The 55,058-nt window shown below is 57.4% G+C and carries 60 protein-coding genes and 2 pseudogenes (1 of these 62 running past the window's edge); 17 read left to right on the forward strand and 45 right to left on the reverse strand.

The features are described 5' to 3' along the window. The 9 genes and pseudogenes from FGD77_RS00005 to FGD77_RS00045 all read right to left on the reverse strand — a co-directional run. A pseudogene (locus FGD77_RS00005) lies at positions 1–548 on the reverse strand (transposase); the annotation flags it as partial. 129 nt (positions 549–677) lie between these two features. Beyond that, positions 678–2,090, reverse strand: coding sequence for an NADH-quinone oxidoreductase subunit N (locus tag FGD77_RS00010; protein WP_255005332.1), 1,413 nt, complete (start codon positions 2,088–2,090; stop codon positions 678–680). After that, positions 2,042–3,502 carry a NuoM family protein gene (locus FGD77_RS00015; RefSeq protein ID WP_108693520.1) on the reverse strand — a complete coding sequence of 487 codons (1,461 nt, stop codon included), beginning with the start codon at positions 3,500–3,502 and terminating at the stop codon, positions 2,042–2,044. Before FGD77_RS00015 ends, FGD77_RS00010 begins: the two co-directional genes overlap by 49 nt. A gap of 12 nt (positions 3,503–3,514) precedes the next feature. Continuing rightward, positions 3,515–5,407, reverse strand: coding sequence for an NADH-quinone oxidoreductase subunit L (locus FGD77_RS00020; protein ID WP_108693521.1), 1,893 nt, complete (start codon positions 5,405–5,407; stop codon positions 3,515–3,517). Then, entirely contained in the window at positions 5,404–5,715 is a 312-nt protein-coding gene (gene nuoK / locus FGD77_RS00025; RefSeq protein WP_108693522.1) for an NADH-quinone oxidoreductase subunit NuoK, read from the reverse strand. Before nuoK ends, FGD77_RS00020 begins: the two co-directional genes overlap by 4 nt. Continuing rightward, on the reverse strand, positions 5,712–6,215 hold the full coding sequence (locus tag FGD77_RS00030; RefSeq protein WP_243405206.1) for an NADH-quinone oxidoreductase subunit J: 504 nt from the start codon (positions 6,213–6,215) through the stop codon (positions 5,712–5,714). The genes nuoK and FGD77_RS00030 overlap by 4 nt, the downstream gene beginning before the upstream one ends. A gap of 8 nt (positions 6,216–6,223) precedes the next feature. Next, the gene (locus FGD77_RS00035) at positions 6,224–7,123 is read right to left on the reverse strand and encodes a complex I subunit 1 family protein (RefSeq protein ID WP_108693524.1); all 900 of its coding nucleotides are present in this window, start codon (positions 7,121–7,123) and stop codon (positions 6,224–6,226) included. Continuing rightward, complete coding sequence (locus FGD77_RS00040; protein ID WP_207768767.1) at positions 7,120–8,775, reverse strand: heavy metal-binding domain-containing protein; 1,656 nt, start codon at positions 8,773–8,775, stop codon at positions 7,120–7,122. The genes FGD77_RS00035 and FGD77_RS00040 overlap by 4 nt, the downstream gene beginning before the upstream one ends. Beyond that, positions 8,772–9,137, reverse strand: a complete 366-nt coding sequence (locus tag FGD77_RS00045) for an NADH-quinone oxidoreductase subunit A (RefSeq protein WP_108693525.1) — start codon at positions 9,135–9,137, stop codon at positions 8,772–8,774. Before FGD77_RS00045 ends, FGD77_RS00040 begins: the two co-directional genes overlap by 4 nt. 993 nt (positions 9,138–10,130) lie before the next feature. Between FGD77_RS00045 and FGD77_RS00050 the strand changes: the two genes are divergently transcribed. Then, entirely contained in the window at positions 10,131–10,406 is a 276-nt protein-coding gene (locus FGD77_RS00050) for a helix-turn-helix domain-containing protein (protein ID WP_108693526.1), read from the forward strand. A gap of 41 nt (positions 10,407–10,447) precedes the next feature. Next, positions 10,448–11,422 carry a dihydrodipicolinate synthase family protein gene (locus FGD77_RS00055; RefSeq protein ID WP_108693527.1) on the forward strand — a complete coding sequence of 325 codons (975 nt, stop codon included), beginning with the start codon at positions 10,448–10,450 and terminating at the stop codon, positions 11,420–11,422. A 22-nt stretch (positions 11,423–11,444) separates the two neighbouring features. On the opposite strand, the gene traA is transcribed toward FGD77_RS00055, so the two are convergent. After that, positions 11,445–15,218 carry a Ti-type conjugative transfer relaxase TraA gene (traA, locus tag FGD77_RS00060; protein ID WP_108693528.1) on the reverse strand — a complete coding sequence of 1,258 codons (3,774 nt, stop codon included), beginning with the start codon at positions 15,216–15,218 and terminating at the stop codon, positions 11,445–11,447. 280 nt (positions 15,219–15,498) lie between these two features. Between traA and FGD77_RS00065 the strand changes: the two genes are divergently transcribed. From FGD77_RS00065 to FGD77_RS00075, 3 genes are read left to right on the forward strand one after another with little or no spacing between them, the layout of a single operon-like run. Next, positions 15,499–15,705, forward strand: a complete 207-nt coding sequence (locus FGD77_RS00065; RefSeq protein WP_255005343.1) for a TraC family protein — start codon at positions 15,499–15,501, stop codon at positions 15,703–15,705. A gap of 28 nt (positions 15,706–15,733) precedes the next feature. Then, complete coding sequence (locus tag FGD77_RS00070; protein ID WP_255005344.1) at positions 15,734–16,000, forward strand: hypothetical protein; 267 nt, start codon at positions 15,734–15,736, stop codon at positions 15,998–16,000. Next, the gene (locus FGD77_RS00075) at positions 15,997–17,811 is read left to right on the forward strand and encodes a type IV secretion system DNA-binding domain-containing protein (RefSeq protein WP_108693531.1); all 1,815 of its coding nucleotides are present in this window, start codon (positions 15,997–15,999) and stop codon (positions 17,809–17,811) included. The genes FGD77_RS00070 and FGD77_RS00075 overlap by 4 nt, the downstream gene beginning before the upstream one ends. Before the next feature lie 73 nt (positions 17,812–17,884). Here the strand turns inward: FGD77_RS00075 and FGD77_RS00080 are convergent, their stop codons facing one another. From FGD77_RS00080 to FGD77_RS00100, 5 genes are all read right to left on the reverse strand, one after another. Further along, on the reverse strand, positions 17,885–18,298 hold the full coding sequence (locus FGD77_RS00080; protein ID WP_133176240.1) for a hypothetical protein: 414 nt from the start codon (positions 18,296–18,298) through the stop codon (positions 17,885–17,887). 360 nt (positions 18,299–18,658) lie between these two features. Next, complete coding sequence (locus FGD77_RS00085) at positions 18,659–19,018, reverse strand: DUF736 domain-containing protein (protein ID WP_108693533.1); 360 nt, start codon at positions 19,016–19,018, stop codon at positions 18,659–18,661. A 621-nt stretch (positions 19,019–19,639) separates the two neighbouring features. Next, positions 19,640–19,978 (reverse strand): single-stranded DNA-binding protein, encoded by a 339-nt coding sequence (locus FGD77_RS00090; protein WP_108693534.1) that lies wholly within the window; start codon positions 19,976–19,978, stop codon positions 19,640–19,642. A gap of 26 nt (positions 19,979–20,004) precedes the next feature. Further along, positions 20,005–20,421 (reverse strand): thermonuclease family protein, encoded by a 417-nt coding sequence (locus FGD77_RS00095; RefSeq protein ID WP_165802956.1) that lies wholly within the window; start codon positions 20,419–20,421, stop codon positions 20,005–20,007. An 8-nt stretch (positions 20,422–20,429) separates the two neighbouring features. Further along, positions 20,430–20,867 (reverse strand): hypothetical protein, encoded by a 438-nt coding sequence (locus FGD77_RS00100; RefSeq protein WP_133176241.1) that lies wholly within the window; start codon positions 20,865–20,867, stop codon positions 20,430–20,432. A gap of 662 nt (positions 20,868–21,529) precedes the next feature. Between FGD77_RS00100 and FGD77_RS00105 the strand changes: the two genes are divergently transcribed. Beyond that, a complete protein-coding gene (locus FGD77_RS00105; RefSeq protein WP_108693537.1) occupies positions 21,530–21,892 on the forward strand; it encodes a hypothetical protein in 363 nt (120 codons plus the stop codon). 130 nt (positions 21,893–22,022) lie between these two features. Here FGD77_RS00105 and FGD77_RS00110 read toward each other — a convergent pair whose 3' ends face one another. The 8 genes from FGD77_RS00110 to FGD77_RS00145 all read right to left on the reverse strand — a co-directional run bounded on the left by FGD77_RS00110 (position 22,023) and on the right by FGD77_RS00145 (position 26,022). After that, entirely contained in the window at positions 22,023–22,328 is a 306-nt protein-coding gene (locus tag FGD77_RS00110) for a hypothetical protein (protein ID WP_108693538.1), read from the reverse strand. Continuing rightward, a complete protein-coding gene (locus FGD77_RS00115) occupies positions 22,325–22,645 on the reverse strand; it encodes a hypothetical protein (protein WP_108693539.1) in 321 nt (106 codons plus the stop codon). Before FGD77_RS00115 ends, FGD77_RS00110 begins: the two co-directional genes overlap by 4 nt. After that, a complete protein-coding gene (locus FGD77_RS00120; RefSeq protein WP_108693540.1) occupies positions 22,642–22,935 on the reverse strand; it encodes a hypothetical protein in 294 nt (97 codons plus the stop codon). Before FGD77_RS00120 ends, FGD77_RS00115 begins: the two co-directional genes overlap by 4 nt. 129 nt (positions 22,936–23,064) lie before the next feature. Continuing rightward, positions 23,065–23,286, reverse strand: coding sequence for a hypothetical protein (locus FGD77_RS00125; protein ID WP_108693541.1), 222 nt, complete (start codon positions 23,284–23,286; stop codon positions 23,065–23,067). Positions 23,287–23,877: 591 nt separating this feature from the next. Then, complete coding sequence (locus FGD77_RS00130) at positions 23,878–24,111, reverse strand: hypothetical protein (protein ID WP_108693760.1); 234 nt, start codon at positions 24,109–24,111, stop codon at positions 23,878–23,880. Positions 24,112–24,142: 31 nt separating this feature from the next. Next, positions 24,143–24,598, reverse strand: a complete 456-nt coding sequence (locus FGD77_RS00135; RefSeq protein ID WP_133176255.1) for a hypothetical protein — start codon at positions 24,596–24,598, stop codon at positions 24,143–24,145. Next, positions 24,580–25,149 (reverse strand): methyltransferase, encoded by a 570-nt coding sequence (locus tag FGD77_RS00140; RefSeq protein WP_255005350.1) that lies wholly within the window; start codon positions 25,147–25,149, stop codon positions 24,580–24,582. Before FGD77_RS00140 ends, FGD77_RS00135 begins: the two co-directional genes overlap by 19 nt. A 198-nt stretch (positions 25,150–25,347) precedes the next feature. Then, complete coding sequence (locus FGD77_RS00145; RefSeq protein ID WP_255005351.1) at positions 25,348–26,022, reverse strand: YafY family protein; 675 nt, start codon at positions 26,020–26,022, stop codon at positions 25,348–25,350. Between the two features lie 76 nt (positions 26,023–26,098). Here FGD77_RS00145 and FGD77_RS00150 point away from each other — a divergent pair, with 76 nt between their 5' ends. From FGD77_RS00150 to FGD77_RS00160, 3 genes are all read left to right on the forward strand, one after another. Beyond that, positions 26,099–26,551 carry a hypothetical protein gene (locus FGD77_RS00150; protein WP_255005352.1) on the forward strand — a complete coding sequence of 151 codons (453 nt, stop codon included), beginning with the start codon at positions 26,099–26,101 and terminating at the stop codon, positions 26,549–26,551. Between the two features lie 10 nt (positions 26,552–26,561). Then, positions 26,562–26,744 (forward strand): hypothetical protein, encoded by a 183-nt coding sequence (locus tag FGD77_RS00155; protein WP_255005354.1) that lies wholly within the window; start codon positions 26,562–26,564, stop codon positions 26,742–26,744. 281 nt (positions 26,745–27,025) lie between these two features. Then, on the forward strand, positions 27,026–27,544 hold the full coding sequence (locus FGD77_RS00160) for a GNAT family N-acetyltransferase (protein ID WP_255005355.1): 519 nt from the start codon (positions 27,026–27,028) through the stop codon (positions 27,542–27,544). Between the two features lie 141 nt (positions 27,545–27,685). Here FGD77_RS00160 and FGD77_RS00165 read toward each other — a convergent pair whose 3' ends face one another. Then, positions 27,686–28,492, reverse strand: a complete 807-nt coding sequence (locus tag FGD77_RS00165) for a class I SAM-dependent methyltransferase (RefSeq protein ID WP_255005356.1) — start codon at positions 28,490–28,492, stop codon at positions 27,686–27,688. A 177-nt stretch (positions 28,493–28,669) separates the two neighbouring features. Between FGD77_RS00165 and FGD77_RS00170 the strand changes: the two genes are divergently transcribed. Further along, positions 28,670–29,107, forward strand: a complete 438-nt coding sequence (locus tag FGD77_RS00170) for a VOC family protein (protein WP_255005360.1) — start codon at positions 28,670–28,672, stop codon at positions 29,105–29,107. An 85-nt stretch (positions 29,108–29,192) separates the two neighbouring features. Here the strand turns inward: FGD77_RS00170 and FGD77_RS00175 are convergent, their stop codons facing one another. Then, the gene (locus FGD77_RS00175; RefSeq protein WP_255005362.1) at positions 29,193–29,801 is read right to left on the reverse strand and encodes a methyltransferase domain-containing protein; all 609 of its coding nucleotides are present in this window, start codon (positions 29,799–29,801) and stop codon (positions 29,193–29,195) included. 209 nt (positions 29,802–30,010) lie between these two features. Here FGD77_RS00175 and FGD77_RS22210 point away from each other — a divergent pair, with 209 nt between their 5' ends. Together FGD77_RS22210 and FGD77_RS00180 are read left to right on the forward strand one after the other, a co-directional pair. Then, positions 30,011–30,232, forward strand: a complete 222-nt coding sequence (locus FGD77_RS22210; RefSeq protein ID WP_369682669.1) for a helix-turn-helix domain-containing protein — start codon at positions 30,011–30,013, stop codon at positions 30,230–30,232. A gap of 80 nt (positions 30,233–30,312) precedes the next feature. Further along, positions 30,313–31,113 carry a PhzF family phenazine biosynthesis protein gene (locus FGD77_RS00180; RefSeq protein ID WP_255005364.1) on the forward strand — a complete coding sequence of 267 codons (801 nt, stop codon included), beginning with the start codon at positions 30,313–30,315 and terminating at the stop codon, positions 31,111–31,113. 45 nt (positions 31,114–31,158) lie between these two features. Here the strand turns inward: FGD77_RS00180 and FGD77_RS00185 are convergent, their stop codons facing one another. After that, positions 31,159–31,848, reverse strand: coding sequence for an SDR family oxidoreductase (locus tag FGD77_RS00185; RefSeq protein WP_255005367.1), 690 nt, complete (start codon positions 31,846–31,848; stop codon positions 31,159–31,161). 93 nt (positions 31,849–31,941) lie between these two features. Beyond that, entirely contained in the window at positions 31,942–32,319 is a 378-nt protein-coding gene (locus FGD77_RS00190; protein WP_255005369.1) for a VOC family protein, read from the reverse strand. Positions 32,320–32,547: 228 nt separating this feature from the next. Here FGD77_RS00190 and FGD77_RS00195 point away from each other — a divergent pair. Next, a pseudogene (locus FGD77_RS00195) lies at positions 32,548–32,841 on the forward strand (IS5/IS1182 family transposase); the annotation flags it as partial. A 452-nt stretch (positions 32,842–33,293) separates the two neighbouring features. On the opposite strand, the gene FGD77_RS00200 reads toward FGD77_RS00195, so the two are convergent. The 9 genes from FGD77_RS00200 to FGD77_RS00240 form a co-directional block, all read right to left on the reverse strand. Beyond that, entirely contained in the window at positions 33,294–33,503 is a 210-nt protein-coding gene (locus FGD77_RS00200) for a hypothetical protein (protein WP_255005370.1), read from the reverse strand. 150 nt (positions 33,504–33,653) lie between these two features. Further along, positions 33,654–35,513: a TniQ family protein gene (locus FGD77_RS00205; RefSeq protein WP_255005371.1), complete on the reverse strand. Its 1,860-nt coding sequence runs from the start codon at positions 35,511–35,513 to the stop codon at positions 33,654–33,656. Beyond that, positions 35,510–35,845, reverse strand: a complete 336-nt coding sequence (locus FGD77_RS00210) for a hypothetical protein (protein WP_255005373.1) — start codon at positions 35,843–35,845, stop codon at positions 35,510–35,512. Before FGD77_RS00210 ends, FGD77_RS00205 begins: the two co-directional genes overlap by 4 nt. Before the next feature lie 153 nt (positions 35,846–35,998). Continuing rightward, positions 35,999–37,018: an IS1595 family transposase gene (locus FGD77_RS00215; RefSeq protein ID WP_255005374.1), complete on the reverse strand. Its 1,020-nt coding sequence runs from the start codon at positions 37,016–37,018 to the stop codon at positions 35,999–36,001. Between the two features lie 13 nt (positions 37,019–37,031). Continuing rightward, positions 37,032–37,625: an ATP-binding protein gene (locus FGD77_RS00220; RefSeq protein ID WP_255005376.1), complete on the reverse strand. Its 594-nt coding sequence runs from the start codon at positions 37,623–37,625 to the stop codon at positions 37,032–37,034. Further along, complete coding sequence (locus FGD77_RS00225; protein WP_255005377.1) at positions 37,618–39,789, reverse strand: DDE-type integrase/transposase/recombinase; 2,172 nt, start codon at positions 39,787–39,789, stop codon at positions 37,618–37,620. The genes FGD77_RS00220 and FGD77_RS00225 overlap by 8 nt, the downstream gene beginning before the upstream one ends. Then, positions 39,786–40,469, reverse strand: a complete 684-nt coding sequence (locus FGD77_RS00230; protein ID WP_255005380.1) for a TnsA endonuclease N-terminal domain-containing protein — start codon at positions 40,467–40,469, stop codon at positions 39,786–39,788. The genes FGD77_RS00225 and FGD77_RS00230 overlap by 4 nt, the downstream gene beginning before the upstream one ends. Positions 40,470–40,676: 207 nt before the next feature. Further along, positions 40,677–40,904 carry a helix-turn-helix domain-containing protein gene (locus FGD77_RS00235; RefSeq protein WP_255005383.1) on the reverse strand — a complete coding sequence of 76 codons (228 nt, stop codon included), beginning with the start codon at positions 40,902–40,904 and terminating at the stop codon, positions 40,677–40,679. Positions 40,905–41,107: 203 nt separating this feature from the next. After that, the gene (locus FGD77_RS00240; protein WP_255005384.1) at positions 41,108–41,371 is read right to left on the reverse strand and encodes a hypothetical protein; all 264 of its coding nucleotides are present in this window, start codon (positions 41,369–41,371) and stop codon (positions 41,108–41,110) included. A 59-nt stretch (positions 41,372–41,430) separates the two neighbouring features. Here FGD77_RS00240 and FGD77_RS00245 point away from each other — a divergent pair, with 59 nt between their 5' ends. Further along, positions 41,431–41,862: a helix-turn-helix domain-containing protein gene (locus FGD77_RS00245; protein ID WP_255005385.1), complete on the forward strand. Its 432-nt coding sequence runs from the start codon at positions 41,431–41,433 to the stop codon at positions 41,860–41,862. 532 nt (positions 41,863–42,394) lie between these two features. Here FGD77_RS00245 and FGD77_RS00250 read toward each other — a convergent pair. The 3 genes from FGD77_RS00250 to FGD77_RS00260 all read right to left on the reverse strand — a co-directional run bounded on the left by FGD77_RS00250 (position 42,395) and on the right by FGD77_RS00260 (position 45,153). Continuing rightward, positions 42,395–42,916: a 2'-5' RNA ligase family protein gene (locus tag FGD77_RS00250; RefSeq protein ID WP_255005386.1), complete on the reverse strand. Its 522-nt coding sequence runs from the start codon at positions 42,914–42,916 to the stop codon at positions 42,395–42,397. A gap of 250 nt (positions 42,917–43,166) precedes the next feature. Next, on the reverse strand, positions 43,167–44,099 hold the full coding sequence (locus FGD77_RS00255) for an IS5 family transposase (protein WP_255005387.1): 933 nt from the start codon (positions 44,097–44,099) through the stop codon (positions 43,167–43,169). Positions 44,100–44,235: 136 nt separating this feature from the next. Then, positions 44,236–45,153, reverse strand: a complete 918-nt coding sequence (locus FGD77_RS00260) for an alpha/beta fold hydrolase (protein WP_255005388.1) — start codon at positions 45,151–45,153, stop codon at positions 44,236–44,238. Between the two features lie 142 nt (positions 45,154–45,295). Between FGD77_RS00260 and FGD77_RS00265 the strand changes: the two genes are divergently transcribed. Further along, positions 45,296–45,877, forward strand: coding sequence for an ABATE domain-containing protein (locus FGD77_RS00265; protein ID WP_255005389.1), 582 nt, complete (start codon positions 45,296–45,298; stop codon positions 45,875–45,877). Between the two features lie 344 nt (positions 45,878–46,221). Here the strand turns inward: FGD77_RS00265 and FGD77_RS00270 are convergent, their stop codons facing one another. The 4 genes from FGD77_RS00270 to FGD77_RS00285 form a co-directional block, all read right to left on the reverse strand. Next, a complete protein-coding gene (locus tag FGD77_RS00270; protein ID WP_255005391.1) occupies positions 46,222–47,424 on the reverse strand; it encodes an IS91 family transposase in 1,203 nt (400 codons plus the stop codon). Positions 47,425–47,434: 10 nt separating this feature from the next. Beyond that, the gene (locus tag FGD77_RS00275; protein WP_255005392.1) at positions 47,435–48,307 is read right to left on the reverse strand and encodes a site-specific integrase; all 873 of its coding nucleotides are present in this window, start codon (positions 48,305–48,307) and stop codon (positions 47,435–47,437) included. A gap of 211 nt (positions 48,308–48,518) precedes the next feature. Beyond that, positions 48,519–49,106: a tyrosine-type recombinase/integrase gene (locus tag FGD77_RS00280; protein ID WP_255005400.1), complete on the reverse strand. Its 588-nt coding sequence runs from the start codon at positions 49,104–49,106 to the stop codon at positions 48,519–48,521. Positions 49,107–49,204: 98 nt separating this feature from the next. Continuing rightward, positions 49,205–49,399: a hypothetical protein gene (locus FGD77_RS00285; RefSeq protein WP_255005403.1), complete on the reverse strand. Its 195-nt coding sequence runs from the start codon at positions 49,397–49,399 to the stop codon at positions 49,205–49,207. Positions 49,400–49,698: 299 nt separating this feature from the next. On the opposite strand from FGD77_RS00285, the gene FGD77_RS00290 reads away from it, so the two are divergent. Both FGD77_RS00290 and FGD77_RS00295 read left to right on the forward strand, forming a co-directional pair. Further along, positions 49,699–50,247, forward strand: coding sequence for a GNAT family N-acetyltransferase (locus FGD77_RS00290; RefSeq protein WP_255005404.1), 549 nt, complete (start codon positions 49,699–49,701; stop codon positions 50,245–50,247). A gap of 229 nt (positions 50,248–50,476) precedes the next feature. After that, positions 50,477–51,955: a DUF6880 family protein gene (locus tag FGD77_RS00295; RefSeq protein WP_255005406.1), complete on the forward strand. Its 1,479-nt coding sequence runs from the start codon at positions 50,477–50,479 to the stop codon at positions 51,953–51,955. Positions 51,956–52,017: 62 nt separating this feature from the next. Here the strand turns inward: FGD77_RS00295 and FGD77_RS00300 are convergent, their stop codons facing one another. Further along, positions 52,018–53,043 carry a hypothetical protein gene (locus tag FGD77_RS00300; protein WP_255005414.1) on the reverse strand — a complete coding sequence of 342 codons (1,026 nt, stop codon included), beginning with the start codon at positions 53,041–53,043 and terminating at the stop codon, positions 52,018–52,020. Between the two features lie 8 nt (positions 53,044–53,051). Then, positions 53,052–55,058 carry the 3' portion of a hypothetical protein gene (locus FGD77_RS00305; RefSeq protein ID WP_255005418.1) on the reverse strand. 24 nt of this gene lie beyond the right edge of the window, so only the last 2,007 of its 2,031 coding nucleotides appear in the window; its start codon lies off the right edge, out of view; the stop codon is at positions 53,052–53,054.

Consider the following 55,058-nt stretch of genomic DNA (forward strand, 5'->3'; position numbering starts at 1 on the left):
CTCTCTTCTTGATGGATGCGTTTTCGTCACGCGTGTTGTGGTTGCGCGGCACCGGCACAATCGTTCGCCATTGTCTCTCGGACCAATGGCGTTACAATGCCTCACCATCCAGTATCTGCCCGCCCCCGGGCGATATAGCCCTGCCGCGCCAGATGCCCGTCAAACTGGTGGAAGAGCCCCTCCACCTGGCCCGTCTGCGCCAGCGACTCGCGATACAGCCACACCGTCTTGGCATCCGGCACTCGGTCCTCAAAGCCAAGCCCCAGAAACTTCATGAAGGACAGCCGGTCACGGACCTGATACTCGATCTGGTCGTCGGAAAGATTGTAAAGCGCGCTCAAGACCAGCGTCTTGAACATCAGCACCGCGTCCATCAGCTTGCGCCCTGCGCGGGACTTGCTGTCTGCATCCGGCTTGCGCCAGACCCGCTCCAGCAAAGGCCGAAACTCCTTCCATGGCACCATGGCGATAATCTCAAGCAGCGGGTCCTTTTTCACGTCCAAATTTGCGTAGCGGTCGGAAAGATCAAAGAAACCCGGCGGCGCCAACACTACATCGCCCAATGTCAGTTCATCCCCGTTTTGTAATGCATCGCCAAGGTCTGGGCAATTTTTAGAGGTGCCCTATAGGTGAAATACTGGCCAGCAGCGGGCGCTAGGTGCCCGCGATTTCGGATCTTAGCCCGGCAGTAAACCCGCCAGAAGTCCCATGCAGAGCGTCAAAACCGCAGTCACGCCGATGACTGCAGTGAGCGCACGGGGCGACGGTTTATCGAAACTCTTCGTGGCCTCCGGTGCAGACTGATACATCGGCACCACGATCCGCAGATAGACACCGAGTGCCAACACCGAGTTGAGGATGCCGATCACTGCAAGCCAGAGATAACCAGCGTCAATAGCCGCTCCGAACAGGTAGACCTTACCGACGAACCCGAATAGCGGCGGGATGCCTGTCAATGACAGCAGAAACACCACCATCGCCACCCCTGCCGCCGGGCGTCGCCGCCCGAACCCGCGGATATCGTCAAGGCCCCGCCCGGCCAGCAGAATGATGGCAAAAGCGCCGAGGTTCATCGCGACATAGGCGGCGCCCAGAACGATCAGCCCGGGTATCGCAAATGCGCTGGTCCCGAGCGCCACAATGCCCATCAGAAAATAGCCCGTTTGCGCGATCGAGGAATAGGCGATCAGCCGCACCAGATTGGTCTGCACCAGCGCAGTCAGATAGCCGTAGGTCATGGTCACAGCCGAGATCATTGCGATCACCAGAGGCCAGTTACTCTCAACCGGCAGATCGCGCAGCACCTGCGCAAAGGCAAAAAGCGCCGCAACTTTGGTGATGACCGACAGATAGGCGGCCACGGAAACGGGAGCGCCATCATAGGCATCGGGCGCCCAAAAGTGGAATGGCACCAGTGACGCCTTGTAGCCGAGGCCCACGATCACTGCGGTCAACCCCGCGATGGCGATCAGGGGCTTGTCCTCCAGTGCGCCGAGGTCTGAGAACAGCGTCGATCCCGCGCCACCGAACCAGAACGTCAGCCCGTAGATCATCACCGACCCGGTCACCGCGCCGAAGACGAGGTATTTCATCCCTGCCTCGGTCGCGGCGTCGTCGCGCGGATAGGCTACAAGCGCAAACGACCCCAACCCGGTCAGCACCACGCCCAACACGAGCAGCATCATGTCGCCACTGCCCGCCAGCATCAACGCGCCTAGCGTGACAAGGCAGAGAAGCGAATAGACGCTGCCTTCACGCTGCTGCCCCGCGATTTCTGCCCGCGCCAGCAACAACGCCATTGCCGTTCCGGGCAGCAATATCAGCTTGGCCCAGCCGCTGAGCAGGTCGATCCGGTAGGTGCCGCCAAAAACGGTGGTATCGGCGGTCAGCAGTGGCAGCGTGGCGAGCGTCGCCACCGCCAGCCCGGCTAGTCCGAACCAAAGCGCCAGCCGTGCCATCCGCACCATTTCGGCAATGAGCATCGCCACGACCGCCAGCGACAGCAGTATCTCGGGGATCAGGAAGGGCAGATCTCGGCCCATCAGAACGACAGGCTCGCCATTGTGGTATGGATCATGTTCAACAGCCACGACGGTGCAACGCCAACAAGGACTGTCAGGAACAACAGCGGCACGATCACCAGCATCTCGCGCCGGCCAAGATCGGGCATTGCGGCCCATTTCTCGTTCGGCTCTCCCAAAAATACTGCGGCGATGGCACGCAAGTACAGTCCGGCAGTGACAACAATAGCGATAATCGCGACCACGGCCCAAGGCTGTGTGTTGAGCGTCGCGAGGAATATCTGAAACTCCGCAGGGAAATGCGCCAGCCCCGGCAGGCCAAGTGAGGCGAAGGCCGACACGACGAAGGCCCATCCAAGCCACGGCACCCGGCCCAGCAACCCGCCGAAATCACCCATGTCGCGGATGTGGGCGCGGTCTTGCAACATGCCCACAAGAAAGAACAGCGCCCCAGTGACCAGTCCGTGGCTGATCATCTGCAAGGCCGCGCCATCGAGCGCAACCACCCGGATCGCCGGATCGCTCGCAAGTGCCGCCACAGCCACGCCCATCACCACATAGCCCATGTGGTTCACCGACGTATAGGCGATCATCTTCTTCAGATCGCTTTGCGCAAGCGCTGCAAACGCACCGTAGAGCGCGCTGAACACCCCGAAGGCAAGGATCACAACACCCGCCCGCGTGAACGTTTCGGGCGTCATTTGCAGCGCAAACCGCACGAGACCATAGGTCCCGAATTTCAGCATCACCCCGGCCAGGATTACGCTACCCGCCGTAGGCGCCTGGACATGTGCGGCAGGCAGCCAGGTGTGTACCGGAAAGGCCGGGATCTTGACCGCGAAGGTAAACAGCATCGCAATCAACGCCAGCATCGCGCCCAAACCGGCAAGCGGAGGGGCGTCGATCCAGGCCCGCATGTCGAACGTGCCGCTGCTCAGATACAGTCCGATGATCGCGAGCAACAGCGGCAGTGAGCCGAGCAGCGTGTAGAGAAAGAACATCAGCGCCGCGCGCTGCCGGTCTTCATAGCCCCATCCCGCGATCATGAAATACATTCCAACCAGCGAAACCTCGAAGAAGACGTAGAAGAGCAGCCCGTCGAGGGCCATGAAGCTGCCGAGCGAGGCGGTTTCCAGCATCAGCATCAGTACGACGTAGCTTGGCACACGTTCGCTGATCCGCGCCGAATAGATTGCCGACAGCAGGAACAGCAGAGACGTGAGCAGCACCAGCGGCAGGCTGAGCCCATCCAGCCCCAGGCGGTAGGCGGCCCCGATGGCCGGGATCCAGGCGATTTCCTCTACCTGCGCGAAGCCGCCCGGCACGATTCCGCGCGACCAGATTGCAAGCGTGATCAAAAAGACCAGCCCCGTCACCGTGATCGAAAGACCGTGAGCCACCCGGGCCGATCGGACTGGCAACGCTATCAACGCCAGCCCGCCCAAAATCGGCAGGAAGGTGGCAATGGTCAGTAGCGGCATTGGGGTGGCTCCTCAGAAATAATGCGGTGCGGTCAGCAGCACGATGACGATCAGCCCAATGCCGATCACTGTCAGCGCCAATTCGCGATGGATCAATCCGCTTTGCAGGTGGCGGGCGCGGGCACCGGCTTCGACGATACGCCGTACCAGACCGAAGATCGCAGCGTCGATAAAGTTTGTGTCTATGGACCTTGTGTCTTGGCCAAGACGCAGCGACTGCTGTCCGATCCAGATCGAGAACGCGAACAGCGTATCGTCGCCCCGGTCCGCAAGGCGCGCGGTGCCAAGGCCCAGATTGCGGATCAGCCCGACCTGCGCGGCCAGCAGCCGCTGCTCGAACGCCTCGCAGGCGGCGGCGATCGACAGGGAGGGTCGCAGGATCAATCCGTCCATTCCTCCCGCGACAGTGAAGCCGTTTTGCGCAGGTGCTAGTAGCGGACCGAGCAGCCGCGCAGGCGCCATAAACCAGCCAAGCGCCAGCCCGCCAAGGGCCACGGCCAGCCCCATTGCCGGCACGATCCAGCCGGGCTTTTCGATCTGGGCCCCCAGCACATGTTCAAGCGCACCGAAGCTGAAACCAAGCCCGGCGGCCAACGCCACCAGAACGCCCATGCCGATGGCCATGAACGGCACCGGAGTACGTGCGGGACCAGCCTCGCCGGTCCAGAGCACATTCAGCGCCCGGCCCATATAAGTCCCGGTCAGCACCGAACCGGCCAATGCCAGCGGCAAAAGCCACGGTGCGGCGGTGCTTGCAAGTGCCGCAGCGATGATTGCATCCTTGGAAAAGAAAGCCGCCAGCGGCGGGATGCCCGCCAGCGCCAGCGCGGCGATGGCGAAGCCCGTAAAGATGCCGGGACGCGCTCGACCGGCACCCGCCAGCGTATCCAGCCCGGTGCCCTCGCGGTCGTGCTGAAACACACCTGCGCCCAGAAAAAGGGAGCTCTTGATTGCTGCATGGGCAATCAGGTGCAGCAGTGCCGCAATCGGCACGCCAGCACCGATGGCCACTAGCATCAGCCCGTACTGGCTTGCGGTGGATGCCGCCAGCAGCCGTTTCAGATCACGCTCCGCCAGCGCAATCAGTCCGGTGATGACCGCAGTGAGGCCACCAACGATACCGATGGCCAGCAGCGCACCGCCGGGCATCATGGGCGCCGTGCGGATCAACAGGATCGCCCCCGCGGCTACCAAAGTGGCCGAGTGCAAAAGCGCTGACACTGGCGTCGGCCCGGCCATCGCGCGTTGTAGCCAGTCCTGTAATGGTACTTGCGCCGATTTACCCATTGCTGCGACCAGCATTAACAACCCGGCGATCAGCGCAGGCGCGCCTGTGGTCGCGAGCGTCGCGGAAATCTCTGACGTTCCTGCCACGCCGATGAGCAGGAAGGCGCCAAGGTAAAGTCCCAAATCGGCGCTGCGAGTATAAAGGAAAGCCCGGGTTGCGGCACTGGCCACGCCCGCGCGACCATGCCAAAAGCCGATCAGCAAGTAGCTGGCGAAGCCGATCATTTCCCAAGCGGCAAGCAGCATGATCCAGTCACCCGCCAGCACCAGCCCCTGCATCGCGGTCACAAACAGCAGCATTGTGCCGAAAAAGCGCGCTTTTTCAGGGTCTCCCGCCATGTAACCTGTTGCATAGGTTAAAACGAAGACTGCGACTGTGGCCACGACCAGCGCCAGCACTGCCGTTAATGGCGTCGCCACCAGCCGCAATGGCATGTCGGGCAGGCCCGGCAAGACTGCCTCCACTGTGCCGTCGGACGCCGCGATGAATAGCCCCACAGCGCCGATCAGGCCCAGAACGGTACCGGCCAGCGCCAGCGCTTCGGGCGCGCGGCGTAGCGCGAGGATCGTCAGGCCTGACAGCAGCGGCGCCAACAGCGTGAGAGCCAGAAAACTCATCCCTTCAACTCGCGCGCTTCTTCCATCTCGACCGACCCGCGTGAGCGGAACCGAGCGATGGCGATGCCAAAGCCCACCGTCATCTCGACCGCCATCACCGCCATGATGATCAGCACGAACATCTGCGCCGCCGGTTCCTCGGGGTGCAGATAGCGCCAGAAAGCCACCAAGTTGACCAGTGCGGCCGCAAGAATCAGCTCCACTCCCATGATGATCATCACCAGATTGGTCTGGCTCAGTACGCCGTAAAGACCGGTGCCGAACATCGCGGCGCCCACGGTCAGGGCAATCATCAACTCAAAAATCATTTCGGCTGTTCCTTCGCCGGAGCAATTGCGACCATCGTTGCCGCCACCATCGCCGTCAGGATCGTCAGACCGGCGGATTGGAAGATAAGCATCGACCGGCCCAGCAACTCGCGCCCCAGATCTTCGGTCTGCTGTGCCGCACCCGGGATGTCGGTCCCTGCCGGGCCCCAATCTGCCAACCAGATAACCGCCAGCGCCGCACCAAGGCCAATGCCCCCTGCCCAGAGCGACAAACGCTTTTGATGCGTCATATCCATCGCACCCAAGCCGCCCGGGTCCATCATGAACATCACCATGAAGATCGCCATAACGCTCATCTCGGTGGCCATCATCATTATTTGCAGGACGCCCAGAAACTCGGCCTGCATGACCAGAAACATCAGACCCACGGCGGTCTGCGAGAACAAAAGCGCCAGTGCCGAGCGCACCATCGAATGGGTGCGGAACACGACGACGCCGAACCAAACCGCAGCGCCACCGAAGAATACAAGAAAGATCATCGGTACGATCATATCTCAACCACCAAAGCAATGACGCCAACAACGAAGATATTTATCAGGGCCAAAGGGATACCGAGCTTCCAACTCAGTTCCAGATAACGCGCTTCGCGGACCCGCGGCACCAGCCGCCCGGTGCTGACCATCAGGCCAGCGACGATCAGGATCTTGATCCCGCTCCACGCCCAAGCGGGCAACCATGGGCCAAGCCAGCCGCCGAGGTAGAAGGTCACTGTCGCACCCGCCAGCGCCAGGATGACGACCATGCGCGCCAGACGCAGAACGGCAAGACGTACGCCAGTGTATTCGGCCTCGATTCCGCCAGCCAGATCGCCCGGCGCAGTGGGCAGGTCCAGCGGTGGCAACCAGCACAGCCCCATCGCGGCGGCGATGAACAACGCGAATCCCAGTGGCTGATAGGCGATGTTCCAGAGTGCGGATTGTGACATGACGATATCCACGGTTGAGAGCGATTCCGCGCGCAGCGCAACGGCCGTGATCGGCATCACGACAAGCATCGCATAGGCCACGAACTGCCCCAGAAACCGCCAACCGCCAATCATACCGTAAGCGCCGTTCGGACCCCATCCGGCCATGATCAGCGCGACCAGCACGTAGGCCAGAGCCGCGTTCAAAAACAGCGCCCCGGTCGCCAGATCTGTGACAATGAGCCCCGGTGCCAGCGGAATGACCGCCACCGCCAAAAGCCCGGCCACCAGCAAGAGCACCGGCCCAACTTCAAAAAACAGCCGGTCAGGCTTGCGCGCCAGCAGCGATTCACGCCCAAGAAGCGCCAGCGCCGAGATCACCGGGCGCGCGGGTTGCAACCGTCCATGTACCGCCCAGCCTTCCAGCACGGCGATCAGATAGGCGCCAGCCGCGAGCGACAATAACACAGTTAATACCGTCAAGCCATCACCTCCCAAGGGCTGATGTCCAGCGATCCGATACCGGTAAGCGCATCGCCCAACTCCCGCCCGTCCGCAACGGTCGCGATCAAGGCGATATGCGCCGCCGTCGGCGTACTCATATCGGCAGCCGTAACTTTGCCTTGGTGCAATGTCAGGCTTAGTCGGGCTGCGCCGCGCGGTGTTTCGACCACGGCTTCGCCGGTACCTGATTCCGTGCCGATGACTTGCGATTCTGGTAGCGAAATTGCGCCCGCACGCGAAATTAACTCAAGACTCTGGGAAATTTCGCCGCAACGTAACGCCAGCCGTGCAAGCGCATCACCACTCTTCGCCGTCAAAACGGCAAAGCCGAGTTGGGCATAAATCTGATCATCTGCGCGTGCGTCGCGGGCGATGCCGCTCGCGCGCGCGACCAGGCCGGGCAGGGCATCGCCGCCCACCAATCGGCCAATCCCCTTCAACCTGGAATTCAGCAACGGGGTGCGTTGAACCCGTGTCAGAAATGCGGTGATCTTTGTGGTCAGTGCAGCCATTTCGATGACCGTCGCGTCACGCAGTTTCAGTTGCAATGCCGTCGCGTGGTTCTCAAGCCAAGCAAAGCCCGACTGTGCTCCGAACCCGGCCAGCCAGCCGAGGTGACTGGCCAGTCTCTCGCGCTCGACTGCGGCAATGCGGGCGCGGGCGACGTCGGATGCCACGCTTTGCCCGGCTGCCCGCTCCAGCGCCAGACAAGCCAGCAGACGATAGCTCACCGGACTGAGGAGAGATAACGCGGCGAGGTGGTCGGCAAAGGCGTCGGGTAGGGTCGCGTCGTCGTGGAGGAGTTCGCGCGGACCCACTGCGCTGTCGGCGCGGCTGCTCACGACTGCGTCGCCGTCCAGTGTCAGGTCCAGCCGCAACCCACCGGGCAGCCCAGGGAAGAACGGCCCGAAGGGGACGTCGATCCACTCCATCTTCAGGCCGTCGCTGCTGGCCGGCATGTCACGGGTGAGATCCGCCATCGACATGAAATGCGCCTCGACACCTTCTATAGTCTCACCATTTCCATGTGCGCCATGACCGTCCTGGTCGTCACCCTTGCTCTCGTGCCCTTTGCCGTGGGCTTCATGGTCGTGCCCGGAATGTTCCTCTGCGTCTTCGGCGGGCACCAGAAACATGCCGCATTTGGGGCAGGAGCCGGGTTCGTCCGCCACCACTTCGGGATGCATCGGGCAAGTGTATTGGGTGCGGGTCTGCAGCGCCGGGGCGTCGAAATCGCCCACTTCGGACTGGAACGACCCCATCGCAATGATCCGGCGTAGATCGGCCATTGCCGCGACCAGACCAGCTTGCGTCAACGGCCCGGTCGCGTCGGCATCAGGCAGCGGTGCCAAATCACCGGCACCCAAAGCCAGAATGGCCCGTGGGCGCGGCATCTGGCCATAAGCAATGCTGGCGGAATCAACCAGATCGGCGGGTAGGGCGGCGATGACGACAAGGACATTGGCATGGCGCGGCGTCGCGCTCAGATGCAGCCCGGCGCCGCCAAGGTCAATCCCAGCCGCCCGTGCCACATCCGCCCCCGGCACCACAAAGCCGCGAATGTCGCGCGACATGGCTGCCGCAACGAGCCGTTGCAGAACGCTCATCGGCCCCTGACGCGCCCCGATCATTCCTGTCGCCTCAAGGCGCCCTGGCTCCAGCCGTAAAGCAGGCCGAGGAACAGAATGGCGAGGAACACGCCCATATCCAGAAGTGCCACCAGCCCTTCCTCGCGGTAGACAACAGCCCAAGGATACATGAAGGCCATTTCCATATCGAAAGCCAGAAACAACAAGGCATAGCCGTAGTATTTGGCGTGATACCGCACCCAGACCGGATCGCGCGACAGCGATCCGGCGGTGGCAGGTACATCCTTGCCCGGCTCATCGCGTGTTCGACCGATTGCACGGACAAGGGCATATAGGCACAGGACGAAGCCGACCGAGCCAAGCGTCAGGCCGAACAAGACCGCATATTGGGCAAGTGCGCTCATTCCTTACTCTGGCCTTTCATGGCGTCTTGACGATACCCCGGATCGACACGCGGACTGGGGCCAGCCAAACTTTGCATTGGTGGATATCAGGACGCACCTTGGGACATTGCGTTACTGTAGCGCATTTTTATTTTCCCGCGACGGGAAAATCACAAATTGACCGCCTTACCTGCTGCGGAATGCACTGTTGGCCCGTCCATGGATAGACAGGCCAGACCAATGAAGCCACTTTCACAAAGCCCCGCCCGTATACGGCGGGCGCGGAACATCGTTCCGACAATGAGCGCGCCTCTTGCCTCGATCCTCGGCAGCGGCTTTTTGTTGGTAGTACCGGTGGCGGCAAGGGGTGTGATACTTAACCAATTGCCGCGATCGTGGTGATGGCCCTGACCGCGCAATAGACGGCAGATGCCATTGCCTGCTAAATCGGCATAGACTATGTTATCTTGGGCGCGTTGCCAGACGCCCGATCATGCATACCAGATCAAGCCGCAATCAATCGCGGTCGCGGCATAACCGGGCGGGAAATCCACTTAGGAAATAGCTCGAAACCATTCAAACGAACCGAGCCATCTCTTTGGAACATCATCTCTAACTATCATAGCGGTCTGACAATGTTCCGAGAATTTGAGCCAGAGCGCTCGGCTGATAAGCCCCAGAGCGGCACCGCCTTGTAGCACAGATGCGGCTTTTTTTCGGAATCTTTCGTCACAATTCCTCAGATTCATGCCGCCCAGACACGCCGAAGTGTTGTGCGAGTACGATGAAAGCAACGGCAACTTAGAAGGCTTGTCTGAACTACACAGCGTTCTAACTTTTCGAAACACGAATGATAGCAACGATTGGAATCGTTCCGGTCTGCGATACAAGCCGTCAGTGCTAATCTGTGAGGCTTGGCAAGCCTGCAAAGCGATTTTCCAAAAATTGTGATCAACGTCGAATGGTTAGTATATCGCGTGGTTAGATACTAACCATTATGGCCGTTTGTCGGCCATGGACTTACGTGACCGCGTCGGGCAAAACATTCAGGACTTGAGACGGTCTCTTGGCATCAGCCAGGAAGATCTGGCTCTGCGCGCGCGGGTCAACCGTGGCTACATGGGCAAGGTCGAAAACGGAAAATACTCAGTTTCCCTCGACATATTGGAGAAGATCGCGCTGGTCCTCGGCGTGGACCCACACGTCCTTCTTGCGCCAAGGGACCCACAAAATGCCGTTTCGCAAGGCCAGGAAGGCTACAGTGGCTTAGGTCAGCAGTCAAAAACTTAAATCGCTGCCGGGACGTCCGACCATGTGAGGAGGCCTGTTCAATGACAAAGCTCACTCAGTCAACTCTTGAAGAGGTGGTTTCAGGTCTGTCGCGGGGCATTATCGTGCCGACACTCACGCCGTTTGACGACGATGGGACGATTTTGGCGCATGCCGTCGCCGACCAAGCTCGCCGTTTTGCCCGGATCGACGGCATCGTCGGGATCGCAGTGAACACGGCGTTTCATAGACGCGAAACCTTATCTGCCTCCGAGCGCACCGACGCCATTCGCATGACACGTACGGGGCTGGATCCTGGCCAGCTACTCCTCTCACATGTCGGCACGCTCTCGGACGCCGCCCTTGATGAGACCGCGTCTTGTCAGGCCGCGGGTGCCGACGCGGTGATCGGAAGCCTGGTAGATTGGCAGAAGGGACATGAAGGGCATTCGGTCGATGAGCGGATTGAGACACTGGTCGATCTTGTGGATCGACTGCCCCTTCCCGTCATCATCGCCTTCGACTGCGGGGAACGCCGCGGCTCTGCCGCCATCGAAGAAATCGCCCATCTCGCCCGGCATTGCGGCAACGTCCTCGGCTTCACCATGGGTGCGGACGACGACGTCATGCAATATGATCAAGATTATTACGCCCTGAAATCCATCAGCCGACCGCTTGCCTGCCTGCCGGCCTCCACGGGCACGTTGTTCCACAATCTCAACACAGGCGCTGATGGCGTGTTGTCGCCCTTCGCGCTAATGGCACCGCATGAGGTGGCCGCCCTCTACCAAGCTTCACGGACTGGCCGGTTTCTTGATGCGCAAGCGCTCCACAACCGGCTCTCACCCCTCATCGGGCTACTGTCCGGCCACGACCAGATGACCCAAGAGGGGATCTGTCGCGCCGTCGCCCATCACCGCGGCCTGCTCGCATCCACGAACGTGCGCGGCAACGCTGACCCGCTTTGTTCCCAGCTGTTGCGGCGGATACATCAGGTCGTCGACGAGACCGGCCTCAAACCCATCAGCTGGGTCTGAACCCTCGCGGCAGACAGCCCTCCTAACGCTCAATGCCTCGCGAATTGTCCTTACCAAGCTCTGGCGCGCGATCCAGCTGGCGGATTTGTGCGCGCATCTGACCGAGAACCGGGATGGCCTGCGCGACCACATTGACGCGGGTCTGAACAAGTTCTCGCTCCGCGGCAGACCGTGCCGTCAGCGCCGGGTCCTGCGCGATGCCGTTCCGGATCGCGTCACTGCCTTCGCCGTAGCGTTCGGTAAGGGCCCGTCGGAACCGCACGACCTCCTGAACCGACGCCTTATCCGTCAGCAGCAGGCGCGTCCGGTCTTCCTTCTCGGCGCCTGACGGCATCCTGTGCACCTGAGCCATTTGATCGAGAAACACTCCGGTCTCCCGCGACAGGTCTGGCAGCGGTTTCCGCATGGCAATACGCTGTGCTTCATGCTGCTCTTTGCGCCGCTCCTTGATCCTGTCCAGCACTGCCAAATGAGCATCCATCTGCCGGGCCATCATCGGCACCTGCTCGAGTGCTGAGCGACGGTCCCCGTTGGCGATCCCGAGACGAGTCGTGCCGCGTAGGTCGCCAAAATTTGACGGCGACCGTTCGACTTCTGAGATCAACGCTCTGGCGTCCCCGCGCTCACCGTACTGCGCCATCATCCGCTCAATGGCGTGGTCGGGTTCGATATAGATCCGTCCGGCGATGTCTTTCGCCGTCGCCAGGGTCGGCCGAGCGGAAATGTCCTTCGCGGCGTGGGTGCGTATCTCTCGGTCCTCCAATGGCGGCAAATCGGGAACGGCATCGATCAGAGGTTTTGCTGTCTGCATGGTAGACCTCACTCGGTTTGATGCCGGATCATTTTCTTGAACTCTCTTCGGCGTGCGATCCGGCCCTTCTGTGAATGCCGCTGCCCGTCCGACATCCCAGGGCCTGCTGCGCTCCGTCAACGGCTGCAACTCGGCGCGTGTTTCTGCCCATTGCGCGGCGAACACCTCGGGCCAGTTATCCCGCGCGAACTGCGTCCAACCGTCCGACAATCCATCCAGAACCGGTGCGTTCTCATTCGGCTGATGAAAGCCGTGGGTAAGGATCGCATTCTTTGGAAAGACCGACCGAAGATCGGCGTTGAATGACCGCAACTCTTCTGCCGACAGCGCGAGGTTGAGCTCATAATGCGCAGAGCGCTCGAACGCCCGCGCCTGTCGACCGCGAATGGTTTCCGAGGCGAGATTGTGAGACAGGCGGTTGACGGAGTGCTGCAGATGCACGGACATTTTGGGCGGCCGGGACGCCGGAAGCACGCGCCGCACCACCTCCTTACGGCCCCCATCCCGATCCGACAATCGGACCTGTTCGCGCTCCGGTGCCGGGTGACGCAGACGATCAAACCGTGCCGCCAGCCTGTCGAGTCGCTCGCGCAGATAGTGAAGATTGGATTTGACGAACTCTGCAATGATCCGCGTGGTCGGGAACCCGCGCCGTTCGGCAAACCCACGCACGACTTCGCGATAGTCGAGCCGGTCGCGATAGAGCGCGGTGGAATCCTGCAAACGGTCGCGGATCATCAGCTCGACCAGCTCACCCTGGCTGCGGAAATCCTCTCGCGCCGCATAGAGCGTGACGTCATCGCGATGCCGGGTCAGCGCCACATAGGACAACTGCGCGTCCATGCTCGGTGACAGATAGACGAAGGCGCGATCAACCGTGTTGCCCTGCTCCTTGTGGATCGTGCGCGCATAGCCGTAGTCGATCTGGTTGTACTCGTTGGCCCGCAGGATGATCGGGTCGGCATGGCCTTCGACCAGAACGGTCAGCCGATTTCTGTCGGCCTCGACCACCTGACCCGTCGAGCCGTTGAAGACACCGAGGCTGCGTTCGTTTTTGAGGAACAGGATCTGATCGCCGACTGCAAACGGTTTTTCGCCACGCTCCGAGGCGAAGATGTGGTCCTCCCCAAGCGCATCTCTCCCCTTCAAGGCTTCGCGTGCGTCAACATTGAGGGCGATCACATCCTTGTTTCGATGCGCCATGACGGTGACGCCGGCCGAAGCCTGATGGTACGGCAACCAGTCCCGAATCAGACTCGCGCGCGCCTCTTCCCGGCTCTCGGCCCAGTCGAGCCTGTCACGGTCCAGATAGGCTGCGACGCCCTCCTGCGTCCTGCCCGATCCGAACGCGATCGCCGCGTCGCGCATCCACGGCTCATGCTGGCGCACGACGCTGTCGAGTTCGCAGTATCCGGTCACATCGACAAAGGCGCGAAAGGCGGCACCGGCCTGAATGGGTTGCAACTGCCGCGCATCGCCGAGCACAATCATCCGCGCACCTGCCTCGTTCAATGTGCGCGTGATGCTCTCCATCTGGCGCGACGACACCATGCCGGCCTCGTCCATCACGAACACGGTCTTCTCAGTCGGCAGCAGATCGCCCTTCGCCCATTGATACTCCCATGAGGCCAGGGTCCGGCTCTCGATGCCCGCCTCCGAGCGCAGATTGTCGGAAGCGATTCCGGCCAATGCGCCACCAACGACCGTATAGCCCTGGTGCTCGAAGGCGATGCGTGTCGCCTCGGTCGCGGTCGACTTGCCCGCACCGGCATAGCCGACAAGGGCCGCCGCCCCTGTCTCGCCAGTCAGGTGCCGCACAACCATTCTTTGCTGATCGGTAAGGTCGAACCCGCGCTTCATCTCGAACACCTTGTAGGCTGTGTCGAGATCAGCGTCGGCAATTGGAGCAGCCATTCTGCGTGCCAAGCCGTCGACATTCTGGACCATCCGATGTTCAAGTTCAACCATCGTGCGCGTCGAGAATAGCGCCTCGCTTGTGGCGTCCCCTGTGAACGGATCGAAGGCGGGGGCCGCGACGGCCACCAGTTCCTCATGCGCCCCAACATGATAAAACAGCGACTGGAACTCGGCTGTGGAGCACTCCGTCCTGTGGATCTCGCGCGCGATGTCATGGCGGGTGAACACCGCCTTCTGCGTGGTGATCTTTGTGAGGATCAGCGTCGGGTCCTCTGCGTAGCGCAGATAGTTTTCCCGCGCCGCGAGCTTCGCCTTCTCCGCCAGTTCCGACACGTCACCACGCGCATCCATATTGTCGGACGCTGTCCCGCGATGCTTACTCGGCACCGCATCAATGCCGAGCGCTTCGAACGAGCGATGATCGACGCGGATGTCAAACCCGTGTTTCGCGAGATGGTGGTTCTGGGTCTCGGCCCAGGCCATGCGCATCTCCCGCAACCGCTCCAGCCCGCCGGCGAACTGTTCATATCGGATTTTGCCATCCTTGCCCCTGAGCGGCACGCCATCATCGCCGAGGACCGGCACGCGCTTGGCCCCAAACCCCGCATCCGTCACCGGTCGCAGCGCCGTCATCAGGTGCACATGCGGATTGTCCTCGATGTCATGATAGGCCCAGTCCGCGGCGATGCCATGCGCCGACAACTCGCGCGCGACGAAGTCCCGCACCAACTCGATGCTCTGTTCCGTACTCAGCTCGACCGGCAGCGCCAGGACGATCTCGCGCATCAACTGCCCGTCTTTGCGCGCCTCTTTGGCTTCAACAGCGTTCCAGAAAAACGCACTTGTCTCTGGCGGCGAATACTGGTCCGCAAATTCCACCAACCACGCTGGCGCGTTCTCTGGCAGTGCGAATTCCGAATGCGCATTGCCGGATTTGCGGGAATAGTCGATCTCTTCGGCGGTCTCATCGCGTTCCATCCTGGCGCAATGCCGATAGGCGGCCGCGGCAACAGCAGACCGTCCGCCCCCCTTGCCGACGATCTGCGCAGAAAGATGGTAGATCGCCACGTCCCGTCTCCTTTCCGGCGCGCATAGGTTCGTCGCGGATCGCTCGCACCCGCTTCAGTCATGCATCTACCGCCAAACCCGACTTTTTGTGCGGCGATGCCAAGCAACGCCCGTCGCTTGCGACGTATAAGTGCGCCGTTGTTCCAAATATTTACCGTAATTATATCGTTTTGTCTATCGTTATATATAGCGCTATGGATTGAGTTGATATACCGTGGAGCCAGCCATCCGCAATTCAGCGCTTAGGAGACCAAGACCCATGGCCAAAAAACCCAAATCCGTGATCGATATCGACAAGGAGATCGCAGCGCTCAAGGCGCAACGCGTTGCCGCCCTGGAAAGCCGTGCGGATCAGATCGGCAAGATCGCCGCCAAAGCCAATCTGACGACACTGGAGATTTCCGACGCGGCCTTGCTCAAGGAGTTTCAGCAGATCGCAGAACGATTTCGCCGCAAGATCGGACCTTCCAATCCTGCGTCAGCTTGAGGCGCAAATCGCAAGGGGAGAACAACGGATGCAACGCGTCAAACACGCAGATCGAAAGCTGCAGACCCGCGTCAAGATCGTCATCGGGGAGGCAGTGGTGCGCGCAGGCGCGTCTCATTTGCCGGTCGAAGAGATCGAAGCGGTGCTGGCCTATTACGTTCAAACAGGTGGGACAGATGCGCTCAGGGCCTTCGTCAAAGATCATGCGAGGCCAGCCAATGTCGGCAGCGCAGCGACCCGCCGAGACGATGTGGAGGTCGAGAGTTTGGACCAGTCCGAGGGCACGCAGCAATGATCTACAAGCCGGACGCCACGCCCTATCGCTGGCTCATCATCGGCACGGTCACTTGCGCCTTGTTCGCGGGCCTCGCCTATTGGGTGTTCTTCATGCAGCTGGCTTATCATACCCCGGATGGTGCGTCGGTTCCGATCCGATGGGACTATGTGAAGGCCTGTCTGAACCCGTTCGACCAGGCCTATTGCCGTCAGATCAAGACGGCGCTCTCACAGGCCTCGGAACGCCAGTTCTATCAGGGGACGACAACATTTGCCGCATTCGTGGCGATGGCGGTCGGGTGTTTGGGATATCTGATCTGGGACTGGGGCCTGCGGGTCAGACCCCTCATCGTCAAAGCGGGGTTGACGGTTGCCGGGCCAAAACAGCTCGCACGGGCCTCCAACAAAGAGATCAAGCGCGACACGCGCGGATTGCATTGGTTTGGCGATTTCACCATCAGCCGGTCGCGCGAAGTGAACCACTTTCTGATCTTCGGCGCGATTGGCGGCGGCAAGACCCAGACCATTCTACCCCTGCTCAGATCGGTCATGGAGCGCGGCGACAAGGTCGTCGTCTTCGATTTCAAGGGCGACTACACCCGCATGGCCTTCTCCAGGCCGAAGGGCGCGAAAGAGCCGCAAGACCCGCTCCTGCTCGCGCCTCATGACGATCGCTCGGTGATCTGGGATATCGCCAACGATCTCATCGTCGAAGAGGATGCGATCGAGGTGGCGAACCGGATCATACCGGAAACCAAGGATCGGTTTTTCTCGGACTCGTCGCGCACCGTCCTGGCACTCTGCATCATCACACTGATGAAGACCAAGCCGCAGCGCTGGACCTGGTGGGAGCTGATGGAGACCACCCAACTGCCGCTCGAACAGTTGCAAACCTTTGCGCGGCAGTATCATCGTGACGCGATGATCTATCTGAACGCGGACTACCGCCAGGTGTCCGCGACGATCTCCACCATGGCGGCGGGGCTGGGGGCGGTGCGCATGCTCGCCTATGGCTGGCGGGAGGGCGCGGAGGGCCGAACGAAATTCTCGCTTCGGCACTGGCTCCTGAATGAGAACACGAAAGACCGCACGCTGGTCCTGCAGCGCTCCGGGCGGTTTCAGGATCAGTCCGAAGGATGGATATCGGCGTTTCTGACGGTGATGTCATCGAACGTCTCGGACATCTCTTTCGGCGATAGTGAGGAGCGGCGGGTCTGGCTCTTCGTGGACGAATTCGCGCAACTGCCTAAAGTGCATCGGTTCGAGGCGATGCTGGAGACGGGACGCTCGAAGGGGCTGGCCGTCGTGCTCGGCATCCAGGGCGTCGAGCAGCTGGTCGCCAAGTATTCCCAACAGGCGGCCGACCAGATCGAGTCACTGATCGGGACGAAAGTGATCGCCAAGATCAATGTCGGCCAGACCGCACGACGGCTAGAAGAGCAGTTCGGCAATACGATCATGATCACCCATCGGCGTGACACGGACGGCGGCGGACGGCTCAAATGGATACGTGAAGAGAAGCGCGAGCCGGTCGTGCACCGCACGGATTTCCAGACCGAGCTTGGCCCGCTGCTGCACAGGAAGGGCGTCTACGTGCTCGTGAGCGGGATCGGCAAGCATATCTACCGCGTGCTGGTCCCCTATTCGAAATCGACGGACATGCGCGCGGCCGAACGGCCCGCGACATGGACGACGCAGCTGCGGGAAATCTTCCATGACGCGTCAGAACTCGCCCGCCAGGAGGACATCACCGCGCAGGAGGAGATGCGGTTTGGCGAGCGGGAGCCAGCGCGTTCGGTCGAGTCAGAGGATCACATCAGGCGACGATGAGTTTGCCTTGAATTGCGCTCAGATTACGCAGAGGCAAGACGTTCCATCACAACCGCTCGGCTGGCAGCCCGTGTCAGAACTTGAAGATCGCTTTCTTCGCGGAAGTGGGCTTGATGACCACCCCCTCCGCATCCTTGCGAATGGCCACTTTCGGATCGACCGAATAGAGCCCGTTGCGGTTCTCTCGCATCAGCAACCCGTTGTCTGCGAAACGGGATCGCCAGCGCTGGACCGTCACGACAGTTGAGGACAAACGCGCGGCGCTATCGTCCATGCGCCCCAGATAACCGCTGTCCTGAATGTCCTGACAGATATCGGCGAGCACCCGGCAGGCGATGTTCTCTTTGGCCTTGTTGTAGTGGCTCTTGACTTGTCGGAAGAGGTCAATGTTCACGCCGAGTTCGCCCGGCCCCAGCGCGTCCGCGTCCGGTGGCCCCTCGAAGAACGTGACGGGCCTCGCGTCAAATAATGTCTTTTCGTCAGTCAAGATACACTCGTCTATTCCGCATGTTCCCATCCCCAATGCCCTTTGCGTCTTTCCTGAGTCAGGGAAAGCGAAAAAGGCACACGCCATTCAATGCTGTGAGCGCTTTGCATCTGATCCGTGCCTCAGATCGAATGCAAAGTGCCTTGCCCTCGCCTACATGCCGCTTTTCGCAGGTCAGGCACTTTAGAATCTTGTCGGACCCTAAAGCGTTTCGAATTCAGGTTGTGTCGCAACTTACACCTGAAACGCTTTAGCGGAAGGGGCGATCTGTGTCATCCCGATCCCGATACCACATCGCGATGGGGTGGGATAATCAATCGGCCCCGGCGGTGGGAGGATCCACCGAGGCCGATCTCGGGGTCAGGCGACCATCTGGTTGTTGGCCGCCTGAGGTTCGCGGGCGGACCAGAGCATCAGGTGGGTGACACCGTCATCACCGATCTCGTCGAGCGCGATCACGTTGGCGTAGATCGCCATGGCGCCCAGCTCGGGGGCGGCCATTTTTACCGACAGGTAGTCGTTGCCGGTGGTCTCGGAGGTCTTCTTCCAGGCGGCACCGATCTCATAGGTGCCATTGGCGAAGACGCGGTAGTCTGGCTGATCGCTGTGGGCCTTTGCGTTGGGGACGATCGTGATCTTGGAGCGAACGGCCATGGTGGCGAGTGTGCCGGTGAAGATGTCTTTGTCGTTCCGGATGAGAGATGCGAGTTTGTTGCTCATGGTATTTTCCTCTTTAAGTTGTCAGAAACCATTTCCTGATGACACTGGACCAGCATGGGTGAAGCCGAGAAAACGCACCGAGAAAACCCGAGTGGTGCGGCTCGCAGCCGGACAAGCGAAGCGCCGGAGGGCGAGAACTCGGTCGGGCTTTTCGACATTGCGTTTTGGAGCGCCCATGCCCAGTGGCGGTCACTCAGGAACTGGTCCCTGACAGCCGGTTCAAGTGAGGAAATCCCCCTGAGCAACTTGCACCTCGACCCCGCAGGAACGACGATGAAGACACCGGCCCCTGCCCCCATCGCGGACCGCACAACGGTTTTGGCCCCCAACGTAAAGGCCCGTGGCGATCAGCGCCGTATCGGTTGGCAGCCCGATGCCCGATCGCGCTGACGCCGGAGACCTCCGGGATAACCGGCAACGATTATTCTGCGAAAATGGTGCTCGGGCGGTGCCGTAGCTCATACGCCAATGTGTTTGCGTGGCGGGATCCGAGCCACGTTTTACCCACCCGATGCTCTGGTCTGCTTCACGTCCCGGCAAACACCGGATGGCAACTATGCCGTGATCCGTTGCAAAACCGCCCACCGTCGGGGTCGTTTGATGGTCCTGTCAGTGGACAGTTCAATGGTCGGTGGGACCGTCGATGTGTTTGTGCAGGAGATCGAACCGTTGGATGACCAGATCCACCGCGCGCCGTTTTGCGTCCGCATCATCGGTGAAGGTACCGGTGCGCACAAACCCATGAAAATGACACAGGTCGCCCGGCGACAGGTGTTCGACGATCTGGTCCCGCAGCGGCGCCTTGAAACAGACGATGGTGTTCCATGCCGGGCGCTCCGGACTCCGCAGCGGAGATGGCGGGCCGTCAAAAGTATGAAAGACCGTCAGGACGAGGGCTTTCTCATAAGGCTTGATGGTGCCGATGCGCACGAGCGCATCCCAAGTGAAGGACCCGCTCATCGCTTATGCCTCGCCTATCATGCGCATCACTGGCACCAGGGCGACAGACCGCGCCGCCCGAACGGCTCTGCAAGTCCCGCGGCGATCATGACAGGTCCGACCTCGCCCTCCAGGACCCAGAGCCGGGCAAGATGACGATCATATCGGTCCCGCCCGTCATAGGCGATCCGGACCAGGCCGGTGTTGAGGAGACGGATGAGCTCGACTGTTGCCGCCTGCGCCAGACGCCGCTCATTGGCGCAGCGTCCTTCGATCTCGGGCGCGTCGATGTCGAGGAGGCGGATTTTAGTGCCTTGGTACCAGAACGTGTCGCCGTCAACGACGCAAGTGACGCGGCGCTCGTAACGGCTGCATTCGTGCCAGCCGATCTCTTCGGCCGAAGTAGCTGCTGGAAAAGCGAGAACGACCGCCAGCACAAGAGCGAGTGCCTTGCCAATGATCATGCGCGGTATCATGTCGGGCGGAACTCGAAGAGGTGCTGGAACTCAAGGAGCAGGCCGCCCAGATGATAGGCGGCGAAGACATCCGGAAGCTCGGCATAGCAGGCGTCCAACGCACGCACATGGTCCTGAATATGCCTGCGATAATTCGGATCATCGACGGTGTAAGGAAAGGGTTTGGCGGCGACGATCGTGCAATCCTCGACGACGACGATATACCAGCCCTCACCCCGGAACCCGAATCTGTCGATCTGCTCCTGCATCAACCGCCCGGTGGGAAGGGGCTGGCAGACCTCCATGTTGACGGGCAGTGCGGATCGTGCGTGGACGCTGATCACCTGCTGGTGGCTCCGAAGGTGATTTGCGAGCAGGAGTACGAGATCGTCGAGACGATCCTGGTCGAGGGCGCGTATCACACTGTCTTTGAAGCTGTCGTCGCGCTCATTCACATCGCGGCTCCTCAACGTCCAGGCATCTATCGGCACATATGACGATACCTGATTTGGCTGAATTCCCCCCACCGGGAGGGCGTCGCGCCATCACAAAATGTCTGAAACCATTACGAACACAGAGACAGCTGACGAAGGCACCCTTTTAAACACCCCATATTTGCCGCGGCGCGGCACAAAGAGAATAGCCATCGCCAAAAATACCGTCGATTGAGCAGTTCTACGCTCATTTCAACCATGGGTCGCGCGGGACCGCTCATGCTGATGCGAGTATCGCTGCGGCTCTTTGTCGTAATTGGGGAGCTAGAGATGGTGCCGGAATACCTAACCCGAGGGGTCAGCAGTCCGGTTGCCGGTGGAACAGCCGCGCGGCTAGCGCCGTGCTGCATGGATCGGCGACAGATCGGATCAGAATATCAATTTGCTAACGGGAAGATCCCGATCGTGCGCGAGCGATCGTTACCGGATGGCGAAGACCGCGCCCGCGGGCTTCGGGAGCGCAGCGAGTAGAGCGCGGCCGGAACGGCGCGTCCAAAACAACAGGCAATGACGAGGGCGCAATTTTGGACGACGATGTAGCAAGGATGCTGCGCGCGAACATATAGTCGCGAATCGCTCACCCCCTCGATTTCACCGGCGAAATCGGGCAATATTTACCGGTGATGAACCACTTATTCGATATCAAAATACCTTTCTGGCGCTTCGCCAGAAACACGCTGATCGTCAGTTGCCTCAGTCTCCTGCCGCTACTGCTGCTCTACATTCTACTCTCGCCCGGCTTCGCCGGCATGCTTCTGGACAATCGAATGGCCCTGAGCCGATTCCTGCGGCAAGTCGTAACGAACGGCCTGCCTGTGGTCTTCGCGGTGAATTATTTGAGCTTTTTCTTATATGCCGTGATGAAGGACGGACAGCGCTGGACCAATGTTCACGGCAGGCTGTCCGCATATCCGGCTGATTTCGGAAACTTACGATGGCCCCAGGCGGTAAGAGCGCGGGCGCAGCCCGCGCGGATGGCGCGATAGCGCCGGGCCGGTGGGGCAGGGTGCCTTCACCCTGGCCCGCCGGTCAATCCGGGGGTGTATCGTCCAAAAGACAGATGGAAAGCCAAAAGCCCAACCTCGACGGCTGGGCTTCGTGGACTTGGCGGCGGCTCTAGGAAAATAGATCAGGCTCCGGCGTTTGGGTGTCGCGGCCTTTGATTTCCACGACAACGCGGGCGATCTGCTCCCGCTTTTGTCCATAGTCGCTGCGGTAACTCTCCCGAATCTTCACGGTGTATCTGCTCGGCGTGATCGGATCGGCCTCGATGGCGTAGCGTTTCGGGGATTGGCCGCGCCCCAGCCAAGGCGGCTCGGGGCAGGGGGGCAGGGTCGCAAGATAGTCGATGCAATCGAGAATGTTGCGCTTGTCGTGGGCGGTGATGTGCCGCCCCTCGATCAGTTTTACGGTGGGTTTCATGCTCGCTTCTCCAGCAAGTAAATCTGGTAAGCCCTGTGATCGGCGGTGCCGAAGGCCAGCCCTTTTTGATCGGCAAAGTGGCGAAGATCGCAAAGGGCATTTTGCAGCAAGGCGGCGGCGTCGTCCTCGTCGTCGGGATAGGCCATAGTCGCAAGCGCCGCTTCCAGACGCGCGGTCTGCCGCTCTGCAAGGCTGGCCGCTGCGTTGCAATCCTCGATCATCTGCGCGGTGGCGGTGATTTCCTCTCTCATGTTGGTGTCCTCATAGGTGGGTGATGTGATCTGTTGCGGGTGGTCGTTTGCGCTGGCGGCGATCATTGGGCCGCTCCCTTCGATCTGGTTCGCCGCTCTATCTTCGATGTGCTGACCCAGAACGGCGGCATGTCGTCAAAGTCTCCGCTGTTGCCGGTGGTTGTCACGCGGGCGCGGTCGTCCTCGACCTCAAGAATCGAAACGGTGAAAACTCCGCCCAGCCCGGACGGCACAACGATTTCGCTGCAATCCTGCTTGCGGGCATCGCAGTAGCGACACGCGCGGCTGTGATCCTCGTTGATGTGTTCGCCGTTCGCGGTGGCGCATCCGCACACCCAGAAATTGCTTTTGGTCATTGCCATGCTCCTTGTCTGAATGAAGGTCACAACCAGCCCGCCGGGGCCGGGTGCCAATAGATGCTTGCCAGCGCATCGCCATAGATCGCGCAAAGCTGCTCATAGTAGAGTCGGGATACCGGGAACATTTCAGCCCTCCGCATCGAAAACTACGGTTTCGTCCTCGACCGTGTAAGGCACGGCCTTGGATAGAAGCTGGTCGATGGCCTGTGCCGGAACCGTGGAAAACGTCGCGCCGATAACCTTGCGCATCTGGTCGCGGTCGGCCTCGAAAGCGTAGCCGTTGATTGCCCATGCGATCAGGCCAGGTGTGTGAACGGCGGGGGATGATCCTAAGCGATACGTTGTCATTTTTCTCGTTCCTTTGTGGTGCTGCCCTGTCCGGCTTGGTGCCGATAATCGGGCGGGGTTTTAGGGGTCGGTCGCGAAGCGCCCGTCTCCTGAAACCTTGCCATGTGGCGAACTGAGGGGGTCGAGACTGCCTAAATCGACAAGCTGGCGCGGCCCGCAGCCCGCAGGGCGAGGACACGGGCTTGTCTATTTCGGTAGTCCGAAGGGGGCCGACGAAACGGCCCCCTTGCGGCGCAGCGGCGTTCGGCTTGCCCGAACCCCAAGCCCAGAAAAAACAGGATCGAAGATCCGACCGCCCCATGCGATCGTCACCCGCAAGGGCCGCTCACAAGGTCCAGGGCGACCATGAGACAAAGCCCGCGACCTGGCTCGCAGAGACAGGGCGCGGGCTATTGGATCAGGAAGGCCAGGATCGAAGGGTGCGGGGCGAAAGCCGGTCTGCCGGCTGTAGCCTAGAGCGCGGTGCCATGATCGAGGATCATGGCAGGGGCCACGGCCCCCGCTGCTTGCGCAGCTCCCCCGTGGATATTTTCAGGAAAATGAGGCAGGAAAAAAGGGCAGGGCAACGGCGTTACCTGCCGCCCCGACATCCTATCTGACGCCTTGTGAGCGGCCCGCCAGGTCGCACCAATCGGTTGCCCATTCGTCCATCGTGGCGAGCGTTGCGCCGTCCGGGTCGATCAGGAAAAGATCGGGTTTGATCTTCGCGGCGGCATGATGGTCTTTGCCGAACATGCGAAGCACGTTTTCATTCGTGGAGTAGATCGCCTGCGGATCGGGCTGGCCCTCATACTTGGCTTTCAACATGAAAAGACGTTCTGACATTCTGCCGCTCCTGTTCGGTCCAACCGAAAGGCTAGGCTGGAACCACATCCGCCGCCACCCAATAGGCGACGCTCACTAAATCCGACGAACCTGCAACACCAGCATCCTTGTCGGGAATAGAGACGCTGAATTTCGGGGCGTTGGTGTAGCCTGTAATCTCCCAAAAGAAACCGATGCCACGGTGGAGAACCGGAAATTCGCGCCCTTTGGCTCCCTGTCGGTCAAGCTGTTCGATGGTTTTCTGTTCGATCCACGTCCGAACACTGTCAGGATCGGCAACCCCGCTCTGAATAAGGTATCGCTCGGCTCCTGCGAGGTTGTCGGGATCATAGGCAATTTCCATATCTGGCTTCTTCTCGATGTGTTTGATTACAGGGGATTGTGACGGCATGATCCTAAAGGCGAGCGGCGAAGATTGCCAACCCGAAACCGGGCAAGGAAAGGGGCGGCTGAAAGCCGCCCCAACCGTCAGTCTTTCGGCTTCCACCAGACGCAATATCCGGTCGGCACGTTTGTTCCGCTCTCTGCGAAACTGCCAACGGGCAGATCGCGCCACTCGCCAATCGTGTTGCCGTGGTCGTAGTAGGCCGTCGCGGGCAGGACGCAGACCAGCCGCCCGCCTTTTTTCAGGAACTTTTGGGCGTGATCCAGATGCTTTTTATAGTGCGTTCCGTAGAATGGCGGGTTCATCACCACCACGTCAAAGCGGGCCTCCGGGGCGACCTGTAGAAAATTCGCAGTCATGACGTGGTGGCCTTTGGCGCGCGCCTGTTCCGCGCGGCCTGCGTCATACTCGATGCCGGTGACAAAGAGGGGTGTTCGGCGCTTCCAACGGTCCTCCTGATTGTGCCAGTCGGCCAGCTCGTCCATCATGTCGCCCGTGCCGCATGACGGCTCAAGGATGGTTTCGCCGCCTGAAAGCTGCAATCGCTGCAACACTTCTTCCGTCACCCGGCGCGGCGTGGGGTAGAATTGCAGATCGCGCGCAACTTCGGTGCTTGGCCGTTTCGCTTCTGTCGCGTTCGGCGCGTCGGGCAAAACCTCGCCGTAGAACTGTCAATTGTCACACAAGTCTTCCTTTCTAAAAAACTCAACCCGCTGAAAATATTAGATTTACCAAAAGAGCGTTCACGTAAACCTTCCTCTTGTTTCGCGCAAACCTTCCTTTGGCTTTAGGTGGAAACATCGCGCTGACTGAAATGTGGGCGCTTAAACCGGCCAATCGACGTGGGAACGTCAGGGCAGCTTGTTCTCGTGCTCCCACCCTTTGACCAGCGTTTCGGATAGATCGCAGAAGTTTCGCCCACTCGGGCTGCAGTCCTCGATCCGGTCGATCCGGAAGTGGCGAAACGCCTGCCGCAATTCGCACCACGCGGCAAGAAGAACCGCGTCGATATAGTAGATCAGAGCAATTGGCTTGATGTCGCGGGTTGTTCGCCGGTCTTTGAGATCGACATAGGTGATCGTCAATTCAGCATTGTCACGGATGAACTTCCGCAAAGCGCTGGCTTCGATTTTGGGATTTGGAATGTTGTTCCACTTCGACACGCGCAGGGGAGCAGTGCGGGTGCCCGCGTCCGGCAAAACATCAGATATCTTGGTCGTAGCATGTCGGGCCGCGCGCTCAAGCCCGCGATCGCCGATACGGCCAAGAAGCGCGAGCCCCACGACAATTGCTTCCATCTCGTCTTGCGTAAACATCAGTGGCGGCAGGTCATAGCCTGGCTGCATGACGTAGCCAATTCCCGCCTCGCCATCGATGGGCAGGCGCATGGCCTGAAGCGCGGCGATATCGCGATAGATCGTGCGCTTCGCGACCTCCAACGCGTCTCCGATCTCCTGTGCCGTCACAGGCCCATCGGCGTGGCGCAGGATTTGGATGATTTCAAAGAGGCGAGTCGAACGAGGCATACCGCACGATAACACAAGGCTGCTGACATCCTGTTGTCAGCAGCCTTGTGTTAAGAAACGGTCAAAGGAGAAACGCATGCTGGAAAACTACAAAGCGAAATCGGGAGCTTTCGAACCCGTCTGGACACTTGAAATCCAGACACTGCCCGAGGACACTGACCGGATACTGGACGAGGTCCTCAAGGTGCATCCGCTCGGCTACGGACGCTATCAGCGCAATGCCTCCATTTCGGCGATCGGAAAGGAAACCGCGCAGCCGCAGGAGGATTCGACCACGACGACGCACAAGGAGGGCTACGAGGCGGGTGCGACCGAGACCTATCCAATGGTCGAGTTGAAAATCTCCATCGAGCGAGAGCTTGAGGTGCTTGAACGTGTGATGGGCGCAATTCTGCAAGTTCATCACTATGAACAGCCCGTGATCTTCTTGCGCGAGGACTGGGCGAGCCGGTCAAATTACGACCCCAATAGCGACAACCCGAACCGTTGGTGGAACAACGGGCGCGGCTTGCCCGAGCAACTCGACTGAGGAGACTGGAATGATCAAATATTATTATCCGAACGGCGATCACTGTTATCGTGCGTTGCACACCGCCCATGCCGTCTATCACGCCGAAGATGGCAAACTAATGGCGCGCGCTATGAAGCCGGACAACAGTGAACTGTATGAATTCGAGATTACCGGGTTTGAAATCGTGGAACCGGGCGTGCGTTGTGCGTGACGCACCAATTTAGCAGACGGGTTCGATAGCCACCCAATCGGAATGCAACCGTATGTGATTGATCATGTTCCCGACACCGAAACCCGTCCAAATATGCGGCAACAATTGCGTCGCCAGTAAATTGTAAGTGTCGTGATGCGCCAAAATCGGCCCTACGCGTCGCCGTTGCGGACAGCAGCAAAATCCGCCATCCCGCCCATGGCGCGTCAAACGGCGACGCTCGCCCTCAACTTGACCATTTTCTGCATCACAGCCAGTGTCTCCTTTTCGGGATCAAGTAAGTGAGAACCGTGTCCCCTGAAGCCGCAGGTATAATTCTTCGCGACTACCGTGTCGCAGACAGGGATTGGGTCGCTGCCGTCAACGTTCAGCACTACACCGATGTCGAAGGGTTTGATGCCAGTTTTGCGAAGGCGGCTTCCGACGCGCTCGACCTTTTGGAACTGCAAATCAGCAATAAACATAACGATTTCATAATCGCAGAAGTGGAACAAGGCCCAGTTGGGTGCATATTCTTCGCCGCTGAGTCCAAGACAGCTGGCAGAGTCCGCCTGTTTTATCTGGACACCGCATATCGCGGACTCGGTGTCGGTAAACGAATGCTGAGCCGGATTATCGAGAGGGCGGTAGAAAATGGTTTCAGAAGAATTTGTGTCTCAACCTTCGACCGCCATCTTGAGGCGTGCAGCCTTTATACTTTGCTTGGGTTCCAACGCACGATCCACGAGCCCTCGACAGCTTTTGGTAAGAAAATGCGCCAGATTGACTTCGAACTCGACCTGTCCAGTTATTCCACATAACCGCGGAGACGCTCTTCGAGCGCCCCGCTATGCAACTCGAACATATGATTGTCATGGTGCGCTCAGAGCGGTTAGATTCTACCCACCGCAGACTTTCATCTTGAATCCAAAATGACCAGCCACGTTGAGAGCGGTTCACGTTCAAGGTCGACTTCCCGTCGCCACCCATATCCGGTGCGGCACAGACAGTGGGTCAGTCGGGAAGCGCTCGCGCAGCAATTTCGAAAGATCGGCATCGAATAGCTTGGTTTCGGCCTCGGGCAGGCTTGCTTTGACCCCGGCACTTGCACGAATGCGCCCGCGCCACGCTTCGTGGCTGTACGTGACGCTGGTATCAAACGAAAAACTCTCAAGGTTTGTAAATTGCGCTTCTGCAAGATCACGCATCCATTGCGGATAGATGCCGAAGCCGCCCGCCATGGTCCAGTCCGGATTATGCGCCAGAATCAGTTTCTCCGTCATCTCAACGACATTTCCTGCGTAGGGAAGCCAGTCGAAGTGAGCAATCACAATACGGCCGCCGCTTTTCAAAGTTCTAAAGGCTTCATGTGCGACTCTGGCGCGGTCAAACCAGTGCCAACACTGACCTGCGGTAATGAGATTCAGAGAGCCGTCGGCTTCAACCAACTGCTCGGCTTTGCCGATGCGGTAGGCAACCTCGACACTTGCCTCCCGATCCAGCAACGCCGCCTCGGCGAGAAGGGCATGGGATGGATCGATACCGGTAACCTGCAAGCCCATCCGCGCCATCCCCCGGGCAATCGTACCGGTCCCCGTCCCAAGATCGAGGGCATATTCGCCGGGACGGGCAAAGCCTCTGTCGGCCAAGGTCTGAAAAAACTCGTCCGGAAACCCAACCCGGAAGGCGCGATACTCCGAGGCCGCCTTTCCAAAATCAACCCGAGAGCCGAAAGCGTGTGTCGCTGGAACATCTTGCGAGTTCGTCATTTACTTCGTCTCCTGACCGCCCAAGACTTATCCTAGGAGATTGATCGAATGACTGCAAAGTCCGGCAACAAGGTCGCCCACGCCTCGGGTGGAGAAGGTCTGGTGCGAACCCAAACCTCCAACCTTACAATGTACCGTATTGGCTGTAAGGATCTCGCTGCATAGGATGATAACATTATGAAACTTGCTCATATCAGCATTACGGCCCGTAGCGCTGACAGACTTTCCGCTTTTTACACCAACGTCTTCGGCTGCGAAGAAATGCGGCCTCCCAGAACCCTGTCGGGTGAAGCCGTATCGCGAGGCAACGGATTACCTCGCAGCGTAATTTACTCAATTTGGTTGAGGTTTCCCGATCAAGAAACGCCATTCTTAGAACTACTTGAGTATGAAAGCAGCGATGATCGCCTAGAGCCTGGAGTTGATGAAATCGGCATCAGCCACCTGTCTTTCCAATTGGACAATATCCAATCAATCATGACCAATATTGTTAAAGCGGGTGGCTCGACTGTTGGTGAAATCACAAATTTTGGAACTATCGAAGAACCATTTTTGATTGTCTATATGCGGGATTGCGAAGGTAATATCCTCGAGTTAGAGCAACCTGCCGGTTAGCGTGGTAGAGGCCGCTTTTTCTTGCAATAAGGCGCCCACGCCTCGCGCGGCTAATGTTATCTCCGAGCCCCTGCTGTCCACTGTCTTATGCTTGTAGAACGAGCCAAGTCCAACTGATGCCTGCTCGATAATTTTGCGCTTGAACAGATTGAGTAAACACTTCGCTAAGCTTTGAAAACCCCTGCAACTCTGCCCATTTTACGGTGTCTGAAACATTGGCGGGGTAGACCGGTCGCGTTGGCGCACCTGCACCATGCCTAATCGACATGATGATTTTTCCGCCATCAGATATCAGTCGACGGAACGCAGAAAATGCGACTTGGCGGTCAGCATCATTGAGGTGTTGCCAAACTGCGCAAAGAAGAATGACATCAAAAGTTCTTCCAATAGCGATAGTTTGTGAAAGCTGGGGCAGCGTATCATTAATCCATGAGATGCTCGGTGACTTGTGCTTCGCTATACCTGCATCCCTCAACGCATCAACTGGTTCGACAGCGACCACGGTATGGGAAAGAGAAGCAAGCCATGCCGCGTCCCGTCCGGTTCCCGCTCCGATATCCGCCACATGGGATGATTGTTGTGGGAAGTGCCCTATCACAGGCGAAAGTAACTCAGCGGAAGAAATCCCCTCAATCCGCTCAATGAAATCGCCGCCTGCTGCGTTTTGATAGCCTTTTAAGATATCGTTTTTCACAGCAAAGCCCTCACTTCCATCACTCCAAGCCTAAGATCATCCCTGTGCTTTGTTAGCATATCGACGTTGATAATGAACGATCACTTTGTCCGCACACGGCTGGTAGTAGAGCCCATTCTCGAATGGCGTATATATCGCGTGGCGTTTCATGAAACTTTCGTCAGGCTATCCATATGAACATTCGAATTCGCATAGCCGAAAACGTCACCATGCTCCGCAAGTTGCGGGGCGTCACACAAGAAGCGCTTGCCGACGAAGTAGCAGTTAGTCGAAGCTACCTATCGAAGGTTGAGCAAGGGCAGGTCAGCGTCACATTGGACGTTCTGGAGCGTCTGGCTACGGCCTTGGTGGTTGACCCATTTGACTTGGTAGCAGAGCGATCGGAAATATGTAAGCACCCCGCTCCGTGGAACAGCAGATTTCAGCAGTGAGTCCTTTCCACGCTTGATGCGCTGGTATTCCAGCGACAGTCAGCGTTAAGCTCAGGCAGTTACAGCAACGAGAGTTTCCAATGCGGATGTATCAGGTCGATGCCTTCACAGACCGGCTTTTCGCGGGCAACCCTGCGGCTGTTCTAATACTGGATAACTGGTTACCAGACCGCCTGATGTTGGCGATTACGCAGGAGAACAATTTGGCCGAGACGGCTTTTGTCAAAGCCCGTCCCGATGGCGCGTGGGATTTGCGATGGTTTGCCCCGGAACACGAGGTCGATTTTTGCGGCCATGCCACACTTGCAACAGCACATATTTTGCTCACTAACGGTAACGCGACCACACCACTGGTCTTTCACACGCGGGTCGGGGAACTCCGTGTATTGAGGTCACAGGGCGGTTATCAGCTTGATCTTCCCCGCCTGTCACCCGAGATTATCGAAACCCTACCGCAAGAAATTGAAGGCGTTTTCGCTGCGCCGCCTGTCCGCATCTTTCGCAACTTCGAGAATATCTTTGCCGATCTTGGCAGCGCCGATGCCGTGCGCAGTTTCATTCCTGACCTGACGGCGATTGCCCGCATGGGTTCTGTCGGTCTTGTCGTGACGGGACAGGAAGCGGAGGGCGCGACCGCGCACTTCGTGTCCCGCTACTTCGCCCCCGGCGCAGGTATTCCCGAAGATCCAGTAACGGGGTCAATCCATGCTACTCTTGTGCCCTATTGGGCGGAGCGATTGGGCCGCAAGAAGCTCATGGCCCATCAGGCGTCGGCACGTGGTGGGTGGCTTGGCTGCGAGCTGACCGACGATCGCGTTCTTCTGGAAGGGAATGCCGTGACCTTCATGGAAGCCACGATCGTTCTGCCGGATTCAGCATAGCTGGTCGTGTGAGGGGGCCCTTAACGCCGCCCGATGGGACCGGAGCTATAGGTAATCCTTTATTGATCGACCGCTGACATGCGACCAGATCATGCCTTCATCACGGAGCATTGCCACAACCATTGACGCCCCCTGCTCAGGCGTCATCGCCATATCAAGATCGCGCTCCACACCTGCAGTTTCGTACATGTTTGTCGATATCTTGCCTGGGTAGAAGCCCATCACCCGCACACCCTTGGGGGCGCATTCGACCTCCAGACAACCAGTAAAACCTCGAATCGCCCATTTGCTCGCTGAATAAACGCTTATCGTTTTCCTGCAATACAACGCACCGGTTGAAACTACGTTGATTACGGCGCCCTGCCGACGCGCCAGCATTCCGGGCAATAGGGCATGGGTCATCAGAATCGTACCGGTTGTATTAGTACCTATTACCGACTGGATGTCGGCAGATTCATAAGAGTCGAAATCCCCCTCCAGCCAGATACCTGCGTTATTGATCAGCCCGTCGATTGGACCCTCATCCTTAACAATCTGCGCGCATACGGTTTCGATAGAGGCGGCGTCAGAGACATCGAGCGTATAGCCGGGCAGACCAAGGTCGTCAGCCAACCGCGCCACTTTTTCCGCGTCACGTCCGGTAGGGATCGGGTGATATCCTGCCTCGACCAAAGCATGGACCAGAGCCTCCCCCAAGCCGCTTGTGGCTCCTGTAATCACTATCTTCTTTGTCATATGTAACGATGCCTTTTAGTCTGATGCGAGGTGCGGCCTGCTACTTAAAAGCGGAACGAGGTCTCGCGACGTCGATCCCCTCCGCCCTGTACGTCAGTCATCAAATCCAGCATCTGATCTTAGAGCACAACGGTTTCCATCCGGATCTGCAAATTCGGCGGTCGTTCCCCATTCATGACGGCGAACCTCAACCGTCACGCCTTTACGACGCAGGTCATCTGAAGCCGCATCAACATCTGAAACGTTGAAGCGAAATTTAGTCGGGCATCTTTCGATCGGTTTGACATTCGGCGAGGCTCGCCCCCCCGTCTCGACCATTAGGTAAACACCCCCCAGGTCAAAACACGTCAATTTCTCGTCCTGCCGATCTCTTTCGAAAAGGATGTTCAGCCCCAAAATCTTACCGTAGAAATCGACACACTCCATGTACTTTTCCGAATTGAGAATAATGCCGGTTCTGGAAAATTTCATGTTTCTGCTCCGAAGGTGCATGAGCGACCGTAGTCATGCAATGTTGCATTTGTTGAGGCTGGCTGGCCAGAAGTTAAATTTTCCGAGCCTGTGAGAGTGCCAATTAGCCACTGTCAGAACGATCAAAGTGAACAGCCCATCAGCCATCCCGCTTGCGCCACATATCGACAAAGGGGTCCTTTGATGGGTCACGGTGCCAATCATACTCAGCCCAACGCGACGCATCCTCGGCGGCCTTTAACCCGAACCATCGCCAGGCTCCTGCGACGGCGAAGCGCCATCGAACCGATGATCGGCCACATGAAGAACGACGGGCGACTGACGCGAAGCCCCTTGAAGGGAACCGCCGGAGATGCCCTCTTCGCCGTCCTTTGCGGCTGTGGTCACAACATTCGCATGATCCTCAGGCACCTGAGGGATCTTTTGCGCCACCTGATTTGGCTGATCTGCCAAGCTCGCATGATCGTTGACGCGGAAATGGCACGTGATCGAAGAGGTCACGGCGGCAAACTGGCAACCTGATGGCGATGTTCAGGACGGACTAATTACGGTTATTGGCCCATGGTTAGGCAGGTCTTTTCTCATAGGGTATTTCGGCCCTTGGAGGGTGGAACGTCGGATGAAGAACAGATTGCGGTTGGCCTCGTAGCGGCTGAGCATGTGCTGATCGTGTTGGACAGTATTGCCAATGAGGGTCTTGTCTTGAACAGCGAACAGTTTACGCTGGCAGACTGCTATCTTGCGCCGATGAGGGGTGGGAAGCACTTCTGCGGCATCCAGCTTTAACCAGATGGTGGGACAAAGTTTCAGGAATGCCTGTGTTGAAATCGACCGACCCAAGACTGTCTGAGTTCCAGAATTAGCAAAGGCAGAAATCATAGGCAACAAACGACTGCTGGTACGACGCGACACCCAAATTTGCGTACATTACGCGTGACGTTTGGCGCGGCCCCAGTTACTTCGACCCAGCTAGATCATGATGGCGCTGCATCTTCATCAGGTTCATCGGAATAAGACGCAAACATATCGAGCAAACCCTTAGATTTCATCCGTCGAACTGTTGTCACATGTGTCAGCGCCGCATCGATTGCATCGGCATTATTTATCTCATATGCACCGGCGATAAATTCAAGCTGCGCAGCGGGGTCTTGCGCCAATGCCTCATCTGAAATCTTTCTTTTCATGATAACTTCGCCTCCTATCAACTTCTTACGACCACGTTGAGCTGCAGCCGGTATCATTCAGGCGGCAAGTCGCTCAAACCGCCGTTCTTTATGCCTCCATCCGTGTCGGGCAGTTTGGTCCATCCCGCGATGGTCGCTCTCGCTTATTGGTCAAACCCCCAAATCCAGACCAACCGCGGCGTATATAGCGCTAAGATCTGACCGCTGATAAATCTTACTTAATCCAGGCTGATCTATGATGGGATGCATGCCCGCGTTGCGCAATTTGGCAAACTGCGGCCCTCCGACTGCCCCATCTTGATGTGCAAGAATGCCAAGTGAGACATAACTTTGGTTGAAGCGTTGTATCGATTCCGTAGAAATGAACTCTGTCATCAGCCGACTGACGGGGTGCTGAGCGCGAAAACCTGTCAGGAAGCCATGCTCAACCAGATGATTCAATGTGGTGTTGTTGAAGCGCAGCATCCGAAACGTTGGTATCCGTTGAATCCCGACCGGGCGTGTCAGATTGGGAAGCGCAGCTTTGGCCCCCGCCAGATCGACGACGATGTGATCGAGCCTTTCTTTGCCTCTCCACAAACCGGCCGGTTTGAGCCTTCCGGCCAAGATGGCAGCCACGAGAGCCTTGAGATCGCAGTTAAGACGAAGAGGAGCCTTCGCGATCATGGTTTGATCTCTGTTAACGGTCTGAATGTGTGGGAGGCCGGAAAGCAACTTGTCGCGAAAAACGTCAAGTTCACATTTTTGAAACGCCCTCGGTCGCGATTTTTGGCCAACGAGAGACGCCGGTACAAGGCCGGCGTCGGCCAAAAGCCGGAAGCTCTCAACTGTGATACCGACAAAAACGGCTGCCTCGCGCTCATAAAGAAGCGCGTTAATTTCGCCCGAAAATCGGTCAACGTCGCTCACCGTCAATGGCTTGATGAGGACCAAACGCTCAGAGTCATCGCGCGTTGCAAACCCTTCTGTTAAGAGCTTGTCATGAAACGTGCTGGTCCGTCGACCAATGGTTCGCTGTGCTGACAATAGTGAGTGCAGCCGTCGCCGCGTCAGCTTTTCACCCAGCACATCGGCACCATCTGCGAATGGAAACGTATCTATCAGGTAGTCACGAAAAACGCGCCTGATGGGCGCGAAATCAGATCTATATTTCAGGTCCGATGCCAGAAGCCTCTGAAATGCGCCGAACCGGGGATGCGGTTGATATCGGCCCAGTCCATCGTGATACTTTGCACTCAGCCGGATATTTTCCCAACACTCACGCAGCGACGCTGGACCGCCCTTGATGATTTGAAAGCCCATTTCAGCGAGTTCTGCCGCGTCCTGAGGATCCAAGTGCTCTGTTTTGGCGCTAGACCCGCGCGCTATCAAAAGCCCAAGCGCAGTTGTAGCCTTCAACAGCGCGAAAATCTCTAGCCGATCTGCCCAGCATGGCTTCTGATGGCCATACGCCCGAAGAGAAAGATAGGCGTCCAACTCTCGTACCCGCTTGTTGTCTGTTGCATCGGCGCGTGCGCATTGTGCAAGATGGTTCGCGAAAACGCGGCTGGGATCGAGATTGCCAAACATGGATTTGCCGACAAACTCAGTTTCCAGCGGTTGGTGATGTTCGATACAGTTAGTGACTTGGCGGATTTGCCAATGCAGCCGATGAACCGCATGCCAAACAGATCCCCCCGCCTGCACGTCGGCGGCGACACATCGGGGACAAAACCTGATTTCACCTCGTGAGAAAATGCTCGATCTGTACACTTCGTGGCCGATACGAATAGCTTTATCGCTATGCTCAGTAGCCCGTGTGTTGGCGAAGACGTCGTCCGGCAGCGAAGCTATTTCGCGCAGATGGTTCAATGCCACGTCGTCGCCACAGGTTAAGCCTCGCACATCGAGGCTGAGATCAACCGCGAATTCGCCGAGCGATCTGCATCCGTTCAGCTGCGCTAATCTCGACGCAAAAGACGCGGGCATTTCGAAAGGCGACGCTTTTAGCTTGAGAGGCAGCACGGTCATATCTGGGCCTCCTCTGAAACCAACCAAGCTTTGACGTCAATTCTTTCAAAATCCTTCTCTAGAAACGGGTTGGCAAACCTCGGGCAGTTTGTTTTTCGTTCATATGCATTCGCAAAGTGGCTCAGTGACACCGCGGCTACGTCGTCCAGTAATGCCCGCCTGATCGCGCTGATGATGTATGCAACCATTACGCCGAACTCACGATTTGCGGCATGGACCAGCCGCCCAGCGAACTCTGAGCTATCAACATCCTGTGCGACGCCAATGGCTGCGTCCGCCGCATACTCACCAACGATGCCGAGAACATCGTGATCATCAATGACAGGTTGCAACCGTGGGACCTCGATAATGGTTGTTCGTCGGCGGAGTTGCGTATCGTTGTTTATTGTTTCCAGTAATCCCGGCATGCCGGACAGGATGAGGTCGACTGGCCAAATTTTATGGATGTGTCGCTATATCGTGTTGGGAATGTTCAGATCTCCTGATCAGGTTGCTGCGAGGATGCTCTGAAAGGCGGCTTCGGGCTTGATTTTGGCGCGAAGGAGGAACCAGCGCAGATAGCGGTAGAGATATTTCGTCGCTGGTCCGCAGAACGGTCGAATGAAAGCATCGTATCGCGCGTGCAACGCATTGACGTTCTGGATGTGGAACGCGCCGGCGACAACCCGTTTCCCAAGTTTGTTCGAGACCTCGTAGTGTGTGAGGCTGTGCTTTTTGCAGAAAGAGCGATATGGTCTCAAGCCATCGCTACATAGCACCGCATCATCTGGAATGATCGGTGCCAGGGCGATTTCGATTGTCCGGTTTCGGCGGTTTGCGATCGGTGCGAAGAGACGCCTGCCGCCCCGATCCATCACAGTCAGCAAGGGGATCTGCCACTGCGAGAGGCCGCGCGCCATCTTGATCCGTCCGCTGCGATAAACATACCACTGCGGCCGAGGTGGAGCGGGATACTGGTTGGAGTTAGCCGCGTGATTTGCCCACTCACGAGAGCCTTTCCGGCTTTCTCGCTGATAGGTCTCATCGACCTCCACAACGCCGCTAAAATCCTTGTCGCAAGCCTCTGCAAGTGATTCCAGAATAATCATCCGCCACCGCCATATCGTATCTTTTGTAAGTCCGAGACGCGCGGCGAGTTTGCGACACGAGAGAGGCGTGTCCGACAGCATATTCCGGATAACCTCCAAGAAAAGATCGTGCCGGTGCAGTCCGCAAATCTCGGTTCCGGTGAGACCAGAGTAAGTTCGCAGACAGCAGTCGCAGCGATAACGCTGCACACCGGTTCGCGTTTGTCCCCATTTCTGGCGCCTCTCTTCGTTGCAATGTGGGCACTTGCGTTCTTGTTCTGTTCGTGTTTCTATTTCTGCCAATGCAGCCCGCCTCTGGCGGACATCGTGCGCCCGCGAAAGCAGATCCTCAATCTGTCGCGGGGTAAGCTGGATGATCCGATCGAGGAACTGACGGAACGCGTGCTGGCTGATATTCGTGGCTTGCTTCAATGACACGGAGGCCTCCGGTTTATTGCGACCAGAGTGGAATATTGGCCATTTCTGGCAAAACGAAGGCCGACCAACACGATATCAAGACACAGCCAATTTTATCCACCATGAGGGACTTCAGCAGTTTAACAACACGTTCTCTCTCATTTTGTGTCTGAAACCGGACAAGATCTTGAGCTTCGTCAATGTGCACAACGAGCGTGCCCCGCTGCGTCAGGTGACTCCGCAGTAAGGTTCTGAGGCTGCCTTCCGAACGCGTTGGTGAAGCGGGATATCCCAAAGCCGCGATGGCTTCGATTGCCACATCCTTCCCCGTCGCCTTGTTTGGCGAATTGAACTGGATAACCGACATGCTGGCATCCTCAATCGAGTGCTGAGCAGCCTGAAGGTATGGCGCAACAAGGCGGTCAGATGCTGTCGTTTTGCCGCTCCCCGATCCGCCAATGATTGCGAGAACCCGTCCTTCCGGCCGTTGTCCTGATTCAAGTGACATGCGCCGCTTTGCGAGCATCGCCGAGAACTCTTCTTCCAGCACAGGATAAAATTCCCGTTCGAAAAACTGGGCTTCAAGTTTTGCGACCAGCCTTTCAATCGCCTCGCGCCGATCAGTCATCACGACGCCTCCAGCGGCGTTCCCGCGATACGGTGTCGGTGATATCTTCTCCCGGAAGGCCATCTTCGTCGTCGCGGGTTTTTGAGATGGCATATGCCCCGATAGCCTGATCACACGCTGGTTGACCAAGCACGTTGCCGAAAGGCCCTGTGCCAGCGACAGGCAAGTTGTCGCTGTCGGGCAGCCGTTTTGTAATCTTCAGGCCCATGAAAAGATCGTCTCTGGCCCGGTCCACAGTCGCAGTGCTGTGTCGATGCAGAGTTTTGCCTGACCGACGCAGGGATGCGTCGCAGATACCTCTTATTCGTATCAGAGCTCGTGCGATAGTGTCTTCAAAAATGGCCGCTTCGTTGCGATGCTTCTCACGGATGCTTTTCGCTATGGCCGTCCACTCATCAAGGTTCATTCCACGAGCTGTCTCAATTGTGGCTTCTGCTGGCTCCCAACCCGTCCCTATTTGAATGGAAACGAAGCCTAGATCATTTGGGTCCAGACGAAGGTTGACTGTTTTTTTGCCGTGCCGAAGATAAAGTTCGGCCAAATTTTTGCTTACGTAATGAATGCCATTGACCAGCACGCCATGTCGCGAGGCTTTCCTTTCAAGAGGAATCCCCAACACTGCCCGCTGCGTGTTTGCATCTGGCGGAGATGTCACGCCACACTGGTTGGCAAGGCGTTTCCAAGCATTCGCTGGCGTTTCCTTGAGCAAACCGCCATGTTCGCTGTTGTGATAGATATCAACGATGAACGTCACAAAAATGGCCAAAAGTTCGTCATCATTCAGGACCGCTTGCTGCTGAGACGGATAACCGCCGCGTTGTTTTGGGTTGGAAAATACCCGCCCAGGCAACAGCTCCATCAACTGTACGGCAAACAGGCCAAAAAGGCGTTCGATACGCCCTCGCAGCTTGGGTACAGCTGCCGGTGGCGCAAGATACTGAATTTTGAGGTCTGCAAGAGCACCCCTGAAAGCGCGGTTTGCATATGATGATCCCATATCAGTGTAGATAGTATCGGGGCGACCAAAATGGTCCCACAGACATTCACAGCCCAAGGCTCGCGCTACGTCCGATTTATCGCGCAGGATTGTCGTCACAGTATCCAACGATTCCGAAGTAGTTGGTGTCTCGGAAATCTTGAATCCGACGATACAGCGCGTCGCACAATCAATCGCCACGCTAATCCAGCGACGGCCCATATTGAGCTTGGCCGCGTCTGTCGGGTCAAGCTTATCAGCAATTCCAATTCTCTTGAATAGTGAAAGGACATCAACCTCCCACTCATCCATTTCCACCCGTTCCATCGGGTAGTCAGCAAATATTCCGTTCTCATAGATCGCCATCGAACGCTTTGCTTCGTCTGGTCCCCGGCGGTGCGCAATCACTTGAAACTGGTCCAAGTCCCGAATGCGGCGTCTGATCGTGCTTTCAGATGGTATTTGGAGTGGGGGCTTTCCTTGTACCTGACGTTCGCGGTTCCGTTTTCGAAAAGTCCGGAGTGTCTCTCGGACAATACACGCAGGTGTTGGCTGTCGGGGGTCGAGGTAGTCGAGAAGGATTTCACGCATAAATCGCTCTACCGCGTCCGAAAAAATGATAGGGTAGGTAGAAAGGTCTCGTCGTTTGCGTAACAGGCCGATGGGCGATTGCTGCGCATTCACATAATCGCGCAACCACTTCAAAAGCGTTTTTGCGCATGGAGGAGGCTTCGGGACGTGAGACGGCTCGCTATCCCATCTCGCTGTTCTCTTAGAATGAGAGGTCAGTTCAATCCGCTGAACCTGTTGTGCAAGCTCTGGCATATACGCAGCTAATGAAACTTCAGTCTTTGAAAACCGGCCCTCGATCCAAGCCTCGTACGCCAACTTTGTATAGCTCCACTTCCAGAAAAGCTTCGCTTGGGCTTTTTCGCCGAGAGCATTGATGAAATTGGCATCGGCTTTCTGACGGGCGGCAACCCGACCGGCCCAAAAATGCCCCGGCAGCAATCTTACATCCGGTCTTTCGAGAAATTTGACATACTCCTCATGGGCGATTGCGACATCACCACCTTTCTCATCCATGCTGCGTAACACAAAACCTTGGGGTCCTTGACTGACGATGCTGTGTTCAACGTTGCCGATTTCAATGCAATCGTTTTCGTTCAGTCTGAATTGCGGGGTCATACTACACCTCCGGCGAAAAGATTCGACCGCGGGCTTATGACGCCAGTCTCGGTTGTATGCGCGATCCCAGCAAAAATGAGCCTGAAGGCGGCGCGGTAGGCGCGTCCAGCCAATCCGGTAATCAGACCGATCTCCAAGATCGTTGTCGGCTTCGAGAGCCCGCGAAGGGCAGCGGTCAGCACTTCGTCCGCCTCAGGATCTGGAAACATTCGGAAATGATGGAGCTTCGATGCGTTACGCAGCTGTGTAGATGAAAACGATCGGTCCGTGACCAAAATGACCTCGTCGGCCAAATGGCGCGGGATCGCCGCCGTGATCCTTGCAAAATTATCCTGAAACCTCTGCTTACGCGCCTCGGCTGTATTCTTGACGACGACAGCGACTTTTCGACCGTCAGCGAAGGTTGCGAGAAAATCAATCGTATGATTGCGCTTGCGCCCCGACGGATCGATGAATTGGATCGTGAAGGCCTGCTCATGCAAATCGACCAGATCCGGTTGCGCAAGAATGACTAACCCTGTGCCGAACTCCAGCCCACTCTCAACCTCGACCGTGATTGTACGAGCAAGAACAGGTAAATCAGCAAGGCAGTGGCCTCGGCCACTGCCCCTGGATCGCATCGGTATGTTGCGTGTCGCCCTGCTAGGCAGTGTATTTTGATATGAAATTGCCTCTGTCATGTTTCATAGACCCTGACATGCGCACGCGCACTGTCAGGGCCCTCCTCCTTTGAATGAGCAAAAGGGATCCAAGCGTCGACGCAGCGGCGCTCAGGCTTGACTTTTTGATGAATTCAAGGGAAACAGGACGCATCGACGCAATCGATTCTAGCGGCCTCGGGAGTTCCACCTCTCGGGGTCGTTTCCCTTTCCAAGGTCAGATCTTTGTCATTGTCGCGCCTCCTCAAATTGCTTTGAAGGCCACAGCGCGGATTTTGCCTCGTTGAGATGACGGGAAATCACGTCCTCAACTTCACTGTGAGAACGCCGCCCTTGGCTCACCATCGTGACTAGGCTCGCGGCGCAGCCGACCTCGGTCGCGATATCGGTGAATTTGACACCCTTCGCACGCAGTCGGCGCTTAATTGCATCGTGGCGCTCTATGTCAACGGTCATCGTTCACCTCCAAATCTTGCGTTCGCGGCAAGACTTTGTGGTGAATAATTAACAGGCCCGAATCACCTAATCAAGAAAATGATAGAGTTATCAAACACTAAGATGCTCTCTTAGGGCAGTTTGGAAGCATATAGGTGTCGAAAGCGAAAATACCTTAAGATGACAAAGAGGAGTGTCAGATAAGGCTGATAGCTCACCAGACGTCACTTTCGGGGATGCGTGTTTCGCTTCACAAGGTCGAGCCACGACGAATACCTGATTTTTCGATTCTTCGGTGAATATTGAATATATTCGAGTTCGCCGTCTCTCATGTACTGACGAATTAGCGCAATGCTTACCGCCGTGCGCTCCGCCAGCTCTTTGGGAGTGAAATATTCTTCAGTGGTGTTATCCATCGCCGTTTCGATCCTATAGCTTGTCATGCGCTTGAAAGCAGTCGCATTCTTCACCATGCTCACCAAACGCATGAATCTGCGACTCACCTGCACTATTGTGCACACATAATGCATTAAGGCTACATTTGTATATGAGCGCCACCACCGAATTGATTTGGGACAGCTCTCCGGCTGCGTTTGGTGCACGCTTGACCATCATCCGTCATGAGGTTGGTCAAACACAGGTGAAATTTGCGGCCCAGCTCGGGGTCTCTCTGCGATCTTACCATCATTATGAGAAAGGTCAGCGCAGCTGTACGACAGACATCCTCGCGATCCTGTCGTCTAACTTTGGGGTCGATTTAAACTGGCTGATAACAGGCGTCGAAAACAACCCAGCGCGTGATGACGCCACGTCAATCGAGAACTTCAACACGTCGCTTATCGCGTATCTATCAGAGCGCAAGATTTCACTTACGGATGCGCAAAGACGAGCTGTTGTTGCAAAGTGGTATCAAGGCCGACAGCACAAACGCGTAGACCTGCAGGATGATGTCGCGTTTTGGGTCGAGATGCTGAGATGATGGGCCCCATCAGGTGAAAGGACACGCAATGTCTTCAAAAGTTATCGATGTGTTAGAGCGGAACCTAACGGATACCGCTGCACATCTAAAATCACCATGTAGCAACTTGGTTGGGGGAACAATCGGCCTTGCGGTAGGTAAGGCTTTGCTTCCAGTTCTAGACCATAATGCCCAAGCTACCATCTTCCTGACAAGCCTGACGCTTATTTCCATGGCGGTTGCCGTCTGGTCAATGGCACAGGCTGTACCCTGGATGATCACACGTCTGAAAACATCCGCACGGTTAATAAAAGCTGTCCACGGCGCTTCGGCTCCCAGCCTCCTTCCAAGGTTCAGGCGGCTTTTGACAATTTGGGCGAAGGCGCGGAAAAACTGAAAGCTGCGGGAAGAATACACTTGGAAGAACACCTTTTGAAGCTCGGTCAGGGCTTTTCCAGTTGATACAGATCGACCGCTGAGCATGCTTGCTGATATCCTCTTCCTAGACGGGCAAGGAGATGGGGCATGGCGATAGGCGGCATCGTGCCCAAACCTACGCGACCAACGGGATCGATCCAATCACCGACAGCCTGCTGTCGGTAAGAGATACGACCTCCAAGCTGCGGATCGTTGCTTTCATCGGGAACGTGCCAATTGATGCAACGTCAACTGCTTCTAATACTGACCGATCCACATTCGTCGCCACTGTCATATGTGATTTATAAGGCATGTCTGGATGCAATTCCGAGCGGTGCGGCCCGTCATAAAGTTGCTGATGCAAAGCTGTAACACGGTCAGTTCCCGTCGAAGTTACAAGGAATATTTTGTGCGTCTTTTCAAACGGATCATAAACTATTTCCCAGCTTGGGAACTCGACGGAAATCGTTGTTGTTCGAGTGGCCACCAGCTCGCAATGTTTAGCTATTTCAGATGGAGTTGAATTTTGAACGCCAAAGACAAGCGTGATGTGTGGCGCAACGAGCCCAGCCCTGTCAGGTTCATGTGCACTGCGAAACGTCAGAATTGAGCGCAGTATGTCAGCTTCGAATTTTGGGTATGCAAGAACATAGATCATACTTGAACGCTGTGGCATTCGCTCAGAAAACTCAAGGTCGGTTTTGTCCCGTCTGCTGCCTCTCAATGGTGCTACCATGAACGGCAGGTTGCGATGAGATCGGCGCTGCCACGTCCGGGAGAAGTGGTCGTTCGTGAAAGATTATGGTGAGCGGTAGGAACGAGCCCACTCCCGGATGCCGCGCCGCATTCGAATAGACCCTGTTGCGCAAATCAGTTGACGGCCAAGGTTCCCCTTTCCCCGGACACACTTATCCCACGGCCTCTGTGACGGGTATGCCAAGCGCGGTGAAGCCGTTCATTACGGCAACGCGGAGCTGAAGCTCGGCAACCTGACGGTCAGGGTCCCGTGCCATCAGCCTTTGACCGAGCAGTTTCATGCAGTGCATCTTGGTTTCGGCACGACTTCGGCGGTGGTATCCACTCCATTTCCGCCAAAGCGCCCGGCCGAGGTATTTCGACGCCCGCAGCGCTTCGTTGCGCGCAATCGCGCCTGCAGTGTCGGGTTTCCAGGGCTTGGCGTTCTTGCGGGGCGGGACGACGGCATTGGCGCCCTGGTTAGCGATGGCATCGTGGCACTTGCGCGTATCGTAGGCGCCGTCTGCAGTGACGCTGCCGATCTCCTGCTCGGGCGGGATCTGGTCCAGAAGTTCCGGCAGCATGGGAGCATCTCCGATGTTGCTGCTGGTGAACTCGACTGCCCGGATTTCCAGTGTCTTTTCGTCGATACCGAGATGAACCTTGCGCCACACGCGGCGTTTGGAGCCACCGTGCTTGCGCGCATTCCACTCACCTTCGCCTTCCACCTTTATACCGGTGCTATCGACCAGCAGGTGCAGCAGCCCCTCCGATCCCCGATACGGGATATTCACGTTCAGCGTCTTTTGCCGGCGGCTGAGGGTGCTGAAATCCGGCGCCGGCCAGTCCAGCCCGCTCAGGCGCAGAAGACTCTCCACCAAGCCGGTCGTCTGCCTGAGCGCCAGGCCGAACAGCACTTTCATCGTCAGGCAGGTCTGGATCGCAGCATCGCTGTAGGTGGGCTGTCGGCCACGTTTGCCGGTAGGCTTGGCCTCCCATGTCATCTCGGGATCGAACCAGATCGTCAGCGAGCCCCGGCGCTTGAGCGCTTCGTTATAGGCCCGCCAGTTCTTGGTCTTGTAGGTCGGGGGTGTCGGTCTGCTCATGACCTCCAACTATCACGCTGGATTCCCAAGATGAATCCCCAACCCGATTTGCGCAACAGAGCCATTCGAATATGACCGATGTAACACCAAGTCATCATTGTCGCGGTTCCGAACGATTTATGAGCGCGACAAAGCACTACTTTCCAAGTTCCATCAAATCCATAATTGCCTGAACGAATGCCGGGGGAGTTTCTTGGGGCAGATTGTGGCCCGCGTCATCGATGATCCGGCGTTCATAAAATCCGTTAAAATGAGAACGGCAGGAGTCCGTTTTCGCGGGCGGGTCAACGCCATCATCACGCCCCTGAAGGATGATGCTTGGCACGGTAATATTTGGCTGTTCGGCCAGCCGGGCCTCGATCTCGTCATAAGCCGGATCGCCGACGATGCAGCCAAAGCGGTGCCGGTAGGAATGCAGCACGACCTCCACGAAATCCGGGTTGTCGAATGAGGGTGCCGTCGCGGCATAGGTCGCATCATCGAACTGCCAGCTTGGCGACCAGAGCGACCAGATATGGCGGCACAACTCGCGCCGGTTTTGGGTCAGACCGGCCCGGCCTCGCTCTGTGTGAAAGTAATATTGATACCAGTAGCGCGTTTCCTCCTCTGGTGGGGCGGGTTTCCAGGCATGGGCAATATCCTGGATATTGTAACCTTGCCCGCAGCTTACGAGGCCGCTGACGCGCTCCGGCCAGAGGGCTGCAGCGATACAGGCGGCGCGACCGCCCCAGTCGTAACCGCCAAGACATGCCTCTTCGATCCCGAGCGCATCCATAAATGCCAGCAAATCGGCTCCAAGTGCCGCTTGCTGGCCGGAACGCATCGTGTCGGACGACAGAAAGCGGGTCAGACCAAAGCCACGAAGGTAGGGGACCAGGCACCGGACCCCTTGTTCGGCGAGTTCGGCAGAGATGTCATCATATGCGCGGATATCGTAGGGAAACCCGTGAAGCAGAACAGCCGGAACGCCGTCTGACGGGCCAAATTCATGATATGCGATCGTGAGATCGCCAGCTTGGATGGTTTGCATTTCAGATCGAGCCTCCGCTTGCATCGTTACCGTGACGGCAGAGCTTCCGATAACCGGAACTGCGCTACGCCATCCTTCTCGGCACTACGCAGAACCCCTTATACCAGTTCCTTGAATATCAACACGGAACCGGTTATACAAGTTCCAAGTTGAAAAGGGCGGAAACATGCCATCCCGAAACATCGACTTTCACACCGAAACCGGCCGTCTTTCCCTCGACTGGATAGCCACGCTTGGGGATCGGCATGGCACGCCACTCGAAAGGATGAGAAACCCCGCTGATCTGGAACGATGGCTAACGGCTGTTGCCGGTCAGGTTGTAGCCCGCAAGCCGACTGGGCAGAATCTGGTCGCGGCCAGGCGGCTTCGCGCGGCTCTTGTCGGATTAGTGGATCGTCTTCATTCCAGCCAATCCCCCGTCGTTCAGGATATCGAGATTCTGAATGAATTTGCGGCCCTGCCGCCCCCCGTAGTGCAATTGGGCGTGACGGGGAAAACATTGGAAAAAAATGATGGCCTCGATGCGTCAGCCGTATTCGGCATGATTGCACGGGACGGAATCGATCTCTTAACGGGCGGCGATTTCGCAAAGGTCAGGCTATGTGCGGGGGAGGACTGCTCGGTTTACTTCGTGGATCATTCGCGCCCTGGCAAGCGGCGCTGGTGCAGCATGGGCCGCTGCGGCAACAAGGCAAAGAAAAGAGCGTTCACCGAGCGGAGCTTGCGAAACCGGCAAAGCGTATATTGATCCTCCCTGACCGGTCATTGAAGGAATCCGGATGAATGTCCTGTTTGTCTGAGGTTTGTGGCTGCTGGATGCTTGCCATTCAGCGGCGATAAACCTGACAAGGAGGAAAGCGCGGGCGGATTTTGGTGCTATGGGGATTGTGGCTCAGGGCTTGGGCAGTCGATGCGTCGATCTTCGGGGCCTTTTTTCCTCTGGGACGGTCGGCCCGTTGATTTCCACAGCCGATGGCATCGCTCGGTGCCTTGTTTCGCCGTGCTGGGTCCGTTGCAGTGGGGGTTTCAGTGGGATGGCCGCACTGACGGATCCGACGCCTCGAGATCGCAGGGCCGGGTGTGACGGATGGGTCATGCGGCGGCGTCCCATGGCGGCGCGCGGGATTTCGGCGTTTGGCCGCGGGTGAAGGTTTCGATGACGCGCATCTCCCCTCCGCATTTGGGGCATGTCTGGCGCGGGTCCCGCTCGTCGGAATCGGAGCGCCTGTCCTCACCGGTCGTCTGATCCGGCCGTGGCACCGTACCGATCAGATGCCTGATCTTCTCGATCTTGTCGCGGCGGATACCATTGGCCATGAACCCGGTGTGGCGGATGCGGTGGAAGCCGGAAGGCAGGACATGGATCAGGAACCGGCGGATGAACTCGGATATGGGCAGGCGCATGACCTTCATCCGATCCCCGCGCTTGATCCGGTAATCCTTCCACCGGAAGGTCACGGTGCCGGCATCCGCGCTGATGAGGCGGTGGTTCGAGATCGCGACGCGGTGGGTGTATCGGCTGAGATACGCCAGCACCGCCTCCGGTCCGCCGAAGGGAGGTTTGGCATAGACGACCCAGTTGACCTTGCGCAGCGGCGCGAGATGGGCGGCGAACATGTCGGGGTCGGCCAGTTCCGACAGATCGCCGAAGAATGTCAGTTTCCCAGCTTTGTGCAATCTGGCCAGCCCTTCGAGAAACAGACGCCGGAAAAGTCTCGACAGGACCTTCACGGGCAGGAAGAACCCCGGGCGGCAGGCGATCCACCGGGCACCATCCGGCGACAGCCCGCCACCCGGCACGATGACATGGGCGTGCGGATGATGGGTCATCGCCGAGCCCCATGTGTGCAGCACGCTGGTCATGCCGATCCGGGCGCCGAGATGCTTCGGATCGGCCGCAATGGTCAGAAGGGTCTGGGCGGATGCCTTGAACAGCAGACCATAGACCGCCGCCTTGTTCTGGAAGGCTATGTCAGCAATCTGGGTTGGCAGGGTGAAGACCGCGTGGAAGTATTCAACCGGCAGCAGATCCTCGACACGAGCCTGCATCCAATCCCGCGACGCGGCCCCCTGGCACTTCGGACAATGCCGATTGCGACACGAGTTATAGGCGATGTGCTGATGATCGCACTTGGTGCAGGCCGCCACGTGACCGCCGAGCGCTGCGGTCCGGCATGCCTCGATCGCGGACATTACCTTCAACTGCGGCAGGTTCAGATGCCCTGCGTGTTTTTGGCGGTAGGCAGGCCCATGGGCGCGGAAGATATCCGCGACCTCCAGTTTGGGACGGCGCATGGGACCGGGATCAGCCGGACCCAGCCTCCGGTCGCACCAGCAGATCAAGCGGGCTGGTCACACTCTGGATCGTCTTGGTCGCCACCTTGGTATAGATCGTTGTGGTCTCCAGCTTGGCGTGACCCAACAGAACCTGGATGACGCGGATGTCGGTCCCGCCCTCCAGCAGGTGAGTGGCAAAGCTGTGCCGCAGGGTGTGGGGTGACACCTTCTTTTTGATCTCGGCGAAGTCGCAAGCCGCCCCAAACGCGCGGTTGAACTGCCGGGTCGAGATCGGGTCGATCCGGTTGCGAGCGGGAAAGAGCCAGCCTGCGGGACGGGCTTCGCGATAATAGTCGCGCAAGAGCTGCAGCAGGCTGGGCGACAGCATCACGTGACGATCTTTGCGGCCCTTTCCCTGATCGACGCGGATCAGCATCCGGTCGCTGTCGATGTCGGGCACACGAAGATGGGTGACCTCGCTGGCTCGAAGGCCGCCGCCATAGGCGACGCTGAAGGCGGCCCGGTACTTGAGGCCGGGCCCAGGGGCGACTTCGAGAATGCGGGTGACCTCCTCGGCACTCAGCACCACCGGTATCTTCTTCGCCAGACGCTGATAACGCATGTGGCGCTTCATCTCCGCACGCGCGCACGTCACCGAGAAGAAGAAGCCGAGGACGCTCAGCCGGTTGTTGAAGGTAGGTGCGCCGACGCCCTTCTCCTTCATATCGAGTTGAAAGGCGCGCAGATCCTCAGGTGTCGCCGTGTCGGGCGAACGGCCCAGAAATTGCGTGAAGTCGCGCATCGCCCGCAGGTACATGGTCTGCGTCTTCGGCTGCAGACCCTTGATGCGCATATCTTCGAGAAACCGCCGACGCAAAGCGGGAACATGTTGATCGGACATGGAAACCTCCTGTCATCTGATTGAGAAGGTCCCAATCGTCCGACAGGCGCGCCCATCTACCAAATCCCGGCGCCCCGATCAGCGCGCATCACTCGCCACAAGCGCCCATACCGCGAGAGCGGTTTCGTCCTCGTCACTGCAGTACGGCCAATGGAGCGCAGGCTGGCGAATGTCCGGTCTCCGATAGGGCATAAACACGATCCGCGCATTTTTACCAAAGATTGCCGAACCGGGTCGCAGCCGTCCGTGTGTAGTGAGCGGTATGCCGGGGATCGCGATGGCCGAGGTAGTCTTGAATGAGCCGCAAATCATGTTTTTTGTTTGCCAGTGCGAAACCGCAGGAGTGCCGAAGCATATGAGGATTGATCCTGCCTAAGTCTCCACGTTTTCCTGCCGCTCCGACGATGTAGTTCACCGCCTGTCGGGTAAGCGGTTGCTCGCGCTCCGAGACAAACAACCACGGAAGTGCGTCATTGCGACAAGCGAGCCAGCGGCGGATGGCACGCAGCTCGTCACCCGCAATTGGCTGCTCAACGCTCAGGCCATTCTTGAGGCGGCTGATCCAGATCCGCGACTGCGCAAGATCGACGTCTTCCCGTCGCACGGCGATGGCTTCCGAAACCCGGAGCCCATGTCGAAACATCATCAGGATTAAAAGGTGATCCCGAATGCCGTGACGTCCCTTTTTCGCAGCGGAGAGGAGCTGTTCGATCTGGGCTTGGCCGAGATAATCGCGGCGGCGCTCATGAGAGTCTGCGGCCCGATCTCCATCACTCTTTACATTTTGCCGGTTGGTCATGGTTTTGCCCCGCCTCTTGAAGTGCTGCCTGGCAATGGCCAAGCCGCCCGCTATGAGCTCCACTTTTTACAATAGACACATTTTGTTAAGAGTTGGGTTCAGCCCGTTTCACGCTGCTCCTCTTCGGTGAGTCGCAAGCGTAGCGCAGCGATCAGAATTTTTTCAATCTCTCGCACACGCAGGCCGTGATCAAATCCAAGACGATCAACTAGCAGTGCAACTTCCGGATCATTCGGCCCATAGATCGGCCAGTCATGAAGCTCGTGACTGTCTGGGTGCATTTTCCGCGTCATCGAAGAACCTTCCAGCGAGGTGTAGGGGTATCCTCATTGCAGAATGATCGCACATAGCGAACTGGGCTCACCAGCATAATCGGCGGGAAACGGAATTTGCAAAATTGACGTGGGCGGCCACGACTTATGGACGTGACCGGCCTATTGCCGCCGTTCAACGCCCCCGCAGGAGTTCGCGGTGCGGGGCCGCCCGTCATTGCGGCCATTCGTGCGTCGCGCGGCCTTTTTTGTTGCCCACACGTGGGTCTGCGGGCAATGCAGATGTTGCGGATTGCGCCGGATCAAGCGACTACTTCGTCATGAGCACTGCCTATCGCATCCCCGACGAATTCGAGACCCGGCGCTATCGCCTCCGAAGGGTTACTACTGGCGACGCCTCTGCGATATTCAACAGCTATGCGGCTGACGTCGCCGTGACGCGGTATCTCGGGTGGCGACCCCATGGGGATTCCAGCGTAACAGAAGACTTTATAAAAAGCGTGGCGGAGGAATGGAGGACCGGCAAAGGTTTTCCATTGGTCGTCTTCCCACGCGATGATCCCGACAATCTGATCGGCATGTTTCATCCTCATGTTGGGAGATTCAAAGTCAACTACGGCTACGTACTCGCTGAACGTGCATGGGGGTACGGATGTGCAACTGAGGTCCTGACGTGGTTGGTCGAGCACGCAATTACTCACCCATCTATTCACCGAACAGAAGCATTTTGCGATGTCGACAACCGGGCATCTTCCCGCGTGATGGAAAAGGTTGGGATGACAAGGGAGGGATTACTTAGCCGGTATTTCTTACATCCCAACGTCTCCAAAACACCCAGAGACTGTTTCATGTACGCTAAGGTTCGATAGGGCGCAGGCAACATACGGCGATGCAGCGCGCTCGTTCATCGTAGCCCCCGGAAACCTCGTTACTCACGGCCCTTAGTAGACAGGCCCGTTAATCGTATGTGGCATTGCGGCGTCCACATTGCGACCTTTGGGTCTTTGTGCAGCAATTTGTTGGTCGGAATCCCGATGCTTGCCTCCACGAGTTGGTCGAGGCACTTATAGTGGTAACTGTTCAAAACCGAGACCTGCCATGGCCCGCAAACCCGCCCTGTCCATTGACAAACTGAAAGACCTTGGTGTCGCCAAGCTTGGCCAGCTCGTGCTGGATGAAGCTGAACGCAATGCTGGTTTCCGGCGTCAGGTCAAGGCGGCGCTGGCCGGCAAATCGGGGCCCGAGGCCATTGCCAAGCTGATCGACCGGCGGTTATCAGGCTTGAAACGGGCCAAGAGTTTCATCGATTGGGACAAGGCCCATGCCCTTGGCGACGATCTACGCAGTCTGACCGATACGATCACTTCTGAACTTGGCGCCGCCGCCCCGGGACTCGCCATTGATCGGTTGCTGCGCTTCATCGCCACCCACGAGCAGGTGTTCGAACGTGTCGATGATTCCTTGGGCCGTATTCAAGGCGTCTATTATCAGGCAATTACTGCAACCGGCGACCTGGCGCAGCGTCTGACCGCGCCCGAAGCGGATCAGCTACCAGAGAAGATCATGTCCGCACTTGGCGAAAGCACCCATGGCTATCTGACTGACGTGACCGAGGCCGTGGCACCGCACCTGCCGCAAGACAGCCTGACCCGATGGGATGCCGATCTGAAAGGCGCCATTACTGAGCGGCAGACCGAGGAAGCGGCGCGTGAATCGGATGGTTGGTTTTATTCCATGACCTCACAATGGTCCGCAATGCGCCAGACCATCGCCTTGGCGCGCGGCGATCTTGATTTGCTCATCGCTTTGGAGGCGAAGAAGAAGCCGCATGTGCAGGACACGCTGACGATTGCTACACAGCTTCTGGAGGCCGGGCGCACCTCTGAGGCGCTGGATTGGGTGCGTAAACCGGGGCGGCGTCCATTTGGCCCGGCCGATGACGACCTGTCACCGGCACGAGTCAGCCTTGAGGCGCGGATACTGGAAGCCGTGGGGGACGAGACCGCCGCCCAAGCCCTGCGCTGGCGTTGCTTTGAGGCGCGCCTTTCCGCCGACATCCTGCGAGATTACCTCAGGAAGCTGCCGGATTTCGAGGATATAGAAACCGAAGAGCGCGCCCATGCCGTCGCGTTGGAAAAAGCGACGCCCGAGGTAGCACTGCAATTTTTCCTCGACTGGCCGCGACACGATCTGGCGGCAAAGCTGATCGTAATGCATGCGAAGCACTGGGACGGAGGTGATTGGCATATCCTGCCCAAAGTCGCCGCCCTTCTGGAGCACGATTATCCGCTGGCCGCGACGATTCTCTACCGCGCACTTCTGGACAGCATCCTGGATCGTGCGCGCTCCAAGGCCTATGGGCACGGCGCGAACTACCTCGAGAAACTGACTCTGCTGGCCGAAGAGGCGGACTCAACTCGCCCCGGAGAAATCGCCGACCACGCAAGCTATCTTGCCGAACTGAAGAAAAGGCACCCCCGCAAATCAGGGTTCTGGACGCGCATCGGTGAGAAGAAATCAAGACCGCCAGAAGGGAGCACGTCCCACCACCCTGTATGGATCAGAGGAGATGGGTAACGGCCCAATTCGGACATTTACCGTGGCAAAGATCTAACTTTATCTGCTGCAGCGCAGAATGCCTAATAGACGAAGTGTCCGTTCAGCTTGACGCAGTACGCATTTAAGGCCTTGCGACCGTCGATTTCCCGAACACCGGCAGAGTAGTCAGGATTGTAGTAAGTTGGTTGTGTATAGTATACGCCTGTCTGGCTGCATGGCTGCGAGTATTTTGCCGCGTAGAGTGCCATCGCTAGTGAAACTGGTTTCGGCCCAAATGGAGCAAGTATCAAACCTTGTTCACCATGTTCTCCTATCCCTAACAGCGCCTGATACACCTCAGGGACATTGATCCCATCCACTCGTTTGACTGATAGTCGACCTGAATCCGGATTCGGGAAAATTCCCCGGATGAAGCGCCAGTTGCGAGCAACCCTGTCAGCTTGCGCAGGAAAGGGGAACAAAAAATTCATCTGAGTCTCGTCAAACCGCCCTGAGTCTACAAGATCTGGGAGACCCAACGGCTCGTAGCCAATACCAACAACGACTTTTCGGTTGCCCTCATCTCGTGGAGAGATACGAAATCCTGGAAGAGCTTCCCAAGGGTCTGGGTTCTCAGCCAATGGTTTGTCTGAATAGACGTTAGGTTCCGCGTAAGTGAAAACAACATTTCTAGGTTGATTGAATTCACCGAACAGCAACTTCGTAAGAAAGAAGTAAATTTTCTTAGGAAGTGAAGTAATGTCGATGATCAGACTTTGATCGCCGATCTTAGTCAAAAACTCCCGCAATGCCCTTTCGTACCCTGAAAACGGATCAATCAGACCATGTGCAGAGATTGACTGATCCTCAAAGCCGAGACTGGTAACATACGCTCGATTCTCCGCAGTTTTTCGCTCTATTTCGTCAGTCGATACGGATAACGGATCTTTAATTTCAAAAACCAACTGCGGGCCAAAAATATCCAACTCATTGATGCACTCAAAGACTGCTCGGCAACGATACTCATGAGAACAGCAGGCAATCAGGGACCATTTCGAACCCTGCTGGGTATTTAGTAGTTGATCAAACCTTCCCCACGGCCTGAATTCCCCGGTAGCTTGCAACATACTATGGATTACTCATCGAATGGGAACTGAAGTTGACTTGTGTCACGTTCTTCTTGACGTGATCGGCGGATTGCTCTCGCATCAGAGCTGATCCCAACTGTCACGACACCTGAGTTCTTCATCCAAGCTGCAACTTCCTGAATCGTCGCGTAGTAAGGCTCCTTGATATGCGCCGCAGGAATTTGGAAATGTGGAGAGAGGATCGGAGAGAGATACCATTTTTCACTTTGACCGCGTGAGCGGGACTTGGGTGTGTGAGGTCGGCTCTCCAAAACCCCAAATGCAACACAGTCCGAAAGAAAATCGTCAATAACAGATTCGTCTTCGACGTCTCTCAACGGTAGTGAAAAGCCGTTGTTTCCTGGGTAGGACATATTCCGATCGCGAAGCAATTTTTCCCTGAAAAAATTGCCAAGCTCATTTACAAACCGGTTTCGGTCATCCCCACCCTTTGGCTCCGCTTTGATCTTACGAAACCAGTAATCGCTGGCTGAATTGATGCCGAGGGTTTGTATCACCGGATCAATATCTTTAGGAAGGTCGATTGGACCTTCATCCATCGATCTCAGCAACTCCGCCCAGACGAACTGACACATACTTAGGAAGGTTAGAATATTCCTGCCAGCTAAGTTCACTATGTCCCCAGAACCGTACCAGACCGATTTTTGACCGCATGCTGAAAAGACTTGCAACAAAGCTTGCTGTTTTCGCTCTTTCTTCCACCACTGCCGTGATGACCAAGGCTCTCGAACTATGTCGGTGGCCGAAATCGCTTGTTTTTTCGAGTTCTGACGAACCCACGCTTCACCTAACTTGGCCGAGATTGGGTCGCGCTCTGCTATGCCAACTAGAGCTTCCCTAATGGTATGGTCAAATGGCCCTGTCCGAGAAACCACATTAGCCCTGCTCTTAGTGATAAACTCCTCTACTTTTTTCTCCGGGGTCGCTCGGGGGCCAAACAATTGTCGGACGGCCTTTTTCGCTACACCTCCATAGCCTGCTTCAAGAAGTCTTCTCCGCAGTACGTCGTCACAGAATTCGGGAAATAGCGAAACTCGGCTCTCTCTCGCTTGAAGCAAATCGTCCAAATTAACGACATTTACTTCCCTCATCTCTTCAACAGTGGCGCTTCCTCTTAGACTATGAATACCCTTGTCCAATGAGTACAGCCTTGCACCGACCCGATAGGAAACTCGATCATCCCGGTTCCCTAGCATTTTCCAGATAACACGCCTGAATATCGGACGCCCATTATCAGAGATGTCTCTCTCAAGATCCATCAGGTCCTCAAACTGATCGATCGTTACCAAGACTGGAACGTCGTCTGGAAGAATACCGACATTCCGAAGACAATCGGCTGCAACTGCGATCGGTTCGCCTGCACCAGTCTTGGTTCGGGAAAACTCTTCTGGAAAATCAGAGTTATAGTTTAGAAAATTCTCATACTTCCTTATCCTGATCTCTACGGCGTTCTTGAGTTGCTCAAAGGTTCCAACGCCTTCTAGTGCACCGAGCCAACAAGCGTCGGAAGAAAGGTTTAATGCAAACTCGTCAAGCAGCTTGGGGCGAGTATCTAGGCCAATTTTCGAAGCCAGCAATTTTCCATCTTCCGAAAAGAGGAGCTGTAGCTTCTCAATCAGGTCAGAAACGATCCAGTAGTTTAGAAAATCCGCAAAATACAACCCGATTACTCTTTCATTGTCATCAGGGACGCCTTCAATTGCCCTTTGCCCAAAAAGCAAAGCGCCGCTAGACCTCAGAGTTATGCTGGCTGCGACGAAGCGAGAGCAATGCGCGGGCAATGGCCATGTATGGCTGCTATTAAGGTATTCCACGAGCACTTGCGGTTCGAGCAGATTTAACAGTGCTGATTTGCCTGAACCTTGAAGACCACAAAGAATTACATTTCCGGGTTCAAACAGTCTCTGGACAAGGCTTTCTTTTAAAAGCACCGGGCTGAAAAGGCTTACAAACTCACTCGTAGAGATGGACTCCGTGCGATAAAGACTGTTGAA

The sequence above is a fragment of the Roseovarius sp. M141 genome (assembly GCF_024355225.1).
Classification (GTDB): domain Bacteria; phylum Pseudomonadota; class Alphaproteobacteria; order Rhodobacterales; family Rhodobacteraceae; genus Roseovarius.

What these genes read in the sequence shown, in the direction of transcription:
- FGD77_RS00090 (WP_108693534.1), bottom strand. Translation starts at nt 19,978, where the DNA reads ATGAGCGGGTCCTTCACTTGGGATGCGCTCGTGCGCATCGGCACCATC.
- FGD77_RS00245 (WP_255005385.1), top strand. Translation starts at nt 41,431, where the DNA reads ATGAGCGCCACCACCGAATTGATTTGGGACAGCTCTCCGGCTGCGTTT.
- FGD77_RS00285 (WP_255005403.1), bottom strand. Translation starts at nt 49,399, where the DNA reads ATGACGCGGAAAATGCACCCAGACAGTCACGAGCTTCATGACTGGCCG.
- FGD77_RS00185 (WP_255005367.1), bottom strand. Translation starts at nt 31,848, where the DNA reads ATGACAAAGAAGATAGTGATTACAGGAGCCACAAGCGGCTTGGGGGAG.
- FGD77_RS00230 (WP_255005380.1), bottom strand. Translation starts at nt 40,469, where the DNA reads ATGACAGAGGCAATTTCATATCAAAATACACTGCCTAGCAGGGCGACA.
- FGD77_RS00275 (WP_255005392.1), bottom strand. Translation starts at nt 48,307, where the DNA reads ATGTCCGATCAACATGTTCCCGCTTTGCGTCGGCGGTTTCTCGAAGAT.
- nuoK (WP_108693522.1), bottom strand. Translation starts at nt 5,715, where the DNA reads ATGATTTTTGAGTTGATGATTGCCCTGACCGTGGGCGCCGCGATGTTC.
- FGD77_RS00040 (WP_207768767.1), bottom strand. Translation starts at nt 8,775, where the DNA reads ATGATCGGGGCGCGTCAGGGGCCGATGAGCGTTCTGCAACGGCTCGTT.
- FGD77_RS00150 (WP_255005352.1), top strand. Translation starts at nt 26,099, where the DNA reads ATGCTGGAAAACTACAAAGCGAAATCGGGAGCTTTCGAACCCGTCTGG.
- FGD77_RS00225 (WP_255005377.1), bottom strand. Translation starts at nt 39,789, where the DNA reads ATGACCCCGCAATTCAGACTGAACGAAAACGATTGCATTGAAATCGGC.
- FGD77_RS00265 (WP_255005389.1), top strand. Translation starts at nt 45,296, where the DNA reads ATGCCATCCCGAAACATCGACTTTCACACCGAAACCGGCCGTCTTTCC.
- FGD77_RS00220 (WP_255005376.1), bottom strand. Translation starts at nt 37,625, where the DNA reads ATGACTGATCGGCGCGAGGCGATTGAAAGGCTGGTCGCAAAACTTGAA.
- FGD77_RS00145 (WP_255005351.1), bottom strand. Translation starts at nt 26,022, where the DNA reads ATGCCTCGTTCGACTCGCCTCTTTGAAATCATCCAAATCCTGCGCCAC.
- FGD77_RS00110 (WP_108693538.1), bottom strand. Translation starts at nt 22,328, where the DNA reads ATGAAACCCACCGTAAAACTGATCGAGGGGCGGCACATCACCGCCCAC.
- FGD77_RS00165 (WP_255005356.1), bottom strand. Translation starts at nt 28,492, where the DNA reads ATGACGAACTCGCAAGATGTTCCAGCGACACACGCTTTCGGCTCTCGG.
- FGD77_RS00270 (WP_255005391.1), bottom strand. Translation starts at nt 47,424, where the DNA reads ATGCGCCGTCCCAAACTGGAGGTCGCGGATATCTTCCGCGCCCATGGG.
- FGD77_RS00045 (WP_108693525.1), bottom strand. Translation starts at nt 9,137, where the DNA reads ATGAGCGCACTTGCCCAATATGCGGTCTTGTTCGGCCTGACGCTTGGC.
- FGD77_RS00020 (WP_108693521.1), bottom strand. Translation starts at nt 5,407, where the DNA reads ATGAGTTTTCTGGCTCTCACGCTGTTGGCGCCGCTGCTGTCAGGCCTG.
- FGD77_RS00260 (WP_255005388.1), bottom strand. Translation starts at nt 45,153, where the DNA reads ATGCAAGCGGAGGCTCGATCTGAAATGCAAACCATCCAAGCTGGCGAT.
- FGD77_RS00255 (WP_255005387.1), bottom strand. Translation starts at nt 44,099, where the DNA reads ATGAGCAGACCGACACCCCCGACCTACAAGACCAAGAACTGGCGGGCC.
- FGD77_RS00015 (WP_108693520.1), bottom strand. Translation starts at nt 3,502, where the DNA reads ATGCCGCTACTGACCATTGCCACCTTCCTGCCGATTTTGGGCGGGCTG.
- FGD77_RS00235 (WP_255005383.1), bottom strand. Translation starts at nt 40,904, where the DNA reads ATGACCGTTGACATAGAGCGCCACGATGCAATTAAGCGCCGACTGCGT.
- FGD77_RS00055 (WP_108693527.1), top strand. Translation starts at nt 10,448, where the DNA reads ATGACAAAGCTCACTCAGTCAACTCTTGAAGAGGTGGTTTCAGGTCTG.
- FGD77_RS00295 (WP_255005406.1), top strand. Translation starts at nt 50,477, where the DNA reads ATGGCCCGCAAACCCGCCCTGTCCATTGACAAACTGAAAGACCTTGGT.
- FGD77_RS00030 (WP_243405206.1), bottom strand. Translation starts at nt 6,215, where the DNA reads ATGATCTTTCTTGTATTCTTCGGTGGCGCTGCGGTTTGGTTCGGCGTC.
- FGD77_RS00130 (WP_108693760.1), bottom strand. Translation starts at nt 24,111, where the DNA reads ATGTCAGAACGTCTTTTCATGTTGAAAGCCAAGTATGAGGGCCAGCCC.
- FGD77_RS00105 (WP_108693537.1), top strand. Translation starts at nt 21,530, where the DNA reads ATGAACCACTTATTCGATATCAAAATACCTTTCTGGCGCTTCGCCAGA.
- FGD77_RS00250 (WP_255005386.1), bottom strand. Translation starts at nt 42,916, where the DNA reads ATGATCTATGTTCTTGCATACCCAAAATTCGAAGCTGACATACTGCGC.
- FGD77_RS00125 (WP_108693541.1), bottom strand. Translation starts at nt 23,286, where the DNA reads ATGACAACGTATCGCTTAGGATCATCCCCCGCCGTTCACACACCTGGC.
- FGD77_RS00205 (WP_255005371.1), bottom strand. Translation starts at nt 35,513, where the DNA reads ATGACCGTGCTGCCTCTCAAGCTAAAAGCGTCGCCTTTCGAAATGCCC.
- FGD77_RS00050 (WP_108693526.1), top strand. Translation starts at nt 10,131, where the DNA reads ATGGACTTACGTGACCGCGTCGGGCAAAACATTCAGGACTTGAGACGG.
- FGD77_RS00190 (WP_255005369.1), bottom strand. Translation starts at nt 32,319, where the DNA reads ATGAAATTTTCCAGAACCGGCATTATTCTCAATTCGGAAAAGTACATG.
- FGD77_RS00240 (WP_255005384.1), bottom strand. Translation starts at nt 41,371, where the DNA reads ATGCGTTTGGTGAGCATGGTGAAGAATGCGACTGCTTTCAAGCGCATG.
- FGD77_RS00070 (WP_255005344.1), top strand. Translation starts at nt 15,734, where the DNA reads ATGCAACGCGTCAAACACGCAGATCGAAAGCTGCAGACCCGCGTCAAG.
- FGD77_RS00115 (WP_108693539.1), bottom strand. Translation starts at nt 22,645, where the DNA reads ATGATCGCCGCCAGCGCAAACGACCACCCGCAACAGATCACATCACCC.
- FGD77_RS00180 (WP_255005364.1), top strand. Translation starts at nt 30,313, where the DNA reads ATGCGGATGTATCAGGTCGATGCCTTCACAGACCGGCTTTTCGCGGGC.
- FGD77_RS00095 (WP_165802956.1), bottom strand. Translation starts at nt 20,421, where the DNA reads ATGATCATTGGCAAGGCACTCGCTCTTGTGCTGGCGGTCGTTCTCGCT.
- FGD77_RS00300 (WP_255005414.1), bottom strand. Translation starts at nt 53,043, where the DNA reads ATGTTGCAAGCTACCGGGGAATTCAGGCCGTGGGGAAGGTTTGATCAA.
- FGD77_RS00085 (WP_108693533.1), bottom strand. Translation starts at nt 19,018, where the DNA reads ATGAGCAACAAACTCGCATCTCTCATCCGGAACGACAAAGACATCTTC.
- FGD77_RS00120 (WP_108693540.1), bottom strand. Translation starts at nt 22,935, where the DNA reads ATGACCAAAAGCAATTTCTGGGTGTGCGGATGCGCCACCGCGAACGGC.
- FGD77_RS00155 (WP_255005354.1), top strand. Translation starts at nt 26,562, where the DNA reads ATGATCAAATATTATTATCCGAACGGCGATCACTGTTATCGTGCGTTG.
- FGD77_RS00200 (WP_255005370.1), bottom strand. Translation starts at nt 33,503, where the DNA reads ATGAAAAGAAAGATTTCAGATGAGGCATTGGCGCAAGACCCCGCTGCG.
- FGD77_RS00075 (WP_108693531.1), top strand. Translation starts at nt 15,997, where the DNA reads ATGATCTACAAGCCGGACGCCACGCCCTATCGCTGGCTCATCATCGGC.
- FGD77_RS00290 (WP_255005404.1), top strand. Translation starts at nt 49,699, where the DNA reads ATGAGCACTGCCTATCGCATCCCCGACGAATTCGAGACCCGGCGCTAT.
- FGD77_RS22210 (WP_369682669.1), top strand. Translation starts at nt 30,011, where the DNA reads ATGCTCCGCAAGTTGCGGGGCGTCACACAAGAAGCGCTTGCCGACGAA.
- FGD77_RS00280 (WP_255005400.1), bottom strand. Translation starts at nt 49,106, where the DNA reads ATGACCAACCGGCAAAATGTAAAGAGTGATGGAGATCGGGCCGCAGAC.
- FGD77_RS00170 (WP_255005360.1), top strand. Translation starts at nt 28,670, where the DNA reads ATGAAACTTGCTCATATCAGCATTACGGCCCGTAGCGCTGACAGACTT.